Annotated in this window: 52 protein-coding genes, 1 tRNA gene, 5 pseudogenes, 1 riboswitch and 2 other annotated features (2 of these 61 running past the window's edge); of the genes and pseudogenes, 36 read left to right on the top strand and 22 right to left on the bottom strand. The window is 39.3% G+C overall.

Annotated features, from left to right (window positions below; genetic code table 11):
- From BSM4216_RS08050 to BSM4216_RS08015, 8 genes are all read left to right on the top strand, one after another.
- Positions 1 to 1,721 carry the 3' portion of an AAA family ATPase gene (locus BSM4216_RS08050; RefSeq protein WP_048623378.1) on the top strand. Its footprint begins 1,411 nt before the window's first position, so only the last 1,721 of its 3,132 coding nucleotides appear in the window; its start codon lies beyond the left edge, outside the window; the stop codon is at positions 1,719 to 1,721.
- A gap of 288 nt (positions 1,722 to 2,009) precedes the next feature.
- Positions 2,010 to 4,100, top strand: coding sequence for a heavy metal translocating P-type ATPase (locus BSM4216_RS08045; RefSeq protein ID WP_048623377.1), 2,091 nt, complete (start codon positions 2,010 to 2,012; stop codon positions 4,098 to 4,100).
- Positions 4,101 to 4,399: 299 nt separating this feature from the next.
- Entirely contained in the window at positions 4,400 to 4,987 is a 588-nt protein-coding gene (locus tag BSM4216_RS08040) for an SCO family protein (RefSeq protein ID WP_082142290.1), read from the top strand.
- A 260-nt stretch (positions 4,988 to 5,247) separates the two neighbouring features.
- Positions 5,248 to 5,427, top strand: a complete 180-nt coding sequence (locus BSM4216_RS08035) for a hypothetical protein (RefSeq protein ID WP_040340888.1) — start codon at positions 5,248 to 5,250, stop codon at positions 5,425 to 5,427.
- A 324-nt stretch (positions 5,428 to 5,751) separates the two neighbouring features.
- Positions 5,752 to 6,864, top strand: a complete 1,113-nt coding sequence (gene ald, locus BSM4216_RS08030; RefSeq protein ID WP_048623376.1) for an alanine dehydrogenase — start codon at positions 5,752 to 5,754, stop codon at positions 6,862 to 6,864.
- Positions 6,865 to 7,142: 278 nt separating this feature from the next.
- Positions 7,143 to 7,362 (top strand) — a binding site (T-box leader).
- 46 nt (positions 7,363 to 7,408) lie between these two features.
- Positions 7,409 to 8,533 (top strand): glutamate 5-kinase, encoded by a 1,125-nt coding sequence (gene proB / locus BSM4216_RS08025; protein WP_048623375.1) that lies wholly within the window; start codon positions 7,409 to 7,411, stop codon positions 8,531 to 8,533.
- 39 nt (positions 8,534 to 8,572) lie between these two features.
- Positions 8,573 to 9,820, top strand: coding sequence for a glutamate-5-semialdehyde dehydrogenase (locus tag BSM4216_RS08020; RefSeq protein WP_048623374.1), 1,248 nt, complete (start codon positions 8,573 to 8,575; stop codon positions 9,818 to 9,820).
- A 447-nt stretch (positions 9,821 to 10,267) separates the two neighbouring features.
- Positions 10,268 to 11,833: a hypothetical protein gene (locus tag BSM4216_RS08015; protein WP_048623373.1), complete on the top strand. Its 1,566-nt coding sequence runs from the start codon at positions 10,268 to 10,270 to the stop codon at positions 11,831 to 11,833.
- A 62-nt stretch (positions 11,834 to 11,895) separates the two neighbouring features.
- Here BSM4216_RS08015 and BSM4216_RS08010 read toward each other — a convergent pair whose 3' ends face one another.
- Entirely contained in the window at positions 11,896 to 12,327 is a 432-nt protein-coding gene (locus BSM4216_RS08010; protein ID WP_003352937.1) for a MarR family winged helix-turn-helix transcriptional regulator, read from the bottom strand.
- A gap of 324 nt (positions 12,328 to 12,651) precedes the next feature.
- On the opposite strand from BSM4216_RS08010, the gene BSM4216_RS08005 reads away from it, so the two are divergent.
- Together BSM4216_RS08005 and BSM4216_RS08000 are read left to right on the top strand one after the other, a co-directional pair.
- Positions 12,652 to 13,221 carry a lytic transglycosylase domain-containing protein gene (locus tag BSM4216_RS08005; RefSeq protein ID WP_040340921.1) on the top strand — a complete coding sequence of 190 codons (570 nt, stop codon included), beginning with the start codon at positions 12,652 to 12,654 and terminating at the stop codon, positions 13,219 to 13,221.
- Positions 13,222 to 13,326: 105 nt separating this feature from the next.
- Positions 13,327 to 14,151 (top strand): thermonuclease family protein, encoded by an 825-nt coding sequence (locus BSM4216_RS08000; protein WP_048623372.1) that lies wholly within the window; start codon positions 13,327 to 13,329, stop codon positions 14,149 to 14,151.
- A 414-nt stretch (positions 14,152 to 14,565) separates the two neighbouring features.
- Here BSM4216_RS08000 and BSM4216_RS07995 read toward each other — a convergent pair whose 3' ends face one another.
- Both BSM4216_RS07995 and BSM4216_RS07990 read right to left on the bottom strand, forming a co-directional pair.
- Positions 14,566 to 14,835, bottom strand: a complete 270-nt coding sequence (locus BSM4216_RS07995; protein WP_048623371.1) for a hypothetical protein — start codon at positions 14,833 to 14,835, stop codon at positions 14,566 to 14,568.
- A 416-nt stretch (positions 14,836 to 15,251) separates the two neighbouring features.
- The gene (locus BSM4216_RS07990) at positions 15,252 to 15,395 is read right to left on the bottom strand and encodes a small acid-soluble spore protein P (RefSeq protein ID WP_003352931.1); all 144 of its coding nucleotides are present in this window, start codon (positions 15,393 to 15,395) and stop codon (positions 15,252 to 15,254) included.
- Between the two features lie 117 nt (positions 15,396 to 15,512).
- Here BSM4216_RS07990 and BSM4216_RS07985 point away from each other — a divergent pair, with 117 nt between their 5' ends.
- On the top strand, positions 15,513 to 15,773 hold the full coding sequence (locus BSM4216_RS07985; RefSeq protein ID WP_003352930.1) for a hypothetical protein: 261 nt from the start codon (positions 15,513 to 15,515) through the stop codon (positions 15,771 to 15,773).
- 87 nt (positions 15,774 to 15,860) lie between these two features.
- On the opposite strand, the gene sspO is transcribed toward BSM4216_RS07985, so the two are convergent.
- The gene (gene sspO, locus BSM4216_RS07980) at positions 15,861 to 16,010 is read right to left on the bottom strand and encodes a small acid-soluble spore protein O (protein ID WP_048623370.1); all 150 of its coding nucleotides are present in this window, start codon (positions 16,008 to 16,010) and stop codon (positions 15,861 to 15,863) included.
- Between the two features lie 262 nt (positions 16,011 to 16,272).
- On the opposite strand from sspO, the pseudogene BSM4216_RS07975 reads away from it, so the two are divergent.
- Positions 16,273 to 16,806: pseudogene (locus BSM4216_RS07975) on the top strand (N-acetylmuramoyl-L-alanine amidase family protein); the annotation flags it as partial.
- Between the two features lie 228 nt (positions 16,807 to 17,034).
- Here BSM4216_RS07975 and BSM4216_RS07970 read toward each other — a convergent pair.
- Together BSM4216_RS07970 and BSM4216_RS07965 are read right to left on the bottom strand one after the other, a co-directional pair.
- Positions 17,035 to 17,108 (bottom strand) — tRNA-Arg (locus BSM4216_RS07970).
- A gap of 292 nt (positions 17,109 to 17,400) precedes the next feature.
- Positions 17,401 to 17,904: a DUF1648 domain-containing protein gene (locus BSM4216_RS07965; protein ID WP_048623368.1), complete on the bottom strand. Its 504-nt coding sequence runs from the start codon at positions 17,902 to 17,904 to the stop codon at positions 17,401 to 17,403.
- 281 nt (positions 17,905 to 18,185) lie between these two features.
- On the opposite strand from BSM4216_RS07965, the gene acnA reads away from it, so the two are divergent.
- The 6 genes from acnA to BSM4216_RS07940 all read left to right on the top strand — a co-directional run bounded on the left by acnA (position 18,186) and on the right by BSM4216_RS07940 (position 22,943).
- Entirely contained in the window at positions 18,186 to 20,903 is a 2,718-nt protein-coding gene (gene acnA / locus BSM4216_RS07960; RefSeq protein ID WP_003352926.1) for an aconitate hydratase AcnA, read from the top strand.
- Between the two features lie 112 nt (positions 20,904 to 21,015).
- On the top strand, positions 21,016 to 21,600 hold the full coding sequence (locus BSM4216_RS07955) for a peroxiredoxin family protein (RefSeq protein ID WP_048623367.1): 585 nt from the start codon (positions 21,016 to 21,018) through the stop codon (positions 21,598 to 21,600).
- 84 nt (positions 21,601 to 21,684) lie between these two features.
- Entirely contained in the window at positions 21,685 to 21,828 is a 144-nt protein-coding gene (locus tag BSM4216_RS16285; protein ID WP_082142289.1) for an FbpB family small basic protein, read from the top strand.
- Between the two features lie 60 nt (positions 21,829 to 21,888).
- A complete protein-coding gene (locus tag BSM4216_RS07950) occupies positions 21,889 to 22,032 on the top strand; it encodes an acid-soluble spore protein N (protein ID WP_040340887.1) in 144 nt (47 codons plus the stop codon).
- A gap of 38 nt (positions 22,033 to 22,070) precedes the next feature.
- A complete protein-coding gene (gene tlp / locus BSM4216_RS07945; protein ID WP_003352922.1) occupies positions 22,071 to 22,301 on the top strand; it encodes a small acid-soluble spore protein Tlp in 231 nt (76 codons plus the stop codon).
- A gap of 339 nt (positions 22,302 to 22,640) precedes the next feature.
- Positions 22,641 to 22,943, top strand: a complete 303-nt coding sequence (locus tag BSM4216_RS07940; protein ID WP_048623366.1) for a hypothetical protein — start codon at positions 22,641 to 22,643, stop codon at positions 22,941 to 22,943.
- A gap of 72 nt (positions 22,944 to 23,015) precedes the next feature.
- On the opposite strand, the gene BSM4216_RS07935 is transcribed toward BSM4216_RS07940, so the two are convergent.
- Positions 23,016 to 23,312, bottom strand: a complete 297-nt coding sequence (locus BSM4216_RS07935; protein WP_048623365.1) for a HesB/YadR/YfhF family protein — start codon at positions 23,310 to 23,312, stop codon at positions 23,016 to 23,018.
- A 233-nt stretch (positions 23,313 to 23,545) separates the two neighbouring features.
- Positions 23,546 to 24,127, bottom strand: coding sequence for a glycerol-3-phosphate 1-O-acyltransferase PlsY (gene plsY, locus BSM4216_RS07930; RefSeq protein ID WP_040340886.1), 582 nt, complete (start codon positions 24,125 to 24,127; stop codon positions 23,546 to 23,548).
- Between the two features lie 283 nt (positions 24,128 to 24,410).
- Between plsY and BSM4216_RS07925 the strand changes: the two genes are divergently transcribed.
- The 13 genes and pseudogenes from BSM4216_RS07925 to BSM4216_RS16715 all read left to right on the top strand — a co-directional run.
- Positions 24,411 to 24,821: a CoA-binding protein gene (locus BSM4216_RS07925; RefSeq protein ID WP_048623364.1), complete on the top strand. Its 411-nt coding sequence runs from the start codon at positions 24,411 to 24,413 to the stop codon at positions 24,819 to 24,821.
- 288 nt (positions 24,822 to 25,109) lie between these two features.
- Positions 25,110 to 27,083, top strand: coding sequence for a DNA topoisomerase IV subunit B (gene parE / locus BSM4216_RS07920; RefSeq protein ID WP_280513057.1), 1,974 nt, complete (start codon positions 25,110 to 25,112; stop codon positions 27,081 to 27,083).
- A gap of 3 nt (positions 27,084 to 27,086) precedes the next feature.
- Positions 27,087 to 29,519: a DNA topoisomerase IV subunit A gene (gene parC / locus BSM4216_RS07915; RefSeq protein WP_048623362.1), complete on the top strand. Its 2,433-nt coding sequence runs from the start codon at positions 27,087 to 27,089 to the stop codon at positions 29,517 to 29,519.
- A 527-nt stretch (positions 29,520 to 30,046) separates the two neighbouring features.
- Positions 30,047 to 30,158: riboswitch (SAM riboswitch) on the top strand.
- A gap of 83 nt (positions 30,159 to 30,241) precedes the next feature.
- Complete coding sequence (locus BSM4216_RS07910; RefSeq protein ID WP_048623361.1) at positions 30,242 to 30,988, top strand: phosphoadenylyl-sulfate reductase; 747 nt, start codon at positions 30,242 to 30,244, stop codon at positions 30,986 to 30,988.
- Between the two features lie 54 nt (positions 30,989 to 31,042).
- Entirely contained in the window at positions 31,043 to 32,194 is a 1,152-nt protein-coding gene (gene sat, locus BSM4216_RS07905; protein WP_048623360.1) for a sulfate adenylyltransferase, read from the top strand.
- A gap of 141 nt (positions 32,195 to 32,335) precedes the next feature.
- Positions 32,336 to 32,929 (top strand): adenylyl-sulfate kinase, encoded by a 594-nt coding sequence (cysC, locus tag BSM4216_RS07900; protein ID WP_003352912.1) that lies wholly within the window; start codon positions 32,336 to 32,338, stop codon positions 32,927 to 32,929.
- A 16-nt stretch (positions 32,930 to 32,945) separates the two neighbouring features.
- On the top strand, positions 32,946 to 34,571 hold the full coding sequence (locus BSM4216_RS07895; RefSeq protein ID WP_048623359.1) for a nitrite/sulfite reductase: 1,626 nt from the start codon (positions 32,946 to 32,948) through the stop codon (positions 34,569 to 34,571).
- A gap of 17 nt (positions 34,572 to 34,588) precedes the next feature.
- Positions 34,589 to 34,816 (top strand): DUF3906 family protein, encoded by a 228-nt coding sequence (locus BSM4216_RS07890; RefSeq protein ID WP_048623358.1) that lies wholly within the window; start codon positions 34,589 to 34,591, stop codon positions 34,814 to 34,816.
- Between the two features lie 15 nt (positions 34,817 to 34,831).
- Positions 34,832 to 35,605 (top strand): uroporphyrinogen-III C-methyltransferase, encoded by a 774-nt coding sequence (gene cobA / locus BSM4216_RS07885; protein WP_048623357.1) that lies wholly within the window; start codon positions 34,832 to 34,834, stop codon positions 35,603 to 35,605.
- A complete protein-coding gene (locus tag BSM4216_RS07880) occupies positions 35,602 to 36,363 on the top strand; it encodes a sirohydrochlorin chelatase (RefSeq protein ID WP_048623356.1) in 762 nt (253 codons plus the stop codon). Before cobA ends, BSM4216_RS07880 begins: the two co-directional genes overlap by 4 nt.
- On the top strand, positions 36,344 to 36,967 hold the full coding sequence (locus BSM4216_RS16725; protein ID WP_048623355.1) for an NAD(P)-binding protein: 624 nt from the start codon (positions 36,344 to 36,346) through the stop codon (positions 36,965 to 36,967). Before BSM4216_RS07880 ends, BSM4216_RS16725 begins: the two co-directional genes overlap by 20 nt.
- 33 nt (positions 36,968 to 37,000) lie before the next feature.
- Positions 37,001 to 37,912, top strand: a complete 912-nt coding sequence (locus tag BSM4216_RS16720; RefSeq protein WP_048623354.1) for a sulfite exporter TauE/SafE family protein — start codon at positions 37,001 to 37,003, stop codon at positions 37,910 to 37,912.
- A gap of 228 nt (positions 37,913 to 38,140) precedes the next feature.
- Positions 38,141 to 38,266, top strand: a pseudogene (locus tag BSM4216_RS16715) (alpha/beta hydrolase); the annotation flags it as partial.
- A 208-nt stretch (positions 38,267 to 38,474) separates the two neighbouring features.
- Here the strand turns inward: BSM4216_RS16715 and BSM4216_RS07865 are convergent.
- Complete coding sequence (locus tag BSM4216_RS07865; protein WP_169799156.1) at positions 38,475 to 39,305, bottom strand: serine/threonine-protein kinase; 831 nt, start codon at positions 39,303 to 39,305, stop codon at positions 38,475 to 38,477.
- A gap of 73 nt (positions 39,306 to 39,378) precedes the next feature.
- Positions 39,379 to 39,501 carry a hypothetical protein gene (locus BSM4216_RS17235; RefSeq protein WP_255287962.1) on the bottom strand — a complete coding sequence of 41 codons (123 nt, stop codon included), beginning with the start codon at positions 39,499 to 39,501 and terminating at the stop codon, positions 39,379 to 39,381.
- 524 nt (positions 39,502 to 40,025) lie between these two features.
- Here BSM4216_RS17235 and BSM4216_RS07860 point away from each other — a divergent pair.
- A complete protein-coding gene (locus tag BSM4216_RS07860; RefSeq protein ID WP_003353499.1) occupies positions 40,026 to 41,387 on the top strand; it encodes an IS4 family transposase in 1,362 nt (453 codons plus the stop codon).
- A 616-nt stretch (positions 41,388 to 42,003) separates the two neighbouring features.
- Positions 42,004 to 42,333: a site-specific integrase gene (locus tag BSM4216_RS17275; protein WP_053083245.1), complete on the top strand. Its 330-nt coding sequence runs from the start codon at positions 42,004 to 42,006 to the stop codon at positions 42,331 to 42,333.
- Here the strand turns inward: BSM4216_RS17275 and BSM4216_RS07850 are convergent.
- From BSM4216_RS07850 to BSM4216_RS07820, 7 genes are all read right to left on the bottom strand, one after another.
- Positions 42,308 to 42,784, bottom strand: a complete 477-nt coding sequence (locus BSM4216_RS07850; RefSeq protein WP_082142287.1) for an LOG family protein — start codon at positions 42,782 to 42,784, stop codon at positions 42,308 to 42,310. The two genes, BSM4216_RS17275 and BSM4216_RS07850, sit on opposite strands and share 26 nt — an antisense overlap.
- An 87-nt stretch (positions 42,785 to 42,871) precedes the next feature.
- Positions 42,872 to 43,561: a M24 family metallopeptidase gene (locus tag BSM4216_RS07845; protein WP_053083243.1), complete on the bottom strand. Its 690-nt coding sequence runs from the start codon at positions 43,559 to 43,561 to the stop codon at positions 42,872 to 42,874.
- Between the two features lie 63 nt (positions 43,562 to 43,624).
- On the bottom strand, positions 43,625 to 45,202 hold the full coding sequence (gene tnpC, locus BSM4216_RS07840; RefSeq protein WP_048623352.1) for an IS66 family transposase: 1,578 nt from the start codon (positions 45,200 to 45,202) through the stop codon (positions 43,625 to 43,627).
- Positions 45,203 to 45,263: 61 nt separating this feature from the next.
- A complete protein-coding gene (gene tnpB, locus BSM4216_RS07835; protein ID WP_003352857.1) occupies positions 45,264 to 45,620 on the bottom strand; it encodes an IS66 family insertion sequence element accessory protein TnpB in 357 nt (118 codons plus the stop codon).
- On the bottom strand, positions 45,614 to 45,934 hold the full coding sequence (tnpA, locus tag BSM4216_RS07830) for an IS66 family insertion sequence element accessory protein TnpA (RefSeq protein ID WP_003352856.1): 321 nt from the start codon (positions 45,932 to 45,934) through the stop codon (positions 45,614 to 45,616). Before tnpA ends, tnpB begins: the two co-directional genes overlap by 7 nt.
- Positions 45,935 to 46,072: 138 nt before the next feature.
- Positions 46,073 to 46,600: an FUSC family protein gene (locus BSM4216_RS07825; protein WP_048623351.1), complete on the bottom strand. Its 528-nt coding sequence runs from the start codon at positions 46,598 to 46,600 to the stop codon at positions 46,073 to 46,075.
- A 44-nt stretch (positions 46,601 to 46,644) separates the two neighbouring features.
- The gene (locus tag BSM4216_RS07820; protein ID WP_048623350.1) at positions 46,645 to 48,069 is read right to left on the bottom strand and encodes an NAD-dependent succinate-semialdehyde dehydrogenase; all 1,425 of its coding nucleotides are present in this window, start codon (positions 48,067 to 48,069) and stop codon (positions 46,645 to 46,647) included.
- Positions 48,070 to 48,184: 115 nt separating this feature from the next.
- On the opposite strand from BSM4216_RS07820, the gene BSM4216_RS07815 reads away from it, so the two are divergent.
- Complete coding sequence (locus BSM4216_RS07815) at positions 48,185 to 49,042, top strand: LysR family transcriptional regulator (RefSeq protein WP_048623349.1); 858 nt, start codon at positions 48,185 to 48,187, stop codon at positions 49,040 to 49,042.
- 511 nt (positions 49,043 to 49,553) lie between these two features.
- Here the strand turns inward: BSM4216_RS07815 and BSM4216_RS07810 are convergent.
- Positions 49,554 to 51,122 carry a Vga family ABC-F type ribosomal protection protein gene (locus tag BSM4216_RS07810; RefSeq protein ID WP_048623348.1) on the bottom strand — a complete coding sequence of 523 codons (1,569 nt, stop codon included), beginning with the start codon at positions 51,120 to 51,122 and terminating at the stop codon, positions 49,554 to 49,556.
- Between the two features lie 732 nt (positions 51,123 to 51,854).
- Positions 51,855 to 53,417 (bottom strand): annotated as a pseudogene (thrS, locus tag BSM4216_RS07805) (threonine--tRNA ligase); the annotation flags it as partial.
- Positions 53,397 to 53,625 (bottom strand) — a binding site (T-box leader). Its footprint overlaps the pseudogene before it by 21 nt.
- Before the next feature lie 330 nt (positions 53,626 to 53,955).
- Between thrS and BSM4216_RS07800 the strand changes: the two are divergent.
- Positions 53,956 to 54,168 carry a hypothetical protein gene (locus BSM4216_RS07800; protein WP_048623347.1) on the top strand — a complete coding sequence of 71 codons (213 nt, stop codon included), beginning with the start codon at positions 53,956 to 53,958 and terminating at the stop codon, positions 54,166 to 54,168.
- 622 nt (positions 54,169 to 54,790) lie between these two features.
- On the opposite strand, the gene BSM4216_RS07795 is transcribed toward BSM4216_RS07800, so the two are convergent.
- The 3 genes and pseudogenes from BSM4216_RS07795 to BSM4216_RS07790 form a co-directional block, all read right to left on the bottom strand.
- Positions 54,791 to 55,762 carry a 2-hydroxyacid dehydrogenase gene (locus tag BSM4216_RS07795; protein WP_048623346.1) on the bottom strand — a complete coding sequence of 324 codons (972 nt, stop codon included), beginning with the start codon at positions 55,760 to 55,762 and terminating at the stop codon, positions 54,791 to 54,793.
- 17 nt (positions 55,763 to 55,779) lie between these two features.
- Positions 55,780 to 55,944 carry an RraA family protein gene (locus BSM4216_RS16710; protein WP_156179233.1) on the bottom strand — a complete coding sequence of 55 codons (165 nt, stop codon included), beginning with the start codon at positions 55,942 to 55,944 and terminating at the stop codon, positions 55,780 to 55,782.
- 73 nt (positions 55,945 to 56,017) lie between these two features.
- A pseudogene (locus BSM4216_RS07790) lies at positions 56,018 to 56,979 on the bottom strand (bile acid:sodium symporter family protein).
- Positions 56,980 to 57,318: 339 nt separating this feature from the next.
- Between BSM4216_RS07790 and BSM4216_RS17320 the strand changes: the two are divergent.
- A pseudogene (locus BSM4216_RS17320) lies at positions 57,319 to 57,671 on the top strand (HAMP domain-containing protein); its annotated part runs 613 nt beyond the window's last position; the annotation flags it as partial.

Here is a 57,671-nt window from a genome sequence, read left to right as displayed (position 1 = left end):
GAAAAGAGCGTATCCTTTCAGCATTAGCGGTGGCTAATGAGCAGCTTCAGGCAACCGAAAGAGCGCTTCTCGATGCAAAAGCGACCGTTCGGCATTTAGAAAAAGAGTGGTTTGATGGACAAGCGGGAATATTGGCTCAAAAACTGCAAGAACATGAGCCTTGCCCTGTTTGCGGTTCTGTTCACCACCCTGCTCCGGCGCAATATAAACAGGAATTACCTTCCGAAGAAGATCTAAACTCCGCGAAAGAAAAGGCTGCCGAGGTAGAACGGCGCAAACAAGAAGCGGAAAGAAGATTCTTTCAACTACAACTCGAAATGAAAACGATCGAAAACTCAAAAGAAGAAATTCAAAAGGAACTAGAAAACCTTTTTCCGAATTTCTCGGAGGAGTCTTTATCATCCGATATCCGTTCGCAGCAATCTAGTTTGCAAGAGTTGAAACTTCGGCAGCAGGAGGATAAAAAAGCTCTACGAAAAGAACAAGAGCTGAAAACCGAAGCGGAGCAATTGACAGTCGAAAAACAACAAGTGGAAAATGCTCTGGAAAAATGCTTGGAAACTGTAGATGAAATCGAAAAGCAAATGATGATGAAACGAGCCAATATTGAACGAATGAACACACAAATACCAGAGAATTTGCGTTCAAAGTCGTCGTTTCAAAAAGCTTTGCAAAAGCGGATCCAGTATCAGGAATCTTTGCAAAAGTCTTATGACGAGGCTCAAAAACGATATCAAGAACTGAACATGAGTATGGTAAAATTACAATCCCGTGTGGAGGAAGTTACCAATACATTATTAGAAAAAACGAAACAGATGGACTTGGAAAGAAATACATTTAAACAGATGCTGAAAGAAGAAGGATTTCCCGATTATCGGCATTACGAAAAGGCCAAACGAACAGAAAAGGAAATCAAAATGCTGGAAAATACCATCCAGGAATTTTGGGAACGATATCGCTATGTCTCTTCTCGTATGGACGAACTTGAACGAGTGTTAGCAGGTATCCAAATTCCCGATTTGAATCGTTTCAATCAAAAATTAAACGAAATAATGGAAGAACTAGCCCAACTGGATGAAAAAAGAACTTCCACTCTTTTAACGATCCAAAATAATGAGATGATTTATCAAAACGTGACGGACATTAACAAAGAACTGGAGCAACTGGAAGAACAATATAAAACATTTGGCCATCTTTATGAAATAACAAAGGGACAAAATCCGCACAGGCTCACATTTGAACGGTATGTATTAGCTGCATTTCTTGATGATATTTTGCTGTCAGCCAATGAAAGACTGGCAAAAATGACGGGTGGAAGGTACCGGATGCTGCGGAAAAGAGAGCGATCAAAAGGCAATGTCCAAAGTGGATTGGAATTATTGATTTACGATCAATATACAGGGCAGACGCGCCATGTAAAGACGCTATCAGGCGGTGAAAGTTTTAAAGCGTCTTTATCACTTGCATTAGGCATGGCGGATGTTGTTCAAAGCTATGCCGGCGGAATTTCTCTTGAAACGATGTTTATTGACGAAGGATTTGGAACACTGGATCCTGAATCTTTAGATCAAGCGATCGAAGCTTTGATGGATATTCAAGACAGTGGACGTCTGGTTGGAATTATTTCCCATGTGCCTGAATTAAAAGAACGAATCGATGCAAGATTAGAAGTGATTTCAACACAAAACGGAAGTCATACAAAGTTTCATATTTTCTATTAAAATCTCCAAAAAGAGCCTTGCTGTTGAATTGAAGTTCTTTTCAGTAAGGCTCCATTGATAGAACGATCATTCCTGTTTAGAATGAATGGATCAACACCGTTCATCCATTCAAAATAACCGAGTTTGATTCGCTGTGTTACGTTTCGATTAGTATGCATTCAACCCATTTTGATCAGGAGAAAGTTTAAAAAATGATTTTAAGATAGAAGCATATCATTCTATATGAGCATATCATGGTATGCTAAAATAAAAGAAAAATTTGGAACGAATAGATGGGGGTGCCGCATAATGGCGGAGTACCGAATAAAGGGCCTTTCTTGCGCCAACTGTGCACAAGAATTGGAAGAAGAAATTCAAAAACTCCCCCATGGGGAAGATGCAAAAATTTTATATCTTACTGGAAAACTACAGATATCGGACCAAATCGATATATCCAAAGTGGAAAAAATTTTGGCCTCAGATGGGGCTTCCATCGTTCAAAATGATAAAGAAAAAGAACATGATCATCAGGACAGCGATTCTAATTGGAAGCTTCTCCTTTTTATTTCAACTGTCCTGTATGTTTTGGCGTTGTTAGCAGAAAACAAATCTCCCAGCTACATGCCTGTACTGTTTTATTTAGCCGCAGCTGCCGTTAGTGGACATGAGACGTTTATAAAAGGGATGAAAAATTTATTCCATTTCAAATTTAACATGAATACTCTCATGACCATTGCCTTGATCGGTGCCTTTTGTATTGGTCAGTGGAAAGAAGCTGCATTTGTCGCCATTTTATTCGGATTAAATGAATATTTGGAAGGGCTGGGAATGGAAAAGGCACGCCGCTCCATGGAATCGCTGCTGCGTGCCGCTCCAAAAGAAGCCGTATTGTTGGTGAACGGAGAAGAACGGGTGATCCCGATCGATCAACTGAAGATTGGAGATATCGTTTTGGTGAAATCGGGAGAAAAGATTCCTTCCGATGGAGTGGTCATTGAAGGAAAAAGCTCGGTGAATGAAGCTGCTCTTACAGGAGAGTCTCTGCCAATTGAAAAATCAACAAACGACCCAGTATTTGGAGGAAGCATCAACAACGAGGGCGTATTAAAAGTAAAAGTGACTAAGTTATATAACGATTCCTCTATAGCGAAAATCCTCCGTTTAGTAGAAGAGGCTCAGTCTAAGAAAACGCCGATTGAAACATTTATGGATCGTTTTGCTCAATATTATACTCCGCTGATTTTGCTCATTTCTTTGTTCGTGATCCTTTTTCCTCCCCTCTTTTTGAATTGGGAATGGAAATTCTCGCTATATCAAGGATTAGCCGTCTTAATTGTAGGATGCCCATGTGCTCTTTTGTTGGCTTCTCCAATCGCATTAATCTCAGGGATTACGAGAAATGCTCGAAACGGAATTTTAATGAAAGGCGGCGTGTTTCTAGAACAACTAGGTAAAATCAAAACGATTGCATTGGATAAAACGGGGACATTGACAGCAGGAAAACCGGTTGTCGAAAAAACAATAGTATATGATGACCAATTTTACTTCATTGCGGCATCCGTAGAATCATTATCTGGACACCCTTTAGCTAAAGCTGTTTACGAAGCGGCGTGCAAACAAACAACTCAAAAGGCACAGCCTGAACAAGTCATTACGCTGCCTGGAAAAGGCGTGAAAGCGGTCATAACAGGAAAATCTTATTTTGTCGGCAATGAAAAAAGCGCCGGTCACCTTCAGCTATCGGAAACTATCCAAAAAGATCTTGCGGATTTGAAAAAACATGGTTATACCATCGTCATGGTCTCTGATGAATCCAAAGTATTTGGGATGATGGGTGTTACCGACCAAATTCGTCCGGAAAGTCACACTCTTGTTTCCAAACTGCACCAAACCGGCATCAAACATGTTGTGATGTTAACAGGGGACCATAAAGGAACTGCAGAAAAAGTCGCAAAACAAACTGGAATTCAAGAAGTTTACGCCGGGCTTTTGCCGGACGAGAAACTAGCCGTGATCCAAGAACTATCTAAACATGAAAAAACAGCTATGATTGGAGACGGAATCAATGATGCTCCTGCTCTGGCAGCAGCAGATCTAGGTATAGCGATGGGAAAGGGATCTGATAGCGCCATTGAAACGGCAGACGTCGTCTTAATGCAAGATCATCTCGGAAAGTTGCCGTCTGCGATTGCGATTTCCAAAAGAGTCAATCGAACCATTCAATTGAATATTGGATTGGCGCTCGGCTTAAAATTGGTGGCACTGCTGCTTACGATTCCCGGCTGGCTGACACTGTGGATCGCCATCATGTCCGACATGGGAGCTACCATCATCATTACCCTCATAAGTTTAAGCATCTTAATGGAAACAAAGAAAGAAAAACAACTGGAAATTAGCTGATGGGGATTCCTTTAGATCCCCCATCTGTTACATTAAGTAAGAAACATAACTTAAATCCAATGGAAAGATCTGCTTCGCGGAACTTTATCTCCACACAACACGAAAAAATGATCCTTCCGGTTCATTCATTCCACATAAAGGCATCATCGTTTTAGAGAACCAGCAGCATTGAAAAGATCCATGATATTGAAAATTGCTTCTGCAGATGTTTGCCTAAAAACAGATTGAAAAATAAGCGCTTCATTATCAGAATTTTTTGGATAAAATATCGAAATGGTGTTAAAAGAGGAGGATACAATTTGTACACCAAAAAACAGTTTGCCGTTATTTTTTTCATTCTTTTCTTTACTATGACTGGCTGCAGCAATGATGATTTTAGAGGAAACATGAATGACAAGGTACAAAATTTTTCTTATGTGAACCAAAATAATCAAAAAGTAAATTTAAAAGATTTAAAAGGGAAAGTATGGATAGCAGATTTTATTTTTACGAACTGCAAAACGGTCTGTCCTCCTATGACCTATAATTTGACGCAGCTGCAAAAAAAATTAAAAAAAGCAGGTGTTCAAGATTATTTGATTGTCTCTTTCAGTGTGGATCCTACAAAAGATACTCCTCAAAAATTAAAAGAATATATTCATAAGTTTGATGCGGATGAATCTCATTGGCAGCTTTTGACAGGTTATAACCAAAAAGAAATTCAAAAATTAGCGGAAAAGTCGTTTAAAACCATTGCTGTTCCTCAACCGAATAGTGATCAAATCATGCATGGGACTAGCTTTTATCTTGTGGATAAGAAAGGGACTGTGGTAAAAAGTTATAGCGGAAATCAAGACGTTCCTTTTGATGAAATTGTGAAGGATATAAAGACGTTAAACAAAATGTAGGAAAAAGGCATATCGGCTCTGAAACAAGCAGACTATCGTTTGAACGAATCGCGATCGTCAACCTGCCTTTTCATCATCGTATTCGCGGGGTCAAAAAATGAATGTGGAAAAAGGCGCATTTAATGGGGAAATGGGCAGCAATTTCTGTTTTTTTATAGGTAAATGGTGAGAATTCACAATTTTGTTATGGGCAATTTACTGAAAATATAGTAAAATACAATTGTAGTAATTTTTCAAAAAATTTAAAAGGGGTGGTTTTATTGAAGTATGGTGTTTATAAGTTTGGATCTTTTAACGTCATTAAGTGCGATTGTGGTTGGGAAGGTTTACGGGCAGACCTTCGTCAGCAAATTGTAATCTTGGAACAAACGAAACGCGGCGATGTTTTGGATGCGGAAGATATTTATGTTTGTCCAAACTGCTCCACCAGAAAGTATTAAATTCAGTTTGCTAGATCCCTTTTCCCATGTTCTGCGATATTTTCCTGTCTTTTCAAATCTATCCCATTGTTTGTTCATTTCGTTAGAAGATCCCCATGTAAATGGATGCCACGCATAGAGAATAAATATCCCATCTTGTATCGCAGGCTGATTCTGAGTAAGTACCTATCAGAAATGCCTGCTTTTTTCTTGGCTTGCACCTTTTTTCTACAATTGATACTATTGAATTACAGAAAAAGTATTTTCAGGTTCATTTTTCCTTCGTTTCAATCGTTCACATCTACAGCGTGAATTATGACAAAATAACGGATGGGAGATGTAATGATGATCATAGGTGTACCAAAAGAAGTCAAAAACAATGAAAATCGAGTGGCGATTACTCCTGCGGGTGTTCTTCAACTGGTAAAAGCCGGCCACAAAGTGTTGGTTGAAACAAACGCCGGTTTTGGAAGCGGCTTTACTGATGAAGAATATAAAAATGTAGGGGCAAATATCGAGAAAAACGCATCCGAAGTTTGGGAAAATTCCGAACTCATTCTCAAAGTCAAAGAACCTGTTGAAAGTGAATATCAGTATTTTCGAAAAGATTTGCTTCTTTTTACATATCTTCATTTAGCTGCGGAACCAAAACTGACAAAAGAACTGGTGAAAAGCGGCGTAACGGGAATTGCGTATGAAACGGTCTCTGTCAATAAGACTTTGCCGCTTCTTTCTCCTATGAGCGAAGTGGCTGGACGGATGGCAGCGCAGATCGGAGCACAGTTTCTTGAAAAACAATATGGTGGAAAAGGAGTGCTGCTTGGGGGAGTTCCGGGAGTCAAGAAAAGCAAAGTCACGATTATTGGCGGGGGTATGGTAGGATCGAATGCTGCAAAAATTGCGATAGGTCTCGGTGCGGATGTAACCGTGATTGATTTGAATCCGGATCGTTTACGGGAATTGGAAGTGATGTTTGGCGGCAATATTCAAACGTTAATGTCGAATTCTTATAATATTGCGGAATCTGTAAAAGAATCTGATTTAGTGATAGGAGCGGTACTTATTCCGGGAGCCAAAGCACCAAAACTTGTCACAGAAGAAATGGTCAAGGAAATGTCCAACGGAGCGGTAGTGGTCGATGTCGCCGTCGATCAAGGTGGAATTTTTGAAACAGTGGATCGAGTCACGACACATGACAATCCAACTTATGAAAAATTTGGAGTTGTTCATTACGCTGTTGCCAATATGCCGGGTGCTGTTCCCCGAACTTCGACAATCGCCTTAACGAACGTTACGATCCCTTACGCATTGCAATTGGCCAATAAAGGTTTTAAACAAGCAATTTTGGACAATCCCGCTTTAAAGGCTGGAGTGAATACATTTAAAGGGCAAGTGACTTATGCGTCCGTAGCGCGCGATTTAAATTATAAATATGTTTCTGTAGATGACTTGCTTTAATCTACCGTTCTGAGAATGAACGGTTTTACGAAAAGGACAAGTTTATGGCAATGAGTGAGTCCGGATGCGGATCCGCCATATCCGTATAAAGTAGTAAACTTGGTTAAAACCGAATTAAAGACGGAGAATTGCTAAGATTGCCTCACTTTTTAAGGATTTACAGAAACTTTATGGAAAATTGCATTGATCATCATCGGTTTTAGCGCCCTCATTATGATTAGAAAAGATCTTCTTGACAGCCCGTTTAAATGTGGTGCATAATTTTAAAAAAACAAATGTCAACGGCGATGAAAGGGACTAGTAAACAGATGCTCAGGCGATAGAGAGTGGAATCCGCAGGCTGGAAGATTCCTCGTCTTAGAGGCTGTTGAACCTACCCGGGAGCTCTTGTTATAAAACCAAGCGTTAACCTTCGTTACAGGTTTCAAAGCGGGCATTGATCATTTTGATCCTGCCAATAAAGGTGGTACCGCGGAATCGAGCCATTCCGTCCTTTTAAAGGACAGAATGGCTTTTTGATTTTTGCGGATTGGAGGGAGAACTCGTGCGAAAAAAACGGATTGTGGTGAAAATCGGAAGCAGTTCATTAACGAACGCTATGGGCGGTATTTGCCGGGAAAAACTGGCGGACCATGTTAGGGCATTAGCAAAATTAAAACAACAAGGCCATGAAGTGGTGCTGATTTCGTCCGGTGCGGTTGCAGCCGGTTTTACTGCGTTGAACTATCCCACCCGGCCGGTTTCAATAAAAGGAAAACAAGCAGCGGCGGCTGTCGGGCAAGGACTGCTTATGCAGGCTTATACAGAGGAATTCAAAAAATATCACATGGTGGCCGCCCAGATGCTGTTAACGAGAAGTGATTTTTCCAGAAAACAGCAGTACAGCAATGCTTATGAAACATTGACGGAACTACTCGACCGCTCGGTTTTGCCAATTATCAATGAAAATGATTCGGTTTCCATTGAAGAGTTGACTTTTGGGGACAATGATATGTTGTCTGCTCTAGTCAGCGGTTTGATACATGCTGATTTTCTCATTATCTTGACGGACATTAACGGATTATATGATAAAAATCCGCGCGAAGATCCAACAGCCAAAAAATATTACTACTTGCCAGCCATTACCGATGAGATTCTTGATTTAGCTGATTCTTCCGGATCTAAGTTTGGTACCGGGGGAATGAAGTCGAAAATCGATGCGGCGAAGACAGCTCTTTCTCTCGGAGTCAGTTTATTTATCGGTACAGGAACAGGAGAAAACAAACTAGTGGATATATTAGAAGGCAAGGGAGACGGGACGTATATCGGCTATACTCCCCGAAAAGGAATGACGGCAAATAAGCAATGGATTGCCATTCATTCTTTGGTAAAAGGGCAAGTCGAAATTGATCATGGAGCGGCTGAAGCTCTTTTGGATCAAGGGAAAAGTCTATTGCCTGCCGGAGTGACGGCAGTGAACGGAAGCTTTCGCGCGGGCGATGTGATTGAAGTGGTGAACCCTCGCGGTGAAGTGCTTGGAAAAGGACAAGTGAACTATGATTCCTCAGAATTGCAAGAAATAAAAGGAAAACATAGCGACGAAATCAAACAAAAGTATAACCGCGATCATTGTGAGGTCATTCACCGCGATAATTGGGTGTCTCTGGCTCATTCGAATCGATCACGTTGAAAAAGTGTGGTAAAAAAGGGCGAGGAGGAGAACGAAACGATGACGGAGTTGCTGGAAAAAGCGAAAAAGGCCAAGCAAGCTTCTGCTGAGCTAGCCAGTAAAACAACAAAACAAAAAAATGAAGCGTTAGCTGCTATTTCGAAACAACTAATAGAAGAAATATCCTTTATTCTTGTGGAAAATAAAAAAGACGTTGAGAACGCTCGTGCCAAAGGAATGACAGAGGCATTGATTGATCGCTTGACTCTCAATGAGAAAAGGATTCAAGATATGGCGGACGGCATCCGTCAACTCATTGATTTAAAAGATCCTGTAGGGGAAATTTTGGACAGTTGGGAACGGCCCAATGGACTGCAAATCAAAACAGTGAGAGTTCCACTTGGTGTGGTGGGGATGATTTATGAGGCACGTCCAAATGTGACCGTGGATGCGGCCACACTATGCTTAAAGACAGGAAATGCGGTGATACTGCGAGGCAGTTCATCTGCTCAACATTCCAACATAGCGATTAGTGATTGCATTAGACGAGCCCTTGAAGGAACGGAAATTCCTGCGGATGCTGTTCAATTGTTGGAAGATACTTCAAGAGAAACCGCTCAGCAATTATTTACACTCACGGAATATTTAGATGTGTTGATTCCTCGCGGCGGAAAAAATTTGATCCAATCCGTCGTGGAACAAGCTTCTGTTCCAGTGCTAGAAACAGGTGTCGGAAATTGCCACATTTACATTGATGAATCAGCTGATAAAGAAATGGCCATTGATATCGTCATTAACGCCAAAACTCAACGACCTTCCGTCTGCAATGCGGCGGAGAAGGTTCTCGTCCATGAAAACTGGGCTGCAAAGTATTTTGCGGAACTTGCCAAACGTCTTCAAGATCATGAAGTCGAAGTACGAGGAGATCAAAAAGCCCAACAACTGGCCGTCGGACTGAAGCCTGCAACTGAGGAAGATTGGTCGACCGAGTATTTGGATAAAATTATAGCTGTCAAAATCGTTTCTTCGGTAGAGGAAGCCATTGAACACATTAACCAATATGGAACGAAACATTCAGAAGCCATCATTACAGCTGACGATCAAAATGTAGCGAAATTTTTCAATGAAGTGGATGCAGCAGCTCTTTATCACAATGCTTCCACTCGATTTACAGATGGATTTGAATTCGGGTTTGGTGCTGAAATTGGCATCAGCACGCAAAAATTGCACGCAAGGGGACCAATGGGACTAAAGGCTTTAACGACAACGAAATACTTGATTTATGGAAACGGCCAAATTAGAAACTAATGTGCGAGCATGATGGCCAACAACATACGTTTCCGTTAAGAGATGACAAAGAATGTGAATCAGTGAAATCTAAAATAAATAGGTATAAATTGAAACGAAAAGGATGAAAAAATCAGGCATTTTAGGTAAGATTTCGTAAACACGACTGATTCTAAAGATCTTTTATGCAAGATATCTATTGTTCAGTAGGAAAAAAAGGGGTAAAATCCTTATGGCTGTATCTAACATATATAATAAGCCATAAGGATTTTTCCATTTCAATCGCATGAGGAAATGAAGCTTATCGTGCTTCTCTTAAAACGTATAGAATAAGCTACAGTGGAATCATTTATTATCAAGTAACAAAGTCGGATGGAAAATGGAGAAAGAGATTTCCTTATTCATGATCAGGAAGATCGTTTATAATAGAACTACAAAAAGAACAGCCGCAGTAAAGAGGGGGAGACTATGGACGGATCATTTCTGGCGCGTTCGCTCAGCTCTTTAAAAGGCGATGAGTTGCGTTATCTTTATATTCTTTTTTGCAAAACGAATATTTGGGACATTGTATCCAATAAAACAAAAGATTGGTTATCAAGAGATCATCAAGATCATTTTTTCAAATATATAGAAACGGAAACAAAGAATTGCGCTCCTCTAAGCGAGGATGAGTTGCGTCTTGCTATTTTTTTGCAGTTATTAAAAGTGTTAAAGATTAAAGGTGGACGATTTCACACGGTCTTTGAAATTACAAAAGGATTTGACCAAGTGATTGAAGAGACGTTCCAACTCCTTTCCAAGAAGAACCGGGATTTTTCTGCGTTTGCCAAACAGCATCACTTGGAAAGCCAGCTTGGGATGATTGTGAGTTGGCAATTTAGTCAGCTGTTAAAAGATTTTCACAGGAGGTTGAATGAAGACTCAACCGAATGGTATCAAACGATTGCAGATACACTGAATTCTTTGCCCATAAACGAAAGGCAGCAGTTAAAGTCTATCATGATGATCGATCAGTTCGATTCAGAACAGATACGCCGATGGATAGAGAATGAAGGGATTGTTCAGTTGGTCAACGCTTTAACTTCTGTATCCGGCTATTCATACTTTGGGGAGTTTTTGCAAAGATTTCGGGAGCTGCGATCATTTTCCAACACGGCTTTTAGCCAATTGACAACGGATCCGCTTCTATTCTTTTTGCTTAGTCCGGACTTTTTATATTCGCTTCTCTTTGGACCCAAACTTGTTCCGTTTCGTTATCAGCATTTATTGTTTTCAAACGAATTGGTTCCTTTTGTCCTGTTGGAAATAATGTTGCATGGTTTAGAAGCCCCATATTCTCAATTGGCTGATGTTCAGAATACAGCCGATGTTTGGAGCAAACGATACAGAAATTACATTTCTTTGCTTTTACAATTGGAAAAAAATCGGAGTGAGCAGGAACAGTATAAGAAAGAACGGAACGATTTGGAGAGTGAGCATTCAACCATCTTAACGATGAAAAAAGAAAGTGAAACCTATCTTTCGATCGCAAAAGAAAAACTAAAAAACCAACTAATTGCTGATGAAAATCGTCCTTATTTTGGCGATACGACTGTTGAATACTATCGAATCAAAGAAAAAATGGAAAACATCGACAAGAAGCTGGAGCAAAAGAAAGCGGGTGCAAAAGGAGTGGTCAAGTCCGTAGCTTCTTTTCTCCAATCAAGTTTTTATTTAACTGAAAAGGCACAGTGGGAGAAGAAGTTAAATAAAATATTTGATGAAATGACAGAGTTGACTATTTCGAAATATCCCGACTATGATCCAGTTTTAACACAAGAAATTGAACACTCTGCCTTTAAGAGGGATGAATGTGAAAAACAGCTGACAGAGGCTGAAAAGAAATTGACAGAAGTTGAGCAGCGCATTTCCCAATTAAAGAAAGAAGAACGAGAATTGTTGGCGCGGAAGGAAGAAGCCGAAAAAGAGACGTATGGCCTTAAACAGCTAGGAAAGGACAGGAATCCTAATCTTGCACTTTCTCGAAAACGATAAAGCGGTTCCTGCATAACCACCAAAAATGGTGAATGCGGGAACCGCTCCATCTGAACAACCGATTATTTTTGTTTTTCCAAAAATGACAGTAATTTTCCATAGACAGAGTTTAATACTTTATGCTCTTCTTTTGTCAGCTGTTGAAAAAGCTGCAAATACATTTTTTGTCCCATTTTCATGGCTTCCAAAAGTAAATCTTCTCCAGATTGGTTGATCGCTAAATAAACAATTCTCCTATCTTTTTCATCTGAAATTCGTTCCGCTACTCCGGCTTCGATTAATTTATTGGCGATATTGGTCATGGCTCCTGGTGTAAATCCAAGCCGCGTAGCAAGGTCCGATTGTTTTCTTGGACCTTTTTCCCACAGCTCCGCTAAAACGAGGATTTGAGAAATGCTGATGTTTTTTGGAAACATTTGATTCCAATAAATTAATAATCGGTTGTTCAATAGTTCCATTGTGTGTATAAATGAAAATATGTTCCCTTTTTCCATCCTCATCAATCCTTTTCATTACGCGCTGTATTTCTATTCATAAGATCACCGTTGTTTTTCCGAAAGAGAAAAGAGGCTAAAAGAAGGCGAAATTCTTCACATGAGCAGTATACATGGAAACAACAAGAAAAATCAATTTACTCTTGGAAAGGATTGGAGAAAAGTTTTGCTTTTTATTGGCAAAATTTCCACCTTACCTTTAACTTGTACAAAGACTATCAGCCCATTACTTTCTAATGTTTTAAAAAACTCACTTGCATCCATTCCAATTTATCCATAATATAGACATGGATATCACTTTTGGATTGGGTGACAAGCACAGTGATGAAAAAAGCATTCATTTGGTTTCTTTTTCCATTTATTATTTTGGTCGGTTTCGTGACTTATAAATGGACAAATGGAAAGATTGAGGAAAATGTGAGCATACCGAAGGAATATATTCCGATATATAAAGCTGCGGCACAAAAATACGGGGTACCTTGGGAGCTTTTAGCTGCACACCATCGAGTGGAAACGAAGTTTTCTAAAGGTCCGTTAGTTTCTCCTGCAGGTGCTGAAGGACCGATGCAATTCATGCCATGCACGTTTGTGGGGTGGAAATATCCTGGCTGCGAAGGGAAAGGAAAAGGCAAAATTCCTGAAAAAGATAAAACCAACCCGGCTGTCATTAAAAAATATGGCGGCTATGGTGTGGATGCCAACGGAGACGGCAAGGCGGATCCTTTTGATCTTGAAGATGCAGTATTTAGCGCAGCCAATTATTTAGCACGAAACGGGGCGGCTAATGGACATTGGAAGAAAGCGGTCTACGCTTATAACCATAGTGAGCAATATGTAGAAGAAGTACTTTTTTACACGAATAAATATAAAATGACTGAATCTACAAGCTTTTGAGTTTACATAACTTTTTTATTTGGTAAAATGAACTGTTTTGCCGTTCCCCTTTTCATTTTGCCATCAACAGGGAGAGTTTCATCAATAGATTAGGGAGAGAAGAATATGAAAAAGTGGTTCGCTATCTTTAGTATGTGCGTACTTATTTTGTCTGGCTGTTCGTCAACCGGCGGTCAGCAAAATAAGCATTCATCAACAACAACAAACGAATCTGCTTCTAATGAAGCAGCATCCGATCAGCAGTCGAAAAAAGCCTATGCCGGAACAAATAAATCTTATGTAAAAGGGATACGTGCTGTTGTAGTGCGTGTAGTAGACGGTGATACATTTGTGGCTCGGATGGCAAACGGAAAAGAAGAACGGGTACGGATGATTTTAGTTGATACACCGGAAACGAAACATCCTAGATTAGGGGTTCAACCGTTTGGTCCGGAAGCCTCCGCCTTTACAAAATCACAATTGACCGGTAAAACCGTTACGCTGGAGTTTGATGTTCAAGAAAGGGACAAGTACGGCAGGCTTCTGGCTTACGTGTGGTTAAATCATCAAAATTACAATAAACTGCTGATTGAAAAGGGCCTCGCCCGCGTGGCAGTCTTTCCGCCTAATACAAAATATGTCGATGAATTTAGAGCTGCACAAGCAGTCGCGCAAAGAGAGAAGAAAGGAATCTGGTCTATTGAAAATTATGTAACGGACCATGGATATAATTCGAATGGAAAGGAACAAAATTCATTAACAGGTACAGAGAAATCGTCAACACAAGACCATTCCAAGGGAAGCTGCAATATTAAAGGGAACATCTCCAGTTCCGGTAAAAAAATATACCATATGCCTGGCGACGAATATTATGATGAAACGAAACCGGAAAAAGTGTTCTGTTCCCGTGAAGAAGCGGAAGCTGCAGGATTTCGTCCTTCTCAGCGATAACATCGTCCCAAAAACGAAATGAGTCATCCCGGCTAGGATAAGAGAAGCTGCGCCCATTTAGGGTGCAGCTTTCTTTTGTTTACGTGTTGTTTGTGACATCTCTTTTTCTTGAGAGTATTGAATCTATAAGGATTTTGCATTTCAAACAACGTAGAACAATCAGAAAGATAGACGGATAAAGATATTAGGGGATATAATGGTCCCGTCCGTCCTTTACCTAAAGGAAAGAAATGGCATATACAAATCGTCTTTGTAAATATATTATTTGCGACTTTTATTGATTCTTTGGTTCTCCATTCTTAGCGATGAAATGTGCGAAAGTAATATGGACGAGATTCACAAAAGCTAAAATAATCGATAGCGATCCATCTATGAGTGAGCAAAACTTATGCCATTTTTCTAAAGCCATCTAGTTTACCAGAAAAAGAAAGGAAGAAGAGCGAGGCCGACGATTGCTCCTAATGCAATTCCAACGCCGAAACCACCCCATCCATAGCCATATCTCCAACCATAACCATAACCTCCGTAACGGTTAAAACGACCTCTAGAAAAAGGACGGATGAATACTCTCTCACGATGAACGCGATGAATGATTCCTTCGTGAATCCTACCATCGCGAGTTCTAATACGAACGGCTCTACCCATATGTTTTTGACATAAGGAATGAAAATGGTGTACTGACATAAAGACACCTCCCGCTTCATTATTGATAAAGCTTGCTTTTGACAGAAGCGCTTAGTTTACTTCTGCACGATATACCTGATCACCCAATAGCATTTTCAATGTCAAAAGAACAGCAGGTAATCGAATTCCTTATATAGTATGAAAAAAATGCAAAATAGAAAGGACAAGTATCCTGATTTAAAAAAATAGGCTTTTTTGAAAAAGAAAACATTCTGATTCTGATTCTTATAAAAAGAACTCATAAAAAATTCCGATGTACAGCCAACGGACCTTCCGGAATCTTTCTTGAAAAGATGGATGTGGATAAAAAGTTATCGATAAAATTATTATGTAAACTAAATACCCGAAAAAAGTACTCATTCAAATAGAATGAACAATAAGTTTTAAAAACACGCCGGGGTCACCGGCGTGTTTACTTACATTCCGTGGCCGGGATTATGTTTTTGACGGGTATGGTTTCTGTTTTTGACTTTATGGGAACCGCTTAATGGTTCAGGCTGACCAGTGTGGTGTCCTTTTGGAGCATTTTTTCTCATATCTTTCCCATCGTTTTTGTTCATTTTTATATCCCTCCTTGCTATACCTTATTGTGTGCGATTATTCAAAACAAACACCGAATAATTTGTTGTTTTTGACACAGAATAAAAGTGATTCTCCAATGAAGGAGTTGCTCCATCATGCCTTATCAAAAAAGTAAGCAGAGAGCGTTTCAAGATGCTGAACAGAGAGTTTCTGAAGTCGAAAAAGCATCTCTGGAACTTGAAATCGATTCCGCTGATTTTGGTTCCCAATTATCTCATTTAAAAAATGAGGTAAACAAAGCTTATCAGCAAGTTGAAAATGCTTTAGAAACCGCAACGGAAACTCAAAGAAGGCAATTGGAAAAATACCATGCAGTTTTAACGGATATTGTGGAAAAAGTAAATGAATATGAATAAACAAACATCGCCAACATAGGCGATGTTTGTTTGTCTCGACCATCCCTTTTGGTTTGATTGAGAAGATGTCGTCGTCAGTGTGAAATTTTATTGGTTTTTCTTTCTTTTTTTATTGTTTTGTCTTTGCTGTTCCGTCAGTGGTTCGTTGGAGGACCCTTCGTTGTATCCAGCTCCATCTCCTTGTGATTTGGATGCATTCATTCCGGGAATGACATGGTTTGCTTTTCTTTTGGTCATATGGTGCACCTCCTTATAACTAGCTTGTGGACCCTTGCTGCAAGATATAATTGGAATATTTTAATGCTCGATATCAGAATATTCTGTTTTTTATCGGCATTCATTTTTGGATGATGACCGTAACGTTACGTTGAGAAATTCCGTATTTATATAGCAGAACGCATTGGTCAGCTTTTTAAAGTCCTTCACTGACGAGTTATATATCCTAAACAACCTTGAGAGATAGCTGGAAAGGTTGAATATCTAAAGGAGGGGATGAAGCATGTTTAAACTTTTTTTAGATCCAGGACATGGGGGAAAAGACTCTGGAGCAACGGGAAACGGCCTTATGGAAAAAAATATTACACTAAAAATTTGTCAACTGATTCGAGACAGACTGCAGAACGATTATGAAGGAATTGCCATTCTCATGAGCCGTTCAGGGGATTCTTATCCGACATTGACTGCCAGAACAGAGAAAGCCAACGCTTGGGGGGCAGACTTTTATTTATCTGTTCACGTTAATTCCGGAGGAGCAACAGGATTCGAATCTTTTATCTATCCGGGCGTCGGACAACCTACCACTTCGTATCAAAATACCATTCATCAAGAAATTATAAAAGCAACGGGGTTCTATGATCGAGGGAAAAAGCAGGGGGACTTTCATGTTCTTCGCGAAAGCCGAATGCCGGCGCTTTTAACGGAAAACGGCTTTATTGATAATACTGAAGATGCGACAAAGCTGAAAGATCCCAGCTTTATTGAAAAAATAGCAAAAGGTCATGTTCAGGGGATTGTAAAGATCGCCAACTTAAAACCTATAACACCAAAGGATTCTGCTGGTTAATCGGCTATGGCCGATAAAGCGCTTAGCAGCACGTATTAAAGATCATGTCATCCATTGAATGATTATTGCTTAACAAGATAGGACCGTTTTAAACTACTGCAAATCTTTAAGCGAAACAGGGAGGCTGTCTCGATTTTTGACAACCTCCCTGTCTCTATTCCCTTCTTCATACAACTGTGAAAATGAATCATGAAAAAACGTCCCGGGCGAGATTCGAACTCGCGACCTACAGCTTAGGAGGCTGTCGCTCTATCCTGCTGAGCTACCGGGACACTGATAAAAATTATAAGGTGAATTAGAACGAAGGTCAATAACTTTATCAAAATAAGTTGGAGAATAAGGAGAAAAGTAGGTGACCGTGTAATCTTTTCCATGGCAAGTTTTCTTATCTACAGAATAAACATCCTTTTAAATATATGTCTTTTGGAAAGTGATGATCGTACCCAATTTCCATTTTTATGCTCACTTTATGCTATGTTTCGATAATCATCCAGTGTTGATGAAAACCAAGACGGGTTCAAAAAATTATTATATGAAAAAAACAAACCATCCAATCTTATACCATTATTGTAAACGGAATGACCTGATGATAAAAAATCCGATCGAACCGAAAAGGATGAGAAGAAATATAGGTAAATCCCAAGTTTCTAAAACGACATCGCGTCCATAGGCAATATTCACATCTTTCCAACTGCAATAAGCAATATAAAGGAGGATTTCATTTTTTACAACGTTGATCATAGTACTTGCGTTTTTGTATTGCCGTTCTATATTTTCTTCCGTTAAAACAACCATGTAATTATAAAGGTGTGGGAATTTTTCGAGAATTGCAAGCCCCATCCATAAAATGGCGCCTGTAATCGGGAGGAAAAAAATAGCCTCTTTGCTGCCCCATTTGTCTATTTCTCCGACCAAGTTATAATGAATTGGAACTCGATTCGGCAAGGAAGACCAGTGCATGAATAAGTGCATAACACTTCCGATGTACACTAATAATGAAATAATGTTTAGAATGTTTCCTAATGGCGTCTTTTTTAATTTTAATGCAGGACGCTTTCGAATTTCCATTTTGATCGCCTCCGATGTTTATGGTTAACTAATTAAAATACGGGCAATGACCGTTAAAGTTTCAAGAGAAATTTGAAAAATGAAGAGAAAAAATGATGCCTATGATTGGGCATTCATATCGACACAATTTGTCGATATAAGGAAAACTTATGAAAAACAATAACATTCTTGTTATTTACTTATGTTAGCGCTTGTATTAAGATGAACATATAAGAAAAGTTTGAATTTCCATTCAAACTTTTCGCTGCATAGTCTTACATAACAGAAGAGGGGGAATTGGGATGACAAACGACGTTTTTAACGCTCGTTCATCATTCGAAGTGAATGGTAAACGATATCATTATTATCGTCTAGCGGCTTTAAAGGATGCCAATGTGGCAGATGTCAGCCGCTTGCCATATTCGATCAAAGTATTATTAGAATCAGTTCTCCGCCAATATGATGGCAGAGTCATTAAAAAAGAACATATTGAAAATTTGGCGAAATGGGGTTCAAAAGACGTAGAGGGCGGAGAAGTTCCGTTCAAACCATCCCGCGTTATTTTGCAAGATTTTACAGGTGTACCAGCGGTTGTAGACCTGGCTTCATTGCGTAAAGCGATGAGCGATATGGGTGGAAAACCAGAAATGATCAATCCGGAAATTCCGGTGGATCTTGTCGTTGACCATTCTGTTCAAGTCGACAAATATGGAACTTCTGACGCTTTGGAAAAAAACATGGAATTGGAATTTGAACGAAATGCTGAACGATACCAATTCTTAAACTGGGCACAAAAGGCCTTTAAAAACTATCGTGCAGTTCCGCCGGCAACCGGGATTGTCCACCAAGTAAACCTTGAATATCTTGCAAGTGTGGTTCACGTAAAAGAAACAAGCCCGAACGAATATGAAACTTATCCAGATACTCTAGTAGGTACGGATTCCCATACAACCATGATCAACGGACTTGGTGTATTGGGATGGGGCGTAGGTGGTATCGAAGCAGAAGCTGGTATGCTTGGACAACCTTCTTATTTCCCAATTCCTGAAGTCATTGGTGTCAAATTAACAGGAGAACTGCCAAACGGTTCGACTGCGACAGACTTGGCGTTAAAAGTGACTCAAGTACTTCGTCAAAAAGGCGTGGTAGGAAAATTTGTTGAATTCTTCGGTCCGGGTGTTTCTAAGCTGCCGCTTGCCGACCGTGCTACCATTGCCAATATGGCGCCTGAATATGGGGCAACATGCGGATTCTTCCCGGTAGATGACGAATCGTTAAGCTATCTTCGCTTGACTGGACGCGAAGAAGAACATGTCCAAATTGTTGAAAAATACTTAAAAGAAAATGATATGTTCTTTAATCCCAAAGAAGATCCAATCTACACAGACGTAGTAGAAATCAATCTTTCTGAAATTGAGTCGAATTTGTCGGGTCCAAAACGCCCACAAGACTTAATTCCGCTTTCAAAAATGCAATCTTCTTTCCGTCAAGCCGTTACAGCACCACAAGGCACTCAAGGTTTCGGGTTGACGGAAAAAGAATTTGATAAAGAAGCCGTGGTGAAGTTCGAAAACGGCGAAGAAGTGACTATGAAAACGGGAGCAGTGGCGATTGCAGCTATCACTTCCTGTACCAATACATCTAACCCTTATGTATTGATCGGTGCCGGATTGGTGGCAAAAAAAGCCGTTGAAAAAGGGCTGAATGTACCGAAATATGTCAAAACTTCTTTAGCTCCTGGATCTAAAGTGGTAACTGGTTATTTACGCGACTCCGGCTTGCTAAGCTATCTTGAAAAAATCGGATTTAACCTTGTTGGTTACGGATGTACAACGTGTATCGGCAACTCCGGACCGCTTCTTCCGGAAATTGAAAAAGCAATTACGGATTCCGACCTCTTCGTGACATCTGTATTGTCCGGAAACCGCAACTTTGAAGGTCGTATTCATCCGCTTGTAAAAGCAAACTATCTTGCTTCGCCTCCATTAGTTGTGGCTTACGCACTTGCCGGAACAGTGGATATCGACTTGCAAAACGACCCAATCGGAAAAGACAAAGATGGAAACGATGTATTCTTTAAGGATATCTGGCCTTCTTCCGATGAAATTAAAGAAGTCGTTCAACGTACGGTAACTCCAGAATTGTTCCGTAAAGAATATGAACGTGTTTTCGATGACAACGCCAAATGGAATGCGATTAAAACCAGCAATGAACCACTTTATAATTGGGATCCAAATTCGACTTACATTCAAAACCCTCCATTCTTTGAAGGGCTTTCTGAAAATCCTGAAGAAATTAAACAGCTTACAGGTTTGCGTGTAGTCGGAAAATTCGGCGACTCCGTTACAACAGACCATATTTCGCCTGCAGGAGCCATTGGCGTAAATACTCCGGCAGGAAAATATTTACGCTCCAAAGGCGTAGAGCCGCGCAATTTCAACTCGTACGGCTCCAGACGTGGCAACCATGAAGTCATGATGCGTGGAACATTTGCCAATATCCGCATCCGCAACCAAATCGCTCCTGGAACGGAAGGCGGATTTACGACTTATTGGCCGACAGGAGAAGTAATGCCAATTTATGATGCATGCATGAAATATCAACAAGACGGAACGGGTCTAGTCGTTCTCGCCGGAAAAGACTATGGAATGGGTTCTTCCCGTGACTGGGCAGCAAAAGGTACGAAACTTTTAGGAATTAAAACCGTTATCGCTGAAAGCTACGAACGTATTCACCGTTCTAACCTTGTGATGATGGGTGTTCTCCCTCTTCAATTCAAACAAGGTGAAAATGCGGAAGTTCTTGGCTTAACCGGTAAAGAAACGATCGATGTTCATATCGACGATAATGTCAAACCTCATGACATTATTAAAGTAACGGCAACGGACGAAAACGGCAATAAGAAAGAATTCGAAGTGATGGTTCGTTTTGATTCAGAAGTAGAACTTGACTATTACCGTCACGGCGGAATTTTACAAATGGTTCTTCGTCGCAAATTTGAACAATTAAAACATGCGTAATCCTTCTTAAAAAGAGGTTGACAAAATTTTGTCAGCCTCTTTTTCTTTGTCTTCTAACATTTATGGACAGGCATATAATAGGACAAAGCATATTCGAAAGGAATGTGTCAGCATGATCAAAATAAAATGGGGAGTCCTATTGATTGCTTGTCTTCTGCTGATGGCTGCGAGCCAGCAACTGAAAGCCGATCCATTTCCGGAAAATGCAAAGAAAGAAGAGAAGAATCAATCCAATCTAATGGAAAAGACAGGTAAACAAGATCAGCGTCTAAAGAAAGGAGATCGTCTTCCTGGTTTAAAAATAGGTGAAAACGCACCGGATTTTACGCTGACGACTTTAAAGGGAGAGCGGATACGCTTAAAAGAGAGAAAAGGACAAAAGATTATCATCAACTTTTGGGCTACGTGGTGTCCACCTTGTAAAGAAGAAATTCCGGTTTTGCAGAGATTTTATGAACAAAATAAAGGATCAGTGGAATTGTTGGCAGTCAATATGGATCCTGAATCAAATGTTACACAGTTTGCCCGGAAATATGGCATATCGTACCCTATTCTTTTAGATCAAGACGGCAAAGTGAATGAAACATATAAAGTAGCGGCTATTCCGACAACTTATGTCATTGATGAAAATGGAGTGATCATCCATAAACATATTGGAAATTTACAACTTCAGCAAATGATCAATTGGCTAAAATAATAAAAAATTTTGCAAATTTGTTTATACTCTTTCTTCCACTTGGCCATACTAAAAATCAACAGCACTAACAACGGAGGGAAAACAATGAGAAAAATCAGAAAAAGATCCTTTCATGAATTAGTAAGAGAGAATCGTCAAGCGCTTCTTCATGATCAACAAGCGCTGGATAAGATCGAGGAGAGGCTTGAGGCACGACTGGAAATGAGACGAATGGAAAAAGCGGAATAAATTTTTGCGTTATAATCCCCCCAGAACAGGAGAAACTTTATGTCAAGGGGGAATTTTTTTATGAGCAATCCACATAAAAAAAGCAAATATTTTGTGCCGGATCATTTAGGCACCCAGCCTCGTGCAGCAGGAGGCAACAAAGGCAAAAAAATGCAAGACAAATCAGGACACCACGCACAAGTGATCCAGACGAAAGGCGAGTAAATCCAGCTCTCAATATATGACGACAAGGAGGATGTTTCATGACCAATCATCGTCCAAATCCAGACGATCGCAGTGACAATGTAGAAAAATTGCAAAACATGATTCATCATACGATTGAAAACATGGAAAGAGCAGAGGAATCAATGGCCTATACAGATTCCGAAGAACAATTAGAAAAAATTAAAGAAAAAAATGAACGCCGTCGTCAAAGCATCGAGGGATTCCGGAATGAAATAAAAGACGAAGCTTCCAATCAGCAAACAGAATAACAAATTTAGGGCTGACTCACTTGAGTCGCCCTTTTCTTATGCCATCAGAAGCAGTTTAAAAGCGAATGATCGAGTATTGTGATAAAATATCAATGGCTTGAAGTGAGAGTGTTCATGCTTATTTCGGAAAAAAATGAATCGAAATGATTACATACGGGTACACCGCGGAAACGGAAAAAGGGGAAACGTCTCCTTTTACGATGAAATGCTGTTTCTGTAAAGTGTAAAGATTAGGTTCTTTCGATTTCGCTGTAAAAAGAACATTCCCGAACGACACGAAGCATGAGAACGATCTAAAATGCCTGTCCAAGCAATATCCGTAGGCAAGGAGGGACGGTTATGGCATTTGGAATCAAAAGGGAAGAACTGTTAAATTGGAAACATCGAATTGAAAATGGCGAAATTGCTTTTTTAACACATTTTTGGTTGGACAGCCGCTTTCCTGATTGTCACAGTGTGACGAAAGTAGGGTGTAATGACCTTGAAAAGTTAGCCAAATGGGGGAAAAAATACGGTTTGAAAAAAGAATGGATTCACATTCGACGAGACGGTTACTCCCATTTTGATCTTCTTGGGGAAAAACAAAAAGAAATCCTTCAATCAGAAGGATTGACAGACCATATTCGGCATTTTCGCCTTTAGGTTCAACGTTTTCCGTTAATTCTTCCAGGGCGGTCTCTAAAAGAAATTCTTTTGGGGCCGCCCTATAATTTTTTACGATTGAAGCGTATATTGATAAATCGGTTCATCCAATTTTTCGCTATAATCCACATAAAGATCATGTTCGTCGAAAAACCAGAGGTCTTTTTCATCTACATAATATACAACCCCGTTATATTCTGCTTTCGCTCCAATCTGGATGGGTTCTTCTTTTGAAACTCCCAGTGAAAATCCTTGATGAAGCGGACTGGACCCGCCGTAACGGGCAAAGAATCGTACGAATTCTCCTTTTTTCACGCCCATTTCATCCTCAAACCACTCAAGCGCTTTTTTGGATATCTGAATATTCATCTTAAATACACCTCGTTTTGTTTTGGATTAGATCCAATACTTATCTCATAGTTAGTTTACCTTTCTTGGCCAAAAAAGAACAACCAATAAGCACGTCGAAGCTGACCCGTTTCCTTCTACTCTTATTCGCGAATACGATCGTTCGAATATCGGATCAACGTTCTCTCTGTAGATATATAATGTCGTAATGGCACTCCCAGAAAAAAAGAGCCTTTTGTGATAAGGCTCTTTTTTCACATCCATTTAATTTTTGGCTCCGTTTTATTCAGAATTCTTTTGACGTTTGCTCGGTGGCGGAAAATAACAAAGGATGCCAAGAACAATACGACAATGATCAAGGGGATATCCCCTTTAAAGAAAGTATAGATCACAGCGATTATGGAAACGATGATGGAGGAAAGCGATACATATTTGGATATGTATAAGCTAATCAAAAAGGCTACGACTAATAATAGGAATAAGACCGGCTCGTACGCCAGCAGTACTCCCCCTGATGTAGCCACTGCTTTTCCTCCTCGAAATCCGGCAAAAACGGGAAAGCTGTGCCCAACGGCAGCTGCCATACCTGCGATCAGAGGATGCAAGTCTGCACCGAACCAGATTGGAAGCAAAGTAGCGAGCGTGCCTTTTAGGATATCAGCGATAATCACGACAGATCCTGCTTTTATTCCAAGTGTGCGGAAAGCGTTGGTTGCTCCTAAATTTCCGCTTCCATGTTCGCGGATATCCACACCATAAAATATCTTTCCCACAATCAAGCCAGATGGAATGGAACCAAGCAGATAAGCTATTAAAATAAAGACTACATATTCCATTCTGGTCATTGCCCCTTTTTCCGAACTATGTTGTTATCGGTTTTTATTTTCTTTATATCCAATTCCTATACAATCGTTGATGAACGCCTAAAAATTTTTGAACAATGCCTTTTCCCGCTGAACAGGACGCCCCAATTGGAAGTTTCACTCTATTTTATCATGGTCGGGATCAATAAAAAAAGATTTTTTTATGAAAAGCGAAAGCTTCAGATGAGCAGGATTTAGATTGAAGAGATAGAATAGAATAAAAAGCTGCATGCAGGCTAAAAAAGGAGGAAACAGTATGATCGAGAATCCATCACGAGAAGAAATTGGAGAAATTTTAAAAAAAGCCAAAAGAATTGCCGTTGTGGGTCTAAGCAATAATCCGAATCGCCCCTCTTATGAAGTAGCGGAAGCGATGCAACAGGCAGGATATGAAATCATTCCCGTAAACCCAGCTGTAGATGAAGTGTTGGGTGTTCAAGCGGTCGACTCTTTAACGGATATTGAAGGGCCGGTTGACATTGTGAATGTTTTCCGTCGATCGGAGGCATTGCCGGAAATTGCGGAAGAATTTACAAAGATTGATTGTCCTGTTTTTTGGGCTCAATTAGGGATCGAAAATGAAGAAGTGTACCGATATTTAAAAGAAAAAGGCTACACCGTTATTATGAATCGCTGTATTAAAATCGAGCATGCCATGACAAAATAAACAACATACCTACCTGGGCAAGGGCCAGTCCTCATATAATGAGGCCTGGCCCTGTATCTGTGAAACAGTTTTTCATTTCCTTTCTTGCGCTTTTTTCATGAAAAGGTAAAATAGTGCATAGGTGTCTTTTGAACGTGAATGGAGAACGCTTTTGGATGGTTAAAATGAACCTGTACAAAACCAAATAAAAGATGTTTTGGTTATTTGGACGGATTTTTCATTTATCATTATGTATGTTATAATAAAATGCGAACGTTTGTTTGTTTTTGTTTTGAAAGGGGAATGTTCGTGGCAAATAAGAAGAACCAAATGGAATATAACGAGGATGCGATTCAAGTATTAGAAGGTTTGGAAGCGGTTCGAAAAAGGCCAGGAATGTACATCGGATCAACCGATTCGAAAGGATTGCATCACTTGGTGTATGAAATTGTCGACAATGCGGTGGATGAAGCATTGTCTGGCTATGGTGATGAAATTAGAGTCGTTATACATAAAGACAATTCGGTTAGTGTGGAAGATTTCGGTCGTGGAATGCCGACTGGAATGCATAAACTTGGAAAGCCGACTCCCGAAGTCATTCTCACGGTGCTTCACGCCGGGGGGAAATTCGGACAAGGCGGCTACAAAACAAGCGGCGGTTTGCATGGGGTTGGCGCTTCCGTGGTCAATGCCTTATCGGAATGGCTGATTGTGACTATTCAGCGAGACGGATTCATTTATGAACAACGCTTTCGAAATGGCGGAAAACCGGAAACGACTTTAGAAAAAATCGGAAAAACGACGAAAACAGGAACAAAAATCCACTTTAAACCGGATCCGACTATATTTAGTACGGTTGTGTTCAATTATGAAATCTTATGTGAACGACTAAGAGAAAGTGCCTTTTTATTAAAAGGGCTAAAGATCGATATACGGGATGAACGTTATAATCAACATGATACGTTCTATTTTGAAAACGGCATTGAAGCATTTGTAGAATATTTGAACGAAGATAAAGAACCTTTGCATCCTGTCGCGTTTTTTGAAGGAAAACAAAACGGAATCGAAGTGGAGTTTGCTTTTCAATTTCATGACGGATTTTCGGAAAATGTTCTTTCCTTCGTCAACAATGTCCGTACAAAAGACGGGGGAACTCACGAAGCCGGAGCAAAAACGGCGATGACGCGGGTGTTTAATGATTACGCCAGAAAAGTCAATTTATTAAAAGAAAAAGATAAAAATTTAGAAGGCTCTGACGTTCGCGAAGGATTATCCGCTGTCATTTCCGTCCGGATCCCGGAAGAATTGCTTCAGTTCGAAGGCCAAACAAAAGGAAAACTTGGAACAAGCGAAGCCCGCTCCGCTGTAGATGCCGTTGTTTCCGAACAGTTATCCTACTTTTTAGAAGAAAACCCTGATATCAGTTCTTTGTTGATCAAAAAAGCCATCAAAGCGTCTCAGGCTAGAGAAGCAGCAAGAAAAGCGCGAGAAGAAGCGAGAAACGGGAAAAAACGAAAAAAATCAGATTCCATGCTGTCCGGAAAATTGACACCTGCCCAATCGCGAAATCCTAATCGTAATGAATTGTATTTGGTGGAAGGGGATTCCGCGGGCGGCTCTGCAAAACAAGGACGCGACCGGAGATTCCAAGCTGTGCTTCCGTTGCGTGGAAAAGTAATCAACACGGAAAAGGCAAAGCTTCAGGATATTTTTAAAAATGAAGAAATCAATACGATCATCCATGCCATTGGAGCCGGCGTCGGTCCTGATTTTTCTGTAGAAGACTCCAATTATGACAAAGTTATTATTATGACGGATGCCGATACGGACGGAGCGCATATTCAAGTACTTCTTCTCACGTTCTTTTATCGCTATATGAGGCCATTAATTGAAGCGGGAAAAGTATTTATCGCGCTTCCTCCTTTGTACAAGGTCAGCAAAGGAACGGGGAAAAAAGAGATAGTGGAATACGCATGGACGGAAAAGGAATTGCAGGCGGCCATTAAAAAAGTCGGCAAAGGCTATATGATTCAGCGCTATAAAGGGCTAGGCGAAATGAATGCGGACCAGCTGTGGGAAACGACTATGAATCCCGAAACAAGAACGCTCGTCCGGGTTCGAATCGATGATGCCGCCCGGGCGGAACGGCGAGTGACGACCTTGATGGGAGATAAAGTAGAGCCGCGTCGCAAATGGATTGAAAATCATGTGGCGTTTGGCCTTGAAGAAGATGTGAGTCTTCTGGAAAATGAAAATCTGTCCCATCGAGAGGAGGTTGAATAGTCGATGGCAATGGAAGAACGTTTTCAAGATTTACCACTTGAGGAAGTGTTGGGCGACCGTTTTGGCCGGTACAGCAAATACATCATTCAAGATCGGGCGCTGCCGGATGCCCGCGATGGTTTAAAGCCTGTACAAAGGCGCATATTGTACGCAATGCTGGTCGATGGCAATACTCATGACAAAGCTTTTCGAAAATCTGCTAAAACGGTAGGTAATGTCATTGGCAATTACCACCCGCACGGTGATTCCTCTGTTTACGAAGCCATGGTCAGGATGAGCCAAGACTGGAAATTGCGGAACCTGCTGATCGAAATGCAAGGAAACAACGGAAGCATCGACGGCGACCCTCCGGCTGCAATGCGTTATACAGAAGCGAGACTGTCCGCGATCGCATCAGAGCTGCTGAGGGACATTGATAAAAAAACAGTTGATTTTGTGCCTAATTTTGATGATACCGCATATGAACCGACCGTCCTCCCGGCAAGATTTCCAAATTTGCTTGTGAACGGTTCTACGGGTATTTCGGCTGGATATGCGACGGAAATACCGCCTCATCATTTAGGAGAAATTATTGACGGTGTCATTATGCGAATGGATCAACCTGATTGCACCGTAGACGATTTGATGAAGGTCATTAAGGGTCCTGATTTCCCGACCGGGGGCATTATACAAGGAATTGACGGAATCAAAAAAGCATATGAAACAGGAAAAGGAAAAATTGTGATACGCGGTAAAACGGAAATAGAAACGATTCGCGGCGGGCGCAAACAAATTGTGGTAACTGAAATTCCGTTTGATGTCAATAAAGCGAATCTTGTCAAACGGATTGAAGAGTTTCGTATTGACAAAAAAGTGGAAGGAATCGCCGAAGTCCGGGATGAAACCGATCGAACGGGCATGCGGATCGTCATTGAATTGAAAAAAGAAGCAAATGCAGAAGGAATTCTGAACTATTTGTATAAAAATAGCGATCTGCAAATTGCGTACCACTTCAACATGGTGGCGATTCATGAGCGCCGGCCGAAACTGATGAGTTTGCCTGCCCTGTTGGACGCTTATATCGCCCATCAAAAAGAAGTGGTCACGAACCGTTCAAAATACGATTTGCAAAAAGCGAAGGAAAGACAACATATTGTAGAAGGATTAATCAAAGCGCTGTCCATACTCGATGAAGTGATTGCGGTGATTAGAGGATCCAAAGACAAAAAAGACGCAAAGCTGAATTTAATGAATCGATTTGAATTCTCTGAACCGCAAGCAGAAGCGATCGTTTCCCTTCAACTGTACCGCCTTACCAATACGGATGTCACTGCTTTGCAAAAAGAAGCGGAAGATTTGAAAAAGAAAATCGCTGAATTGACGGCCATATTGGAAAGCGAAAAGAAACTATTGTCCGTTATTAAAAAGGAATTAATCGAAATGAAAAAGCGGTATGGGGATGAAAGACGGACGACCATTGAAAAAGAAATAGAAGAAATAAAAATCAATCCTGAAGTGACCGTTGCTATTGAAGACGTCATGGTAACCGTTACGAAAGAAGGATATATTAAGAGAACAAGTCTTCGTTCCTACTCGGCTTCAAGCGGTGCCGATTTGGCGATGAAAGATTCAGATCGGTTGCTGTTCCAAGCGGAATTGAGCACCACCGATGTGCTGCTATTGTTCACTAACAAAGGGAATTATTTGTATATTCCTGTACACGAATTGCCTGATATTCGCTGGAAAGAAATGGGGCAGCATATTGCCAACCTGATCGCCATAGGAAAAGACGAAAAGATCATTCAAGCCATTGCGGTCCAAAATTTTGAGGAAAAGGGCTATCTTCTCTTTTTCACGAAAAACGGCATGACCAAAAAATCTGAACTGTCTCAGTATAAAGCACAGCGCTATTCACGTCCGCTTGTGGCCATTAATTTAAAAGATAATGATGAAGTAATCGATGTGTTTTTAACAAACGGCCAAATGGATGTGTTCATTGCTACAAGGTTGGGATATGGGCTATGGTTTGAAGAAGAAGAAATTAATACCGTAGGACCAAGAGCGGCCGGAGTAAAAGGCATCAATTTAAAAGAAGATGATTATGTGGTCAGAGGAAAAGTATTCGTCCGAGGAGAACAGCCTTATATTTTTGTGGCAACCCAGCGCGGAGCTGTGAAAAAAATGAAATTGAATGAAATGGAAAAAATGTCCAGAGCTAAACGGGGTCTTGTTTTATTAAGAGAATTAAAATCCCATCCGCACCGAATTGCGTATTTAGATCTCACCGACAATGACTCCATCGTTTATTTGCGAACGGAAAAAGGAGTCGTAGAAACGGTTTCCCTTTCCGGATTAAGAGAGAATGACCGCTACTCAAATGGCAATTTTGCCATTGACGAATCAGAAAGCGGTACAGTCATAGAAGGATGGACAGAAAAACCGTCCGGTACAGAGTAAAGGATTTTTCTACGGCGAGATATATGTATAAGCAATGCTGTAAAACAAAAGTAGAAGGATCTCCCATCAAAAAGATTTTGATGGGAGATTTTTTTTGCACAATAATTCATTTGTATTGTTTTGAACAAATCATCAGACAAACAATATGGGTATTTATATCCATTTTTTAAAACATGTCGCTCTTTTTCGGATCACTTCCATGAAGGTACTACTTTTTAATGCCAAACCGTTTTCCACCGTAAAATCTTCAAACGCCCCATCAAGAAGTTAATCCTTTCAAGCAATGGATGTGGCAAAACAATGACTCCAATGCAGGAAATACAATGCCCCAAATTTAAGAAGGAAGAAAAATTTCATTTCAGCAAAGAGTTGTTCTCTTTAAATTTTTTCTTGCTGCCTATGAGTTTATTTATACGAAAAGGTAAAATGATTCTACAAATTTTATAAATTCCTATAAATTCCTATCAAAAAACTGCGGAAAAATTCGTTGACTTTTAGTAACTTTCTGATAAAATAAAAAGCAATTAAACTTATCAAGAACGACGGAGGGACCTGGCCCAATGAAGTCTGGCAACCTGCCTTGAAAAGAAGGTAAGGTGCCAATTCCAGCAAAATGGTATCCATTTTGGGAGATAAGGTATGTATGATATGGTACCTATTGATTCTTTCCTGAAATGGAAAGATTTTTTCATTTTACCATCAGCCTCTAAACAGGAACACCAATGAGTGGTATAGAAAGAAGGGGTATTTTGAGCGAATTATTTACGTTTGACACGTGGGATCATTATCAACTACCGGAATTTGATGAAAAGAGTGAAACAAAAGGGGCATTAGAAGTTCTGGAATGGGCCTATGACCATTATGGAGAAAAAATTGTCTATTCGTGCAGTTTTGGAATAGAAGGAAGTGTACTTGTGGACTTGATTTATAAAATCAATCCAAAAGCGACCGTCGTTTTCTTAGACACAGGACTGCACTTTCAAGAAACATACGAAACCATTGATAAAGCGAGAGAACGTTATCCGGAACTGAACATCGTCATGCAAAAGCCGGAATTAACGCTGCAGCAGCAAAGCGAACAATACGGTGAAGAATTATGGAAAAAAGATCCGAATTTGTGCTGCCATCTACGCAAAATTGTTCCGCTAAAAAGTGTTCTCGAACCTGTTGAAGCATGGATCTCAGGCTTGAGAAGGGAACAATCAGAAACAAGAAAACACACGAATTACATAAACCTTGATAAAAAGTTTGGCAAAATTAAAATTTGTCCATTAATTCATTGGACGTGGAAAGAAATTTGGCGGTATGCGTATAATGAAGAACTGCCTTACCATCCTTTGCACGATCAAGGATATCCAAGCATCGGATGCCAGCCTTGCACCTCTCCTGTATTTGATTTAGAGGATTTACGGGCCGGAAGATGGAAAGGCACCGGAAAAACGGAATGCGGTTTACATCTGCCCTCTTAAAATCACTAAACCAAGTAGACTGATTAAATATATAAAATAAGGAGGATCCTCTACATGACCGAAATAAAACCGCACGGAGGAGTTCTAATTCAAGCGTACAATCCAGAATATCCATTCGAAGGCATTGAAAAAGAAATTGAGCTGGATGCCACTGCTTTAAGCGATCTTGAATTAATCGCGACAGGAGCCTATAGTCCTTTAACAGGATTCCTAGAAGAAAAAGATTACAACAGCGTAGTCGAAACGATGAGGCTCTCCAACGGCATTGTTTGGAGCATCCCCATTACACTGCCGGTCACAAAAGAAAAAGCAGCCGATCTACAAATCGGGGAACAGGTTCGGCTTACTTTTGACTGTGCTACATATGGTGTGATCACCATTAAAGATATTTATGAACCAGATCAACAAAAAGAGGCGGAATTGGTTTACAAAACAACGGAACTAGCCCATCCGGGTGTGAAAAAAATGTTCAGCCGCGGAAATGTTTATGTAGGAGGTCCTATTGTTCTAGTCAAAAGAATTAAAAGAACGCAATTTAGCGAATTTTATTTTGACCCGGCAGAAACGAGAAGAATTTTCGCAGAAAAAGGCTGGAAAAAAGTCGTCGGCTTTCAAACCAGAAATCCGGTTCATCGGGCGCATGAATATATTCAGAAATCAGCTCTTGAAATTGTGGACGGCCTCTTTTTAAATCCGCTTGTCGGGGAAACAAAAGCAGACGACATCCCTGCTGATGTCCGGATGGAAAGCTACCAAGTACTTTTGAAAAATTATTACCCTGAAGACCGTGTGTTTTTAGCCGTATTCCCGGCAGCCATGCGCTACGCCGGCCCAAGGGAAGCTGTATTCCACGCGATGGTGCGAAAAAATTATGGCTGCACGCATTTTATCGTCGGGAGAGACCATGCAGGAGTCGGAAATTATTACGGTACGTATGACGCTCAAAAAATATTTGATCAATTTACTCGGGAGGAAATTGATATTACTCTCTTATTCTTTGAACATAGTTTTTACTGTACGAAATGTGAAAGCATGGCGTCTACGAAAACTTGCCCGCATGGAAAAGAACACCATGTCATATTATCAGGAACAAAAGTAAGGGAAATGCTCCGCAATGGAGAAGTGCCGCCTAGCACTTTTAGCCGCAAGGAAGTAGTGGAAGTTTTAATTAAAGGCTTAAAAGAAAAAGCGCCGGTTCATCAATAAAAAAGCGCTAGTGCTTCTAAAACCAGCCGTTGACTTCTTAAATAGGGAGTTGGCGGCGGGTTCAATCAAAAAGTATTAATAGATCTCAACACTACTTGTATAAAGCTTTTATAAATGAGTCAGCAAAAAGGGGAATATAGAATGGCACAAAATATTGTATGGCATGAACCATCTTTGCAAAAAGAGGAACGCCGGAAACGGAATGGGCATCACAGCGCTGTATTCTGGTTTACAGGGCTGTCGGGATCAGGAAAATCCACGATCGCCAACCGCGTCGCCAAAAAACTTCATGAATTAGGGGTGCAGACTTATGTGTTAGATGGGGACAATATCCGCCACGGTTTAAACAAAGACCTCGGATTTTCGGAACAAGATCGCAAAGAAAACATTCGCCGAATTGGAGAAGTCGCCAAATTATTTGTAGATAGTGGGCAAATGGTATTTACTGCTTTTATTTCCCCATTTCGTGAAGATCGTGAAACGGTCAGAAAATTGCTCGAAGAAGATGAATTTATTGAAGTGTATGTCAAATGTCCCCTCAGCCAATGCGAAGAACGTGATCCAAAAGGACTTTATAAAAAGGCGCGTAAAGGAGAGATTTCAGATTTCACAGGTATCTCTTCTCCCTATGAAGAGCCTGAATCGCCTGAAATCGTATTGGAGACCGATCGGTTTTCAATCGAAGAATGCGCGGAACAGCTTTTGTCCTATATAAAAGAAAGAAATTGGATCTAAAGGAGGAGGAATTTCTATGAGTTATGAAAAAGTGTGGAAGGATAATCCCAAATTGAATAAGGATGAACTTCGGAAACTGGAAAAAGACGGTTTGGAAATTTTTAATGATATTCCATACTATGCGGAACACGGTTTCTCATCCATTCCAAAAGAAGAATGGGGTGCATTTAAATGGGCGGGGCTTTATTTGCAACGTCCGAAAGAAGACGGCTATTTTATGATGAGGGTAAAAGTGCCGACTGGAATACTAAACAATGAACAGTTAGAAACTTTGGCGGGCATTGCAAAAGATTTTGGACGAAACTTTTTTGATATTACAACTCGCCAAGCCGTCCAATTTCATTGGTTGAGAATTGAAAACATTCCGGAAATTTTTGATCGCTTGAATAAAGTGGGATTGACCAGCACTTTCGCCTGCGGTGATGTTCCTCGGAATATTCTCGGAAATCCGTTGGCAGGCATTGATAAAGACGAAGTATTGGATACTCGTCCGATCGTTCAAGAAATACATGAATTTCTGACCGGCAACGAAGATTTTTCCAACCTGCCTCGAAAGTTTAAAATTTCAATCAACGCTAATGTTTATAATTCCGGACAAGCAGAAATCAATGACTGTGCATTCGTTCCAGCCAAAAAAGTCATCGACGGAGAGGAAAAGATAGGGTTCCATCTAAAAGTTGGCGGCGGGTTGTCCGCGGTGCCAAAACTAGCTGTTCCACTCGATATCTTTGTACTGCCTGAAAAAGTAAAAGATGTTGTAAAAGGCGTTCTGACCATTTTCCGTGATTACGGTTATCGGGAAAGACGAAATCATGCACGCTTGAAATTTTTAGTGGCGGATTGGGGTCCGGAAAAATTCAAAGAAAAATTGTTAGAACTTACCGGTCCGCTTCCTGAAGCAGGAACTGATCTGACAAAAGGATGGAATGCCAGCTATTTGTACGGAGTTCATCCACAAAAACAAGAAGGACTGCATTACGTCGGTTTGAATATTCCAGTGGGCAGACTGCAAGTAGAAGATGCATTGGAATTGGCTCGGCTGGCGAAAAAATATGGAAACGGAGAAGTCCGGACATGTGGTTCGCAAAATTTGATTATTGCCAATGTTCCGACTGAAAATGTAGATGCTTTGCTTAAAGAACCTATTCTGGAGAAATTCTCGATACGTCCACCGCGATTCACCGCTTATGCCATTTCATGCACAGGCATTGAATTTTGTAATTTAGCTTTGACTGAGACAAAAGAAAGAATGAGACGGCTTGCCGCATTTCTTGACAAGGAAGTGGATGTGGATGTTCCGGTTCGCATCAATATGGTGGGCTGCCCTAACTCTTGCGGCCAGCGGCAAATTGCTGATATCGGCTTGCAAGGAGTTTTAATGAAAAATAAAGAAAAGAAAATGGTGCAAGCATTTGAAATCAATGTGGGCGGAACATTGTTGAATGGCGGCCAATTTAACCAAAAATTAAAAGGAAGAATCGACGGCGAACATCTGCCGTTTGTATTAAAAGAATTCTTAACCTATTTCAGCAAGACCAAATTGGAAGGCGAAACGTTTTTTGAATACTTCAAACGAGTGGGAATAGAACCACTTCAAGAAGAGTTGGATCGTATATTAAGCAATTTGGCCTTAACAGCTTGACAAGAAAGAGGAAAACTATGACTCTATATCGTTTTGAAGTCATCACAGAGGATCAGCAAATGATACCTGTCATCATTGCGGCTGACAATGACGAACGGGCATTTGAATTAGTTGAAATAGAATTGGAAAAATTTTATTTAACCTTACCGCCCATTGAAGAAATTGTGTTATATGAAAAAAAGAAACTAAGAAATGGCGGCGGATTTGTCATTGGAACCGATCATGATCAATACGCAAAATATTGATAGGAGTTGAGAAAGTTGGGAAAAGTGTTCCTGGTGGGAGCCGGCCCAGGCGATCCAGAATTAATTACATTAAAAGGTTTAAAAGCCATTCAAGAGGCGGACGTGATTTTATACGACCGCCTTATAAATCCCGCATTGTTGGATTATGCCAAACAGGGAGCTACTCTGATTTTCTGCGGTAAATTGCCGAAACATCACCATCTCCAGCAAGAAACGATTAATCACATTCTAGTAAAACATGCAAAAGCAGGGAAAACAGTGACGCGGTTAAAAGGAGGCGATCCCTTTGTGTTTGGAAGAGGCGGGGAGGAAGCGGAATTTTTAGTAAAGAATGGCATTCCGTTTGAAGTAGTGCCTGGCATAACATCAGGAATCGCTGCCCCGGCTTATGCCGGAATTCCTGTTACCCATCGGGAGTATAGCGGCAGTTTTGCTTTTGTGGCTGGACATCGCAAGGAAGGAACCCATGAAGACTTGAAATGGGAAGCTCTGGCAAAAGGAATCGATACACTGGCCATATATATGGGAGTCAGCAATCTTCCGTACATTCAAGAACAATTGTTGAAATTCGGCAAACCGAAAGATACTCCAGTTGCTCTAGTTCATTGGGGAACTACCTCCCAGCAGCGGACTGTAACAGGTACATTGGAAACCATCGTTGATGTAGTTCGTCGAGAAAAGGTGGAAAATCCAAGCATGATCGTGATTGGGGAAGTGGTAAAGCTGCGGGAGAAGCTGAGTTGGTTTGAAAAAAGCGAGCCGTTCATTTTAATGGGGGAATCCGTATGAAAGCCGTCCTATATATTTGCCATGGAAGCCGTGTAAAAGAAGGATGCGAACAAGCAATTGAATTTGTTCGAGAAGTCCAAAAAGAGATATCCATCCCAATTCAAGAAATTGCATTTCTTGAATTGGCCCGGCCTACGATCAAAGACGCTTTTCTGCGCTGCTTAGAAAAAGGGGCTGACGAAGTATATGTCATTCCCATTCTCCTCTTTGCAGCAGGACACGTGAAAACCGATATTCCTAAAATCTTGCTGCAGCTGCAAGTCTCTTATCCTTCTGTGCCGATCCTGTACGGAGAACCGATTGGTGTACATAATAGTGTGTCTGAAATATTAAAAAATAGAATCAAAGAAACAGGAGTTCCGATTAAGGACCATGTAGGAGTATTGCTGGTAGCGCGCGGCAGCAAAGACAAGGATATGCAGCTTGATTTTAACGAACTTGCTCGTCGATTTAAACAAAAAACCGAGTATTTTTATGTGAAAACTTCTTATCTAACTGGGGCGTCTCCAAGCTTTGAAGAAGCTTTGGAAGAGATGGTCAATGAATCTCGACTTAAACAAATTTTTGTACTCCCATATTTGTTATTTACCGGACTTTTAATGAAAGGGATGGAAAAGAAAATTCGTGATCTTGATACAGAAAAGGATGTCATCTTATGCCGTTATTTAGGATATGATCCTTTGCTGAAAGAAGCTGTCCAAGATCGAGTGAAAAATGCGTTGAAAATGGGGGAAATCCATGTTTCCTATTATGGTTGATTTATCGGATAAAAAAATCGTTGTAGCGGGCGGCGGTCATGTCGCCTACCACAAGATTCAACATTTGCTAAAATATCACGTTCATGTTCATGTTGTGAGCCCTACTTTTCACCATAGGATCGTGGAGCTGGCAAATGAAAAAAAGGTGACGCTTATTCAAAAGTTGATTGAATATGAGGATTATAAAGACGCTTTTTTCGTCATTGCTGCTACCAATTCCAAAATCGTAAATGATCAAATAGCCAATTCGGCCAAACCTCATCAGCTTGTGGTCAATACAACGGATCCCCAAAAAGGAAATTGCACGATCCCGGCATCATTCAATCGTGGAAAATTAGTCATCGGTGTATCAACAGGAGGAGCCAGTCCCACTTTGGCTAAACAGATTAAAAACCAAATAGCCGAGCAATATGATGAGCGCTATGAATCTTACTTAGAATTTTTATTTGAAATCAGGGAAACAATCAAACAGCATATATCAGATCCGAAAGAAAAAAGAAAATGGCTGAAAAAAGCGGTAGACCCCATTTATCTATCTTCAACCAAAGAACAGCAACGGTTTAGAGAGCAACTGGAATCTGTATGGAATCACGATCTATTATGATTGGTTTGTTTGTGTTTGAATGGAGGAACAATAATGCAAAAATTAATCGTACTTGCATTAGTAGGTTTAGCGGCACAATTAGTAGACGGATCGCTTGGAATGGGTTATGGTTTAACATCCACTTCCTTGCTGTTATTGTATGGCATCGCTCCGGCTGCAGCCTCCGCTTCTGTTCATTTGGCAGAAGTGGTGACAACGGCAGCGTCCGGCATTTCTCATATACGTTTCGGAAACATCGACAAAGAAATCGTCTTGAAATTAATTATCCCTGGATCCATCGGGGCTTTCCTAGGTGCTACCGTATTAAGTAATCTTCCGGGAGACGTGTTAAAGCCGTACATCTCCATTTTTCTTCTACTTTTAGGGGTGTACATTATATTTCGCTTTATTTTCCGATCCAGTCAGAATGAAAAGGCTGAAGGAAAAAAAGTGTCCAAAAAACTGTTCGTTCCTTTAGGATTTATCGCCGGATTTTTCGATGCGACCGGCGGTGGGGGATGGGGCCCGATAGCAACCCCGACATTGTTATCCAAAAAGGATCTGGAACCGAGGAAAGTGATCGGTTCAGTGGATACAAGCGAATTCGCAGTATCACTTGCGTCAAGCATAGGATTTCTTCTTTCGCTAGGAGCGAATGAAATCAACTGGATCTGGACATTGGCCTTAATGATTGGAGGCCTGATTGCCGCACCGATCGCCGCATTTTTAATAAAAATCATTCCTTCCCATTTGCTAGGTGTCCTTGTTGGTGGAATGATCATTTATTCGAATTTGCAAACATTATTAAAATCAAGAAATTTATCTGATTCGTGGATTACTTTTGCTAATATCGCCGTTTTCCTTGTATGGGCTTTAAGCGTACTGTTTGTGATGAAAAAACATCGAAATTTAGCGGCCCAAAACAGCCGTTTCACCAAAAATCTTAAAAAGATTCATGTCGAATAGAAAACCTTCAAAACTATCATACACGCCTGTTATCAGCAGGCGTGTTGTTCATTTTATTTGAAAAAATGATTGGTTAAGAATACAAAAATAGTATTCATCATCGCGAAAATGAAAAAAATCGGATGTTTTTAAGCAATAGTAAAGGAACCAGGAGTTTAAGACGAAAAAAGCGAATAAATATTATGTCAATTAAGCGATTTTTCAAAATGGAAGAAAGAAGGATGAGATATGACCTATTGTAAAGTTCGGCAAGCTGAAATCTATTATGAAGATTTAGGGGAAGGTAAACCGATTATCATGATGCATGGTTATTCTCCTGACCATCGTTTAATGAGTGGTTGTATGGAACTAGTAAATGAATGGTTGGATAGAATTGAAGAGTCCCTTTAACTAATAAATGAACGCTTAGGAGAAGATGTTATACATAGGGTGATATAGTTCTAATATTATAAGAGCGTGTTATAAAAAAGATGATTTAAACACGCTCTTTTCTTTCATTCTTTTATCATGGTTCATAACATGAATTGGAACAAACAATCTCGAAACCACAATCAGCTACACGTTATCCATTTTGAGCAACGATTATGGGTTTTATTTCTCGCTGATTTGGACTTGAAAACAGGATGTTTTGGACATCTTCTATCACTTGTTCCACAGAATCATAAGGAGGGCTGATATGAAGCATTTTTCGAATGACCTCTTTAGTTTTTCTAGGCAACTTCAATTCTTCTTCCCAGCTCTTTTCCCTGATGGAAACAGGCTTATAGGTTGAATACAGCAAAAAAAGAACAAAATGGCCAAGTGCCATTAGATCTTCTTGAAACGAGAAGGAACATCGTGCGACATGTTTGAAATTTTTCTCATTGAAATCATCACGAGCTCCTATTCGACGTGCTAAACCAAAATCAATAATCAACAGCTGATCGTTGTTCATCAGGATATTGGGGGTCCGCAAATCGCGGTGTATAATCCCTTGGCAATGCAAAAAATGAACAAGTTTTAACACTTCTAATAAGATCAGCAAAGAATCGTCATGATCAAATTCCTTTTTTTGTTGAAAAATAAGTTCTTCAAATGAGTATCCGTCCAATTTTTCCATCACTATAAATTTTCCGGTCTGATCTTGAAAAGAATCGATGTAGGAAGGAAAAGCCGGATGGGAAAGAGACTTCAATATGGCAGCTTCATTTTCAAAAGCGAGACAATCCTTTTGGGATTTTGCTCTTCGCTTCCTTAATTGTTTGACAACCACTTTTTGGCCAAGTGAGTTGTCAAGAGCTTCATACACCAGCCCATATCCTCCTTTACCCAACAATCGAACGATTTCATAACGATTGTTGAGAACGGTTCCGACTTTTAAGGCCCTTTCGAATAAGTCTATCCACTTCTTCATACGCATCCGACTTTATTAGCTGCTATGGGAACGGAAGAAAAATCCGCTCGATTTCCATTTTTTCTTATAGTAATTAATGGTGACCGTAGTGGGAAGAGTGTCTTCTTTCCCATTTTCTGCTGTCGTCGCTGCTATAATGGGAATGGTGACGGTAAGCAGAGGAGTCTAAAATTCTTTTTAAAAATTTTTTTAGCATCCAATCGCCTCCTTACTTTCTTTACGAACGAAAGGCCAAATGGTTTCAAAAAAGGATATGAAAATTGTCTTTTATTTAATAATACGAACGCATTGTAACACTGACAAGATGGAAGGTCGAAGCAAAAAGAAAGAAGGATAGTTAGGCAACTGTTTTGAAGCAGTTAAATTGAAATTTAAGCGTTTCATGCTGTGCGAAAGTAGAAGGGGATCATTCCAGTGAATATCTCCGCATGGTCTCAAATATCCATCTTATATAACTAATACCAAGTGGTGAGTCCTCTGCAACAGCAGCATCAGAACGACTTTTAGGTGGAAAATAGGGAGGAGGATAAATGAAAAATGAATTACTCAACTTTCGCAGTGAAAAATTTATGAATAATCCTTGATTTGATAGGTTTCTTTGGGTATCTCATATTCACTTGACACTGAAAAAATTCGTCTAAAAAACAAAAAGACACCTCTTTCTTTTGGTAAACTATTGGTGACCAAACCAAAAACCAAAGAAAGAAAGGTGTCACCATTATGATAACGAAAAAAGAGTATTTTGCGCAATTACCAAAAGAAATAAAAGACGGATTTTCTGAATTACAAATTGGTAATCATTTAAGAAAAGCAGGAATTATCAAGGCTTGTGGTTATTCTTGTTTATCGATTTTTCAACTATTATTTCTTCTTGTTTTTCAATACAGAAACTGGTACCACGCCTTACAAAGCAAAAAGGCTGCCGATTTACCAGGAAAAGATACCATTTATCGTTTTTTGAACTCGTCTACGTATAACTGGAGAACCTTTTTACTATCTCTGAGCTCCGAAGTGATTCGTCGTGTGAAACAAACGATTTCGAAGCGCCGTGTTACCGTGTTTATTGTAGACGATTCGATTTATTCTCGTAACCGTAGTAAATCGGTTGAGCTTCTAGCTAAAGTATTCGATCATTCCACTCGTCAGTTTGTCAATGGTTTTCAACTATTAACGCTCGGATGGTCCGATGGCTTTACATTTGTACCTATCGATTTCGCTCTTTTGAGTTCAGCGAACCAAAAGAATCGCTTGAACGAAATCCATTCGTCCATTGATAAACGAACCACAGGCTACAAACGACGGCTCGAGGCATTGGAAGCAAAACCAAACATGGTGTTGAAATTAGTAGAACATGCATTGGATAAAGGAATTTTCGCTGATTATGTGCTCATGGATACATGGTTTACTCATGCCCCGTTGGTGGAGAAGATTCACTCCAAAGGCCTTTTTGTCATTGGTATGGTCAAACAGCTGAAACAACGGTATCTTTTCAACGGAGAACGTTTAACCTTGGAACAACTGTATCGAAAAGCGAAACGAGACATTGGCAAAAAAGAAACACTCGGCTCGATTCACGCAACCCTTCATACGGGTTTACCAGTGAAAATCGTGTTTGTGCGGAATCGAAACAACCAAAGTGAATGGCTAGCCATTTTGAGTACAGATACCACGCTGTCTAATGAAGAAATCGTTCGAATCTATGGGATGCGTTGGGACATTGAAACCTTTTTTAAATTCAGTAAATCGTTTTTACATTTAGCCAAAGAGTTTCAAGGTCGTTCCTATGACATGATGATTAGCCATACTACCATTGTCTTCACTCGGTATATCTTGATTGCTTGGCAACTTCGGAAAGAAGAGGATCCGAAGACCATGGGCAACTTATTCTTGTTTCTATGTGACGAAGTAAAGGAGATGGACTTTAAAACGGCTTTACTACAATTGATTTCTCTTTTCCAAACTTTGGCTGAAGCTAAGGTTTATTTGAGTATGGACATTTTTCAGTGTCAACTGTCCAATTGGATTACTTCTTTACCTCGTTATATCAAGGACTGTCTCCATATTTCTGTGTGCGAAAGTTGAGTGAATTATAAATTGTAGAAATAGCGTTTGCACTGAAATATTGAATGGAATAGACTAAAATAATTTCTTACAATTCTTTCATTCTAAATGGTAAATATAGGTTATAAAACAGAATGACGGATGCGAAAATAGATCGGTTTAATTTGTGAGATGTTTAAGCCAAAAAGCAACATTATAAAATTATTATCATAATCGATCGATGCAGAATGAAAACATTACACGATGAATGACTTTACAGGATCATATAGAATTCATTTCGATCAGACGTTCAAAATGAATACCGAAAGATTTATAATTGGTTGAAATGAAAATTAAGATCAGCGTTTCAAAATTTTTATTTTGTCTCAATGTAACAAGTATACTTATATTATGAGACAATTTACCCTTAACTTCCTATAATATATATTATGTAAACTAACTTATTTCTTCGTAATGTTAGGGGTTCTTCCCTTCAAGTTCCTATAACAACAATTATTAGGTACTTCCTCTTCTAAGTTCCTCATAATTTTTCGTCAGTTTTTTGTTAAACGAATTATCTATTTTTTAGACGATCATGATCATCTTTTAAACTTGTTATCAATATTCGTTTATTATCACTGAAGGTGTTATTTAGATTTTGCTAAAGCATCATCGATCCCTTGAATTGAATGACATTCATAAAACTCTCGTGCGACGTTTTATCCAAGAACAAATTACAAAAGAAAACATGAAACCTAGAACGATTCACCGAAAAATCTCTTGTTTAAAATCGTTTATGAAGTACTGTACACGCGAAAACCTGTTGATGAATGATTTTATGGTTGGTATCGAAACCCCGAAGATTGATAATAAACTACCTGTATATATGAACTTGCAGGAGTTGCAAAAACTCTTTCGCTATCTAGAAAATGATACAGGTCGATTTGCCATCAGGAGAGGTATCATGTCCATTTATTTACTAAATTAGGTTTGAAATTCTCCATCAATTTTATGAGAGGATCGAAGAAACCATTGACATTAAGCAGAGCAATTGGCTTATTATGTATGCCTATTTGCAACCAAGAGAGCACTTCAAAAAGTTCTTCATAAGTTCCATAACCTCCAGGCATGACAATAAATCCATCTGCTAACTCATACATTTTCGCTTTGCGTGTATGCATTGTGTCTACAATAAAGAGTTCACTTATATTTTCATGTGCTAGTTCCTTATCTTTTAAAAACTTAGGTATGATCCCAATAACATGGCCTTTATGGCTTAAGACAGCATCTGCAATTTCCCCCATTAGCCCCGCCTTCCCTCCACCGTAAATCAGGGATATTTTTTTATTGGCAAGGAACTTTCCAAGCTCTCTGGCTGCTTGCTTAAACTCCATGTCATTCCCATAGTTTGAACCACAAAATACACAAATGGATTTCATCTTTCTCACCTTCCCCGTTGATTATTATTCCAATTACTTACAGGAACACTCTGCATATTAAGCGGCATTGGAGAGTAAGTCAAGACTTTATGGAAATTTTTTCAGACCCGCACTCATTGTTAATTTAAATACATCTTTTCCCTTCATACCGATCTTTACTTCATTAATTGCCACAAGCTGTCCCTTGTACAATGCATTAAATTTATCATACTCGGGTTTCATATATTTATATGAGAACACCCGTGCATTATCTGCCCAATACCCATTACAGACTACATCGCAATCAAACCATATTAAGTCCCCAGGTTGGAGCTTAATTTCCGATTTTTGTCTACGTTGTCCTCCAACCGCGTGTCTACCTATTTTGATCATTGGTAAAGCAGCGATAGCTCCTTGACTGGCTATAGATGTATTAAACATGTTTGCTATTTCTAATTCACTAATGCCTTCTTTGAGATTACTGATAACATCTTCAATGGCTTTTTCCACACAATTTGCCGCGTAAGTAAGCGCATCTATCTCATGTGGTGTTTTAACAGCCCTTATCTGCCTAATTTTGTTAGAAAAAAATATAAATTCTATACCTGGAAATCTACTTTTAATATGACTTAAACAAGCCATTGTCATGCCATCTTCATCGATCCCTAATCTTGATTTTGCTAATCCTAGTTCTCTTAACAAAGATGATAAGGCCTCTCGTGCACTAGTAGCGCTGTGAGTAAGATCAGATAGTTCCTTAAGCCTTCTTTCTTCGTGAGTAAGCTCAACTCCATTCATATACTCCCTATAAAAGTAAGCGTAAAATAATCCCCACCTTTTAATGATAGGGATTAAATACTATTATTGTGATAAGTTATTAAAAACCCGACAATTCAAAGGAATTGTTTTGGACCAAGGAAGTAGTTGATCAAGCTCATCCATATTGCTTATATCCATATTGGGAAGCCTTTCAAATAAGTAGCGAAGATAATAAAATGGATTTAATTTATTCTCTTTTGCTGTCTCCACAATACTGTAAATGATTGAGCTGGCCTTAGCTCCTTTCGGAGTATTGCTAAAAATCCAGTTCTTCCTACCGATCACAAATGGTTTAATGGATCGTTCACTTCGATTATTATCGATTTCTAAACGTCCATCCTCTAAAAATGCCACGAGTTTTTCCCATTGGTTGAGGCAGTATGTAATGGCTTGACCTAATAGACTCTTTGGTAAAACATTGCTTTTCTCTGTTTTTAGCCATGCTGAAAAAGCCTCCAACAATGGTTGGCTGTGTTTAAGTCGTTTTTTATATCGTTCTTCTGGTGTACATTCTTTCAAATCACGCTCGATGGCAAATAGCTGATTACAGAAATTGAGTCCTTCCCGAACTGTGACTGCTGAATGACGTTTGGATTCAGGAAGTACGTTTAAAGCCTCATCGAACTTTCTGCGGGCATGAGCCCAACATCCAACTAATGTTACGCCGGATACCTTATGGTATCCTGCATATCCATCGACATGCAGGTATCCTTTAAACCCTTTTAGGAATTCTTTGGCATGTTCTCCTGCTCTAGTTTCCTGATAGTCATAAAGGACAAGTGGTGGATCCTCTCTTCCAGTCCGATAAAGCCACATGTAAGATTTCGATGTACTTGACCTTCCAGGTTCATGTAAAACCTGAACAGTTGTTTCATCCGCATGTAGAATGTCTTTAGAGAGGAGATGCTCTTTCATTCGTTGATAAATTGGCGCAAGCCATTTTTCGGCACCATAAAGCATCCAATTGGCCATGGTTTGCCTGGATAAGATCACACCTAATCGTTTGAACTGTTGTTCTTGGCGATATAGAGGTAGCCCCTCTACATATTTTTGATTCATAATATATGCCATGCTTGACGGTGAAGCTAAACTTTTTGGATACACAGATTTTGGGGCAGGTGCTGTAACGATTGGTGTCTCTATTTCATTACGCTCACAATGACGGCATCCATAGACATATCGAACGTGTTTTAAAACTTTGACTTGAGCCGGAATAATCACTAATTCTTGTCGTACTTCTGTGCTCATTTCGTGTGTTTTTTCACCGCAACACGAACAGACCTGCTCTTCTTCGGGTAAACGATATTCAATCGTTTCCATAGGCAGGTTTTCAAACGTAGCTTGACGTTGACCACGTTTCTTTTTACGACGATATGTAATTGTTTCAACAGTTGGCTCTTCGGCTTTTACATTAGACTCTACCTCTGCTTCATTGAATAAAGGTAGTTCTAATTGATTAGGATTTGTTTTTTCGCTTGAAGAGCCAAATTTTCGTTTTTGACTAAGACGATACTGTTCTTCATACCATCGTAATTTCGCCGTCAATTCAACGATTTGCTGTTGAAGTTTTTCAATTAATTCAAATGGGTTTTGGGTAGGATTCTTTAAATTTTTCATCATGTAGTAATAATTCGACGGTTTTAGCTATTTTCCTCCAAGGTTTTTGTTAAAAGTAAAAAATTCATATAACTGTTCTAGCCTTTACTTCTGGGTGTGCTTTCTTTTGCTCCATTGCAAGGCCATCCAATAACCAGCGTAATTGCCGATAACTAATTTGTATCGTTCCAGTGTCATTTTCATTTGGCCATTGAAATTTTCCTTTTTCCAATCGACGATAATAAAGCCAAAAACCATTATAGTCCCAGTGAAGAATTTTTAATTTATCTCGCTTTCGATTACAGAACACAAAATAGCTTGATGAAAAGGGATCTAAATCAAATCCCTCTTTCACCAAAGCAGCTAATCCATCAATGGATTTTCTCAAATCAGTACTTCCTTTTGCCAAGTAAACTCGTTCAGCTCTTGTACCAACTAACATGTTGATTTCAACGTCCTAACCACTTCTGAAAGAAAGGCCGGATCGAAACCAGGTTTTACTTCAATTGAAATCCCACTAATTTCAATCCGTAATGAATTTTCAACTGTTTGTGAATGATCTTCTAGGGTAACGGATGCCCATTTTGTAGACTTTCCTTGATTTTTTATTGGATTTTCAATTTTTCTTAACCAGTATTTAAACTGGTGAATACTCCATTGATTTTCCTTGCACCAGTTTACTTGAGTTTGACCGCTTTTACGATAGTCAGCGATTCGTTGTTCCCAAACCTTTCGTAATTCAGGATTCTTAGGCATAAAAAAACCTCCTTCAATTTCATCTTGAGGAGATTATCTCATGAAATTAGCACATCAAGAAGGTGTCCAAGATTTGACGCTTACCTTTTTCGAGTAATTGAATGAAATACAGACATAATAAACATAAAAAACAACATATTACGTTGCTTTGCCGAGGTCAAGGGTATCTTCATGACCAGCTTTCCTGTTAGGTAATAGAATCGTGACAAAAATGGCAACGACTGATCCTATGACTGTCTCCATGATGCGGGCCCATTCATAACCTCCCGAATGCAAAAAAGCCAAAACCATTACGACAGTTACGCCTATTTGTGAGATGCTGTCTTGATGAAGTTTAAGAGTTTTCGCCATTGCCATCCCTATAAAAATACTTAGAAAAGCGGCCATTCCTGAAGGCATGATCCACTGAGAGACAATCAGACTGCATGCCACTCCACCTACAACCCCTAAGAAACGATGAATCGCTTTGGTTACAGCCTTTTCAAAAGTCGTATTGGTAATTAAAACGGCTGTTAACGGAGCGATATAAGGATAGAAATGGGGAGTAATGAAAGTCGCCAGCCACCATGAAATTCCTGCTGCTAGTGATATTTTAAAAGTCTGTAAGGTGATGCCTGCACGATTTAGTTCTCTGCTAAGATGCTTTATAAACACTTTGGTGTTCATCGATATTTCCCCGTTATGATCCTTTTTGTTATTATGAGGCACAATTACAATCCAAGTGAAATATACTTAATTTCTAGATAGTCTTCAATTCCATAATGGCTTCCTTCACGACCGATCCCACTCTCTTTAAATCCACCGAATGGTGCTTGGGCGGCCGAAGGAGAACCATCATTTAAACCAATAATTCCATATTCTAATGCCTCTGTTATATAAACTGCTTCTTGAATATTCTCTGTAAATACGTAAGCAGCCAATCCATAAGGACTATTATTAGCACGTTCAATAGCTTCTTCTACTGTTTTAAATGTTGTGATAGGAGCAAGCGGCCCGAATGTTTCCTCATGCATGCAGTACATATCGTCAGTAGCATTCATAATAACAGTTGGTTCCATAAAAAAGCCTTCTTCTTCTTTTATGGAGTTACCTCCTACAAGGATTTTAGCTCCTTTTTGTTTTGCATCTTCAATTTGTGCCTTTACTTTCCGAACGGCTGCTTCATTAATGAGTGGACCTATATCTACACCCTCTTCAAATCCATTACCCACTTTCAATTTTGACACTTTTTCTGCTAGTTTATTAGAAAATTCTTCAGCGATTCCTTCTTCAACAAAAATACGGTTTGCACATACACAGGTTTGGCCGGCATTTCTAAATTTAGACGCCATAACCCCCTCTAAAGCTTTCTCTATATCTGCATTAGCTGTTACGATGAACGGAGCATGCCCTCCTAATTCGAGAGATATTTTTTTCACAGTGTCAGCGGCCCCGCGCATTAAAATTTTCCCTACGCGTGTAGAACCGGTAAAAGTGAGCTTGCGTACACGTTCATCTTTTTGCCAAACATCCACAATCGGTTCTGCATCGCCTGTTACAATATTTATGACACCCTTTGGAATCCCGGCTTGCTCAGCGAGTTCTGCCAATTTCAAAGCAGTGAAAGGCGTCTCTTCAGATGGTTTCAAAACGGTTGTACAACCAGCAGCAAGAGCTGGTGCAATTTTTCGTGTAATCATGGCTGCCGGAAAATTCCATGGAGTGATGGCTGCAACAACACCTACAGGCTGTTTTTTGACTATAATACGTTTATTGGGAGAAGATGCCGGAATCGTTTCGCCATAAATTCGTTTTGCTTCTTCAGCAAACCAAGAGATATAGCTATTGGCATAAAAAATTTCTCCTTTTGCTTCGGAAAGAGGTTTTCCTAGTTCAGTTGTTATGATTTCCGCTAGTTCGTCCGTATGTTCTTCAATTAAGCAATGCCATTTTAATAAAAGTTGACTGCGCTCTTCGGCAGTCTTTTTAGACCACTCCTTGAAGGCAGAGTATGCCGCATCTATTGCCATTTTTGCTTCTTTTTTACCACCGTTGGGAATAGTGCCGATGATCTCCTTTGTAGCTGGATTGATGACATCAATGGTTTCTTTTGCATCCACCCACTGTCCATCTATATACATTTTGTTTGGATACATAGGATTGTCCTCCTTAGATGTTGTTTTGAACTCATCCAAAGACTATCATGATTTTTGCATTAGGAGTACTTCCTTTATATACTAGGGATATAACAAAAAGTTATGAGGGATCAAAATGAGAACAGAGTGGCTAGAGGCTTTCTTGGTTACAGCGAAGACAAAAAGTTTAACAAAAGCTAGTGAACAACTTCATATGACACAACCAGCATTAAGCAAGCAAATTAGAAAACTAGAAGAAGATTTAGGAGCAACATTATTTACACGTTCTGCCAAAGGAGTAGAACTAACAGAAGCCGGGGATATTTTATTTAAAGAAATTGAACCTGTCTTACATAAAATTCGTTCTATACAAAAAAAGATTCTATCAACACAAAAAACTTCAGAAATTAAAATTGGAACGTGGCCGAGTATTTCCAGCTTTTATCTCCCATATAAATTAGCTACAGCTAAGGAGAACGACCGGGAAGTGAATATTAAAATTTTTTATCATTATTATGATATTTTCAATTACCTACATACCGGGGACATTGATGCAGCACTGCTAGATGATCGAGAAATTCAACATTCATATTGGTCTAAACCTCTTTTTAAAGAACCTTTTTATTTGTTTGTCAATCATCTCCATCCACTGGCTAAGCATGAAGATGTCATTTATTTTAATGACTTCAAGGATGAACCCCTCGTTGTTCTCCCTTCTTCATGCGATGTTCGTATGTTAATAGAAGAAGCCTATAGACTTCATCATTCTCAACCGAATATTTCTTTTGAAATTGACTTTGGTCAAAGTATTATCGGGTTTATTTCAGCCAATTTAGGCATATCTATACTACCGGAAATTTTTACCTATAATATTGATCGATCCGTTATTAAGGTTCTTCCGATTGCCGATTTCAACATCAAGAGACAGATCTCACTCATTGCACGAAATCCTGCTATAGGAAAGTTGCTATTTACCTTATTCTTTCATGAATAATCTGCTTCGGTCGAACAGAAGAACCAAGAACTTTAATAGATTGTTAAAGAAAGAATATGATTTTGGAATTTTGATTTTTTGCTTGTACACATAATCTAAGAGGCTCTATTATGTGCAAGATCGGATGACGAATTCTGAAATAATGTACCATCCATATCAAAAATAATTGCTTTTTTCAACTTCCTCTTTCCTACCCTTCTTTTCAATGTATTTAAATGAAGCTTAGGGGAATGACCATAATACATGTTCGATGCTTCGTTCAATATCTAATTACATTTGGAGAATTTCTTGCATTATAAAAGCTAAGATGGTTTGTTTTTGGAATAATGGATTAAAACCGTCATTTCAAACTTAAATAGCGCATTTTTACCTCAGGAATAGATCACCGTTTCTGCACGGTCTAAATGTTTTTTATATCAAAAACAAAGCCCCCTTCATTAGCTTATGGGGGCTTAACAGTTGATGTAAATTTAACTATTACAAAATTTTATTATAAAATCAATATTCAAAATTATTTATTTATGTCCAATTCCCTTTTTTCTTTTAAAAGTTTTTGAAATTCTATTTCTAATTCTTTAGACGGTTCAATACTTAAGCGGCTTAGCACTTCTGAAATTTTCGTTTCGAGTAAGAGACGTTGATCTTTTTTGCTGTCTCGAGTTTTTTGTGGTTGAACATGTTTATATTGCTGAAAGGTTCCTTCAAATAATTCTATCTTTTGATTACGAATGACCAATATTCGTGTTGCGATATTCTCAATGAATCGGCGATCGTGTGAAACGAAGATCACGCTTCCTTCATATTCTTTTAGAAGTGACTCTAATGCTTCAACAGATTCTGTATCAAGAAAATTCGTCGGTTCATCTAAAATCAACGTATTAATGTCACTTAAAAATAGTTTTGCTAGTGCCACTTTTACTCGCTCTCCGCCACTCAAAACCCTTACAGGCTTATAAACATCTTCATTGAAAAAATGCATTCTTGCAAGGACCGTCCGAATAAGCGTTTCATCTTGCTTTGAAGAGGATTGGACATTCTCTATAATAGATTTTTCCACATTCAATATATTTAAATTTTGGCTAAAATAGCCCATTTTAACAGAAGGAGAAATCATGATGCCTGGCTCTTGGTTGACGATCTTTTTTACTAACGTCGTTTTCCCGCTTCCATTTGGACCAATAATCGCTAATTTGTCACCACCTCGAACCTGAAAATTTGCACGGCTCCAAAGCACACGTTCTCCAATCATACCCGTTACATCTGCTACACGAAAGATAATCCGATTTTTAAACGTTTCTGCATTCGGCAAGTTCATCTTAATTGGTGGGAGTTCTTTCACATTTTCTGCCTTTTCAAGTTTTTCTAATCTCGTTTGAATGGCTTTCGCTGTTTTTTGCAGTTTCTTTTGCTTTTTGGCAAAGTATGGCTTTGTCCCTCTTACTTCCGATTCACTGACTCTTTTTGGCGTCTTCGTTGCTCTTTCCGCTTTTTTCTCTTTTAATTTTAATGCTTCTTCCAACTGCTTTTTCTTTTTCACATATTTTTCATAAGCTAATTGTTCTTGATGTTTCTCTGCTTCTTTTTGTTTTACGTAATCGCTGTAGTTGCCTGCATACTCTTTTATCTTTCCTTCATTGATTTCCCATATGGTTGTACAAAGAGCATCCAAAAATTCACGATCATGCGAAACAATGATAAATGCCCCCTGCCACTCTCTCAGCTTCTTTTCTAACCATTCAATATGGTCTGTATCAAGATTTGTTGTTGGTTCGTCTGCAAGTAAAAGTCCCGGATCTTTAACAAGAGCTTTTTGAATATATTCTTGCGTCACTTCACCACCACTTTTGGTTGTATCTGTTCGTTTAAACTGCGGTAAAAGTTCACATCGAGTATGTTGAATAACGACCCCTTCTTCTGGAGAAATCTTTTTAGCCAGAATTTGAAGCAACGTCGTTTTCCCGCTGCCATTTCGACCAACTAATCCAATTCGATCATTTTGATGAATTTGCAATGGATCCGCATCTATCAATAAACGATCCTGTACATAGTGCTTTACATGGTGAGCTTTTAATAAAAGCATATCAACATCTCCTTGTACCCGAGTTTAGGAGACAAAAAAATGCCTCCTATATCCATTCAGAATAGGAGGCACAAAATCATAGGGCACACCAAAAGAAACGATCCTTTAGATCCAACCTATGAAAGTCCAATCCTATTCTGAAAAACGACAATTAAAGGTCTCATAAATGAAAATGAAGCGGAGATTTTTCTGCTAATATAGCCTTTAATTGTTGACCTTCGTGAATAGGATTAGAAAATCATTTAGTTGGTTCACCCTTCCGATCTTTTATTTTGATTACAATCTAAACGATACATTTAGAATTGTCAAATGGCAAGTGTAAATAAAAAACCTTTTTATAAATTTAAATTCAAAAAACCACCAAAAAACTCTTTCATCAACACGGTCAATCTGTTAAGCCTAACGACTTTACAGAAACAAATGTTCGTAGACAACCAATGAAAGATTATGAGAAATCAAGTTTAGCTCACTTTGAAGCTGGCTTCACAACAGGTGGCGGTTAGATAGTTCCAGCACTAATTTTCTCGGAATAGCTCCATTAGGATTTGTAACTTTGATAATGGATAAAAAAATCGTCTATCGTTTTAAAAATTTTTTGGATAGCAGAAATCATCTTTGTCAGCCGATATTTTGGATTAAGAACAACGCAGAAATAAATCCTTATCTAAGTTTACATAAAATATCGCAGAATATTTTATAATAAGCGATGATTCGGAAATTTCTCAATAGAACTTAAATTTCAGTGTTTCCCTTTCTATTATCAAGGCATCTATTTTTGATGGCATTTTTTAAACGAGAGATAAACTCCTCCAGCTTCATTTCCTTTGATTCCTCTTTTCCATATTTTCTAACATGAATGGATTGACTTTTACGTTCATGATCGCCCAGGATTAAAATATATGGAATTTTCTTCATTTGGGCTTCTCTCATTTTATAGCCGAATTTCTCATCACGCAAATCAAGTTCAACTCTTATTCCTTCCTGTTTTAATCGCAGTGTAATTTCTTCTGCATACGCTTTATGAATGTTGGATACAGTGATGACTTTTACTTGAACTGGTGACAGCCAAGTAGGGAAGGCACCTCCAAAATGTTCAATTAGAATACCGAGGAAACGGTCGATGGATCCAAAGACAGCACGATGAATCACAACTGGGTGGATTTTATTCTGCTGCTCATCTATATAAGTTAAATCAAATTTTTGAGGTAATTGAAAATCCAGCTGAACTGTGGCACATTGATGACTCCTTTTCAGAGCATCTTTAATATGAATATCAATTTTTGGCCCATAAAAAGCGCCGTCTCCTTCGTTGATCTTATATTCATAGTTAAGTTTCTTCAAAACATTCTTTAAAGCATCTTCTGCTCTATCCCATAATTCATCACTGCCCATGTAATCATCTGGTCTTGTAGAAAGCTCAATTTCATATTCAAAACCAAAAGTGCTGTAAACATAATCAATTAATTTTAATACGGATGTCATTTCTTCCTCTATTTGTTCCGGTTTTGCAAATATGTGGGCATCATCTTGACAGAATGAGCGCACCCGCAACATGCCGTTTAGTGAACCACTGAATTCGTGACGATGGACTTGCCCAAACTCTGCCATTCGAATCGGCAGGTCTCGATAGGAATGAAGCTTATCTTTATAAATAAGCATATGTCCAGGGCAATTCATTGGCTTTAAAGCAAAACTTTGATTGTCCACTTCGGAAAAATACATATTTTCTTTATAGTGATCCCAATGTCCGGAGCGCTCCCATAATCGCCGATTCATCATAATGGGCGTACGGACTTCCTTATAATCATATGAATGTTGCAGCTCTCTTAAAAAGGACTCTAATTCATTTCGAATGATTTGACCATTTGGCAAATAAAATGGCATTCCAGGTGCTTCCTCGGAAAACATAAATAATTCCAATTTATTGCCTAATTTACGATGATTTCTTTTTTGTGCTTCATCGACAAAATGAAAATAATCATCTAAATCTTTTTTTGAAGCAAAAGCTACACCATAAATACGTTGAATCATTTTATTGTTTTTATCACCACGCCAATAAATACCTGATACATGAGTTAATTTAAATGCTTTAATGAATCGAGTAGATGGCAAATGTGGTCCGCGGCACAAATCAACGAATTCCCCTTGACGATAGACTGTCACAACGTCGTCTAGTGGAATATCTTCTAGCAGTTCTAGTTTTAAAGGATCGTCGGCAAAGATTTTTTTGGCCTCTTCGCATGATATTTCTACACGTTGAATCTCAAGATTTTCCGAAGGGACGAGCGTGCGTTCTATACCCGTGGTTCCACCCAACTTCCCATCACCATTCAAAAGTGACGGCTCATTTTGCTGTAACGTAGCAACGACGGTATTGATTACTATGATTTCACCAATACTGCTCCAAGGGGGTAAGTTTTTCTGCAGCATTAGGAAGTTTCCAGCTACCCTTCCCTCTCTGTGAACCGTTAAGAAAAACTCATGTCCTTTTCATAGCATTTACTAAATTTGTCACGATTATATAGGATGATCGTTTCTTAGTCAATATACATTAAAATTGTTTGTGTTCGATTGGAAGCCTATAAATTTTACTTAAAAGAAGCGTCATCACGTTCACTTAGAAATTTTCTTACTCCGTATTTAGTGGTTATTTTCGATCGTCCATCGATGCCGCCGATCTAATTTTCTTCTTAAAACTATTTTCATGCTTCTATAAACTCATACGCTTCAGCTTCTCCGTAATGAAGGGATAACGGTTTATTTTTTTGGCCGTTACGAGCTATTGTTATGATAAAGAAATAATGAAGAATCTGAAGAAACCGGGGAAACCGCTGTGCGTAACAAAGAGAATCAAGACAACCTATTTAAAAAGAATTATCTCGTTTACTCATTCTCTTATAACGATGAAGAATATGTGACAGTCGTCAGCAGCTATACTTATGCTTTCGATATTTTAGACCGGTCCTTGTTTTTGCTGTTACACAATGTTGTCGGAAGGAACATTGAGAATATCGAATATATGGTGGCATTGACAAAGGAGAATTGAAGAAAAAGAGTATCCGCAATTCTTTACGCTTTATAATTTATCGCGCAACATTAAAGAAAAGAGTGTGATGTCTATGTCAACTACAGCTCCAATCAGTACAAAGGCAGTAAATGAACGTGCAGCACGAAAATTGCAGAGGGCGTCTGCCAGCAAAAAAACAGGTTATGTTATGAGTAGCACAATCAAACTTGTCCGGGTCGATAAAAATGATCCTTTGGTCAAAAAAATTATCAATAGTCGTTAAAATGATGAAACCTTGGCCCCGCTTCCATAGCGGGTTGTTTTGTTTTTGTGCCTTTCATGATTGGCGTAGCATCAAATGTTTTTTAACGATATGCTGTAATACTAGCGATGACCCGGCAAGATCGGCAGGATTTTTAATGGGAAAATGATCCAAATTCATTTCGCTTAGCCCCTTAAACGTTTCGCCACTTAAATGCTTCCTATACAAGTCAATCATTTTTAGCATGTATCCGCCTGCTTTCATTCATCATTTTGTTTATTATATGCTTTGTTTTCCATTTTTATCATCACAAAAAAACGGATCCGAAAGATTGGATCCACATTTTAATTATGAAAATATGTATGAATCACCACTTCCATCGTAAGTGGCGATTCATTTTTACCGTATACAATTTACCAGATTTTTAGGTTTTTCGTTTTGAACACCGGCTATTAAATTCGTTACGGCAAGATCAGCCATTTTCATTCTGGTCGCAGTACTGGCGCTGCCTATATGCGGAAGGGCGACGACATTCGGTAAAGTTAATAGAGGATTATCTAAAGATACGGGCTCCTCTTCAAAGACATCTAACCCTGCTCCCGCAATTCCCCCATTTTTTAAAACGTGGTACAAAGCTGTTTCATTCACAATTCCGCCTCTTGCCGTATTGATAAGGATAGCGTTCTTTTTCATCAAAGAAAGTTGTTCATAGTCGATTAAATTTTTTGTTTCGGGTGTGTAAGGAGTCATAATACAAACGAAATCCGATATTTTTAGAAGCTTTTCAAGCGGAGCATATTGAACCCCTAATTCCTCTTCTTTTTCATATTTACGCCTTCTGTTAAAATAGTAAATTTCCATGTCAAAACCTTTTGCTCTCTTCGCTAAAGCTTCTCCAATCCGTCCTAATCCGATGATACCTAAAGTGGATCCATATACATCTTGCCCTGTTAATTGCATGAGAGACCATGTTTTCCAATTCCCATTTTTTAAATAATCAGATGCCTCGATGAGACGACGTGCTGTTGCGATCAATAGGCCAAACGTTAAATCCGCTGTCGTCTCTGTTAAAACGTCCGGTGTATTAGTGACCATAATACCATGATTGGTTGCGCTGTTAATATCGATATTATTATAACCGACGGCCATATTAGCAATGATTTTAAGCCTTTTTGCTTTTCTTATGAGCGAATCATCTATATTGTCTGTTAACATGCACAATAAACCGTCAATATCTTCTATTTCATTTTTTAAAATCTCATACGGTACAGGGATGTCTTCTTTTTCCCACATTCGCACATCGCAAATAAGACTTAACCGGTTTATGAATGGTTCAGGAATTCTCCTCGTGATATAAACTTTCGGTTTCATTGACTACCTCCATCATTTCATAAAGATGTATCGTAAATTTCACAGCCTTTTTCTTTTAAGGCAATATCCATCCAGCTTCTGTCTACGGTTCCTTCTTCTATGGATTGAAAAATCTCTTTCTCTTTTTGAGACTGTGTTTTTACTTTATTCAGAATCTCTGCCGCCTCCTCTGCCGGGACCACTATGAGACCATCCTCATCTCCTACAATAAGATCTCCCGGTTGACGTTCTTTCGCAAATGAATAGAAAAAATGTTTACTTACTTATTGTTAATTCTGATATTTGTTCTTTTTTCTCTCCCATGCGTCTGAAAATCGTTGCGAGAATGGAACCGGAGATGTTATGCCAGACGCTAAAAATCGCACTAGGCACAGCCGCTATTGGCGAAAAATTAACGGTTGCAATGGCGACACCCAATCCCGAATTTTGCATTCCTACTTCCATCGCCACAGCCTTTTGTTTGGCTAAATCCATTCCGAATAGACGAGCAAGCAAAAATCCCAGCAAAAAGCCGAGCACATTATGCAAGATAACGACAGCAAAAATGAGCGGACCTGTGGTGGCCAGCTTATCGTGACTGCCTGCTACTACACCTGCTACAATCATAACGATCGCAATGGTAGATACTAGCGGCAGCGCCTTTGCACTTGCTTCCGCCTGCTTGCCAAAGAATTTCCTAATGACAAATCCGAGTGCCAATGGAATAATCACCACTTGAATAATAGAGACGAATAATGACCACATATTGATGTCTACCCACTTGCTTGCCAGTAGCAAAATAAGCAACGGAGTAACAATCGGTGCTAGAATGGTTGAAACCGATGCGATCGACACAGCGAGGGCCACATCCCCTCTTGCTAGAAACACCATCACATTCGATGCCGTTCCACTTGGACAGCATCCTACCAAGATGACGCCAACAGCCACTTCCGGCGGCAGATTTAATCCCCAGGCCAATAAGAAAGCCAATCCCGGCATGATAATGTAGTGGCACTAACACCTAACGCTACATATTTTGGCCGACGAAATACTTCTTTAAAATCAGCTGCGGATAATGTGAGTCCCATCCCGAACATGACAATTCCTAACAACGGAACGACATAGGCTCCGATCCATTTGAAATGATCTGGGAAAATATAAGCAATAATGGAAAAAAGAATAACCCAAAACGTAAAGGTTTTCCCTGCAAAAGAACTAATTTTTTCGATAAATAACATGATGATAGCCACCTCATTCTCATTTCTAGTGATTTGATAATTAGCTAGATAGTATGTTATCAGAATTTTTTATATTTTACAATTTTACTATCGATTTCTTCACTTTCGCTTTCTTAATAATAAAAAAACTGTCGCATACAAAGAACGTTTTTAGTTTTTCTGCATGCATCTCCTTTTAATCGATACAAGATTGAGGAAGGTCCAGTACATATTGTAGGTGCCTTCGGATTTATCCATTATCCCCACTTACAATTGATTATTTTAGAACAATAGCTTTATCGCAACGAATGTAGGCTGCAAAATAACTTATCGGCATTCTTCGCATTATCTCTTACGATTATGAATTTCTTTATTCCCCCTATTTTTTCAAATTCTCATTGGCAGACGAAAAACACGTTTTATTGTTCTATCCCTATAACTTTCTTTGAAATGACCGATATAAGCTATAGAAAAAGAAAAAGAAAAGGAGATTTCAACATGAATATTTTTAGAAAGTTATCTTTAAACCAATTTAAAAAACTTTCATTTGCAACAAAATCCATCGTTGCAACCACAGCACTCATCCTATTAGTCGGAACCATACTTATCCTTTCAAGTTTATCCATTCAAAACGAAGTATTGACAAAAGAAATGGAGAAGCAAGCAACGAATATTGCACAACGTTGGGGAAACGAAATTGATCCCTCTCTGGT

The sequence above is a fragment of the Bacillus smithii genome, assembly GCF_001050115.1.
Taxonomy (GTDB): Bacteria; Bacillota; Bacilli; order Bacillales; family DSM-4216; genus Bacillus_O; species Bacillus_O smithii.
This window is presented reverse-complemented; position numbering and strand designations above follow the sequence as displayed.

Coding starts and splice junctions, on each gene's coding strand:
- BSM4216_RS08045 (WP_048623377.1), top strand. CDS start 2,010: ATGGCGGAGTACCGAATAAAGGGCCTTTCTTGCGCCAACTGTGCACAA.
- ald (WP_048623376.1), top strand. CDS start 5,752: ATGATCATAGGTGTACCAAAAGAAGTCAAAAACAATGAAAATCGAGTG.
- BSM4216_RS08020 (WP_048623374.1), top strand. CDS start 8,573: ATGACGGAGTTGCTGGAAAAAGCGAAAAAGGCCAAGCAAGCTTCTGCT.
- BSM4216_RS08015 (WP_048623373.1), top strand. CDS start 10,268: ATGGACGGATCATTTCTGGCGCGTTCGCTCAGCTCTTTAAAAGGCGAT.
- BSM4216_RS08010 (WP_003352937.1), bottom strand. CDS start 12,327: ATGGAAAAAGGGAACATATTTTCATTTATACACACAATGGAACTATTG.
- BSM4216_RS08005 (WP_040340921.1), top strand. CDS start 12,652: ATGAAAAAAGCATTCATTTGGTTTCTTTTTCCATTTATTATTTTGGTC.
- BSM4216_RS08000 (WP_048623372.1), top strand. CDS start 13,327: ATGAAAAAGTGGTTCGCTATCTTTAGTATGTGCGTACTTATTTTGTCT.
- BSM4216_RS07995 (WP_048623371.1), bottom strand. CDS start 14,835: ATGTCAGTACACCATTTTCATTCCTTATGTCAAAAACATATGGGTAGA.
- BSM4216_RS07990 (WP_003352931.1), bottom strand. CDS start 15,395: ATGAACAAAAACGATGGGAAAGATATGAGAAAAAATGCTCCAAAAGGA.
- BSM4216_RS07985 (WP_003352930.1), top strand. CDS start 15,513: ATGCCTTATCAAAAAAGTAAGCAGAGAGCGTTTCAAGATGCTGAACAG.
- sspO (WP_048623370.1), bottom strand. CDS start 16,010: ATGACCAAAAGAAAAGCAAACCATGTCATTCCCGGAATGAATGCATCC.
- BSM4216_RS07965 (WP_048623368.1), bottom strand. CDS start 17,904: ATGGAAATTCGAAAGCGTCCTGCATTAAAATTAAAAAAGACGCCATTA.
- acnA (WP_003352926.1), top strand. CDS start 18,186: ATGACAAACGACGTTTTTAACGCTCGTTCATCATTCGAAGTGAATGGT.
- BSM4216_RS07955 (WP_048623367.1), top strand. CDS start 21,016: ATGATCAAAATAAAATGGGGAGTCCTATTGATTGCTTGTCTTCTGCTG.
- BSM4216_RS16285 (WP_082142289.1), top strand. CDS start 21,685: ATGAGAAAAATCAGAAAAAGATCCTTTCATGAATTAGTAAGAGAGAAT.
- BSM4216_RS07950 (WP_040340887.1), top strand. CDS start 21,889: ATGAGCAATCCACATAAAAAAAGCAAATATTTTGTGCCGGATCATTTA.
- tlp (WP_003352922.1), top strand. CDS start 22,071: ATGACCAATCATCGTCCAAATCCAGACGATCGCAGTGACAATGTAGAA.
- BSM4216_RS07940 (WP_048623366.1), top strand. CDS start 22,641: ATGGCATTTGGAATCAAAAGGGAAGAACTGTTAAATTGGAAACATCGA.
- BSM4216_RS07935 (WP_048623365.1), bottom strand. CDS start 23,312: ATGAATATTCAGATATCCAAAAAAGCGCTTGAGTGGTTTGAGGATGAA.
- plsY (WP_040340886.1), bottom strand. CDS start 24,127: ATGGAATATGTAGTCTTTATTTTAATAGCTTATCTGCTTGGTTCCATT.
- BSM4216_RS07925 (WP_048623364.1), top strand. CDS start 24,411: ATGATCGAGAATCCATCACGAGAAGAAATTGGAGAAATTTTAAAAAAA.
- parC (WP_048623362.1), top strand. CDS start 27,087: ATGGCAATGGAAGAACGTTTTCAAGATTTACCACTTGAGGAAGTGTTG.
- BSM4216_RS07910 (WP_048623361.1), top strand. CDS start 30,242: ATGAGTGGTATAGAAAGAAGGGGTATTTTGAGCGAATTATTTACGTTT.
- sat (WP_048623360.1), top strand. CDS start 31,043: ATGACCGAAATAAAACCGCACGGAGGAGTTCTAATTCAAGCGTACAAT.
- cysC (WP_003352912.1), top strand. CDS start 32,336: ATGGCACAAAATATTGTATGGCATGAACCATCTTTGCAAAAAGAGGAA.
- BSM4216_RS07895 (WP_048623359.1), top strand. CDS start 32,946: ATGAGTTATGAAAAAGTGTGGAAGGATAATCCCAAATTGAATAAGGAT.
- BSM4216_RS07890 (WP_048623358.1), top strand. CDS start 34,589: ATGACTCTATATCGTTTTGAAGTCATCACAGAGGATCAGCAAATGATA.
- BSM4216_RS07880 (WP_048623356.1), top strand. CDS start 35,602: ATGAAAGCCGTCCTATATATTTGCCATGGAAGCCGTGTAAAAGAAGGA.
- BSM4216_RS16725 (WP_048623355.1), top strand. CDS start 36,344: ATGTTTCCTATTATGGTTGATTTATCGGATAAAAAAATCGTTGTAGCG.
- BSM4216_RS16720 (WP_048623354.1), top strand. CDS start 37,001: ATGCAAAAATTAATCGTACTTGCATTAGTAGGTTTAGCGGCACAATTA.
- BSM4216_RS07865 (WP_169799156.1), bottom strand. CDS start 39,305: ATGAAGAAGTGGATAGACTTATTCGAAAGGGCCTTAAAAGTCGGAACC.
- BSM4216_RS17235 (WP_255287962.1), bottom strand. CDS start 39,501: ATGCTAAAAAAATTTTTAAAAAGAATTTTAGACTCCTCTGCTTACCGT.
- BSM4216_RS07860 (WP_003353499.1), top strand. CDS start 40,026: ATGATAACGAAAAAAGAGTATTTTGCGCAATTACCAAAAGAAATAAAA.
- BSM4216_RS07850 (WP_082142287.1), bottom strand. CDS start 42,784: ATGAAATCCATTTGTGTATTTTGTGGTTCAAACTATGGGAATGACATG.
- BSM4216_RS07845 (WP_053083243.1), bottom strand. CDS start 43,561: ATGAATGGAGTTGAGCTTACTCACGAAGAAAGAAGGCTTAAGGAACTA.
- tnpC (WP_048623352.1), bottom strand. CDS start 45,202: ATGATGAAAAATTTAAAGAATCCTACCCAAAACCCATTTGAATTAATT.
- tnpB (WP_003352857.1), bottom strand. CDS start 45,620: ATGTTAGTTGGTACAAGAGCTGAACGAGTTTACTTGGCAAAAGGAAGT.
- tnpA (WP_003352856.1), bottom strand. CDS start 45,934: ATGCCTAAGAATCCTGAATTACGAAAGGTTTGGGAACAACGAATCGCT.
- BSM4216_RS07825 (WP_048623351.1), bottom strand. CDS start 46,600: ATGAACACCAAAGTGTTTATAAAGCATCTTAGCAGAGAACTAAATCGT.
- BSM4216_RS07820 (WP_048623350.1), bottom strand. CDS start 48,069: ATGTATCCAAACAAAATGTATATAGATGGACAGTGGGTGGATGCAAAA.
- BSM4216_RS07815 (WP_048623349.1), top strand. CDS start 48,185: ATGAGAACAGAGTGGCTAGAGGCTTTCTTGGTTACAGCGAAGACAAAA.
- BSM4216_RS07810 (WP_048623348.1), bottom strand. CDS start 51,122: ATGCTTTTATTAAAAGCTCACCATGTAAAGCACTATGTACAGGATCGT.
- BSM4216_RS07795 (WP_048623346.1), bottom strand. CDS start 55,762: ATGAAACCGAAAGTTTATATCACGAGGAGAATTCCTGAACCATTCATA.